The 56,423-nt window shown below is 61.6% G+C and carries 56 protein-coding genes, 1 tRNA gene and 1 pseudogene (1 of these 58 only partly in view); 27 read left to right on the top strand and 31 right to left on the bottom strand.

Annotated elements, in window-relative coordinates; all coding sequences use genetic code 11:
• Both polA and FY112_RS33455 read left to right on the top strand, forming a co-directional pair.
• A protein-coding gene (polA, locus tag FY112_RS33460; protein ID WP_151520290.1) for a DNA polymerase I crosses the window boundary here: on the top strand, positions 1–2,565 show its 3' portion. The gene continues 435 nt to the left of window position 1, outside the view; 2,565 of the gene's 3,000 nt are visible here — the last part of the coding sequence; its start codon lies off the left edge, out of view; the stop codon is at positions 2,563–2,565.
• A gap of 276 nt (positions 2,566–2,841) precedes the next feature.
• A complete protein-coding gene (locus FY112_RS33455) occupies positions 2,842–5,169 on the top strand; it encodes a DNA translocase FtsK (protein WP_151520289.1) in 2,328 nt (775 codons plus the stop codon).
• A 35-nt stretch (positions 5,170–5,204) separates the two neighbouring features.
• Here the strand turns inward: FY112_RS33455 and FY112_RS33450 are convergent, their stop codons facing one another.
• From FY112_RS33450 to phnG, 15 genes are all read right to left on the bottom strand, one after another.
• The gene (locus FY112_RS33450) at positions 5,205–5,708 is read right to left on the bottom strand and encodes a GrpB family protein (RefSeq protein WP_131621045.1); all 504 of its coding nucleotides are present in this window, start codon (positions 5,706–5,708) and stop codon (positions 5,205–5,207) included.
• A 19-nt stretch (positions 5,709–5,727) separates the two neighbouring features.
• The gene (gene phnN / locus FY112_RS33445; protein WP_017962763.1) at positions 5,728–6,324 is read right to left on the bottom strand and encodes a phosphonate metabolism protein/1,5-bisphosphokinase (PRPP-forming) PhnN; all 597 of its coding nucleotides are present in this window, start codon (positions 6,322–6,324) and stop codon (positions 5,728–5,730) included.
• A complete protein-coding gene (locus FY112_RS33440; RefSeq protein ID WP_026158954.1) occupies positions 6,321–7,460 on the bottom strand; it encodes an alpha-D-ribose 1-methylphosphonate 5-triphosphate diphosphatase in 1,140 nt (379 codons plus the stop codon). The genes phnN and FY112_RS33440 overlap by 4 nt, the downstream gene beginning before the upstream one ends.
• A gap of 13 nt (positions 7,461–7,473) precedes the next feature.
• Positions 7,474–8,169, bottom strand: a complete 696-nt coding sequence (locus FY112_RS33435; protein ID WP_131719758.1) for a DUF1045 domain-containing protein — start codon at positions 8,167–8,169, stop codon at positions 7,474–7,476.
• A gap of 119 nt (positions 8,170–8,288) precedes the next feature.
• Positions 8,289–9,641, bottom strand: a complete 1,353-nt coding sequence (gene phnE / locus FY112_RS33430) for a phosphonate ABC transporter, permease protein PhnE (protein ID WP_131719757.1) — start codon at positions 9,639–9,641, stop codon at positions 8,289–8,291.
• A complete protein-coding gene (gene phnE / locus FY112_RS33425) occupies positions 9,641–10,621 on the bottom strand; it encodes a phosphonate ABC transporter, permease protein PhnE (RefSeq protein WP_017962767.1) in 981 nt (326 codons plus the stop codon). Before phnE (FY112_RS33425) ends, phnE (FY112_RS33430) begins: the two co-directional genes overlap by 1 nt.
• 68 nt (positions 10,622–10,689) lie before the next feature.
• A complete protein-coding gene (gene phnD / locus FY112_RS33420; protein WP_131621055.1) occupies positions 10,690–11,601 on the bottom strand; it encodes a phosphonate ABC transporter substrate-binding protein in 912 nt (303 codons plus the stop codon).
• Positions 11,602–11,675: 74 nt separating this feature from the next.
• A complete protein-coding gene (gene phnC, locus FY112_RS33415) occupies positions 11,676–12,518 on the bottom strand; it encodes a phosphonate ABC transporter ATP-binding protein (protein ID WP_080635870.1) in 843 nt (280 codons plus the stop codon).
• 118 nt (positions 12,519–12,636) lie between these two features.
• Positions 12,637–13,254 (bottom strand): DapH/DapD/GlmU-related protein, encoded by a 618-nt coding sequence (locus tag FY112_RS33410; protein ID WP_131621057.1) that lies wholly within the window; start codon positions 13,252–13,254, stop codon positions 12,637–12,639.
• Positions 13,251–13,958: a phosphonate C-P lyase system protein PhnL gene (phnL, locus tag FY112_RS33405; protein WP_017962771.1), complete on the bottom strand. Its 708-nt coding sequence runs from the start codon at positions 13,956–13,958 to the stop codon at positions 13,251–13,253. Before phnL ends, FY112_RS33410 begins: the two co-directional genes overlap by 4 nt.
• Before the next feature lie 24 nt (positions 13,959–13,982).
• Positions 13,983–14,759, bottom strand: a complete 777-nt coding sequence (phnK, locus tag FY112_RS33400) for a phosphonate C-P lyase system protein PhnK (protein WP_131629991.1) — start codon at positions 14,757–14,759, stop codon at positions 13,983–13,985.
• Entirely contained in the window at positions 14,756–15,631 is an 876-nt protein-coding gene (locus FY112_RS33395; RefSeq protein ID WP_131719754.1) for an alpha-D-ribose 1-methylphosphonate 5-phosphate C-P-lyase PhnJ, read from the bottom strand. The genes phnK and FY112_RS33395 overlap by 4 nt, the downstream gene beginning before the upstream one ends.
• Positions 15,628–16,734 (bottom strand): carbon-phosphorus lyase complex subunit PhnI, encoded by a 1,107-nt coding sequence (locus FY112_RS33390; protein ID WP_017962773.1) that lies wholly within the window; start codon positions 16,732–16,734, stop codon positions 15,628–15,630. Before FY112_RS33390 ends, FY112_RS33395 begins: the two co-directional genes overlap by 4 nt.
• Before the next feature lie 4 nt (positions 16,735–16,738).
• Positions 16,739–17,347, bottom strand: coding sequence for a phosphonate C-P lyase system protein PhnH (gene phnH / locus FY112_RS33385; RefSeq protein WP_131719752.1), 609 nt, complete (start codon positions 17,345–17,347; stop codon positions 16,739–16,741).
• Entirely contained in the window at positions 17,347–17,823 is a 477-nt protein-coding gene (gene phnG / locus FY112_RS33380; protein ID WP_094086978.1) for a phosphonate C-P lyase system protein PhnG, read from the bottom strand. The genes phnH and phnG overlap by 1 nt, the downstream gene beginning before the upstream one ends.
• Before the next feature lie 119 nt (positions 17,824–17,942).
• Between phnG and phnF the strand changes: the two genes are divergently transcribed.
• Positions 17,943–18,680 (top strand): phosphonate metabolism transcriptional regulator PhnF, encoded by a 738-nt coding sequence (gene phnF / locus FY112_RS33375; protein ID WP_131719751.1) that lies wholly within the window; start codon positions 17,943–17,945, stop codon positions 18,678–18,680.
• A gap of 39 nt (positions 18,681–18,719) precedes the next feature.
• On the opposite strand, the gene FY112_RS33370 is transcribed toward phnF, so the two are convergent.
• The 6 genes from FY112_RS33370 to mepA form a co-directional block, all read right to left on the bottom strand.
• Positions 18,720–19,355: a 2,3-bisphosphoglycerate-dependent phosphoglycerate mutase gene (locus FY112_RS33370; protein ID WP_094086976.1), complete on the bottom strand. Its 636-nt coding sequence runs from the start codon at positions 19,353–19,355 to the stop codon at positions 18,720–18,722.
• A 21-nt stretch (positions 19,356–19,376) separates the two neighbouring features.
• Positions 19,377–20,201 (bottom strand): 4-hydroxy-tetrahydrodipicolinate reductase, encoded by an 825-nt coding sequence (gene dapB, locus FY112_RS33365; protein WP_094086975.1) that lies wholly within the window; start codon positions 20,199–20,201, stop codon positions 19,377–19,379.
• Positions 20,202–20,216: 15 nt separating this feature from the next.
• Positions 20,217–22,004: an ABC transporter ATP-binding protein gene (locus tag FY112_RS33360; RefSeq protein ID WP_017962779.1), complete on the bottom strand. Its 1,788-nt coding sequence runs from the start codon at positions 22,002–22,004 to the stop codon at positions 20,217–20,219.
• A gap of 147 nt (positions 22,005–22,151) precedes the next feature.
• Entirely contained in the window at positions 22,152–23,177 is a 1,026-nt protein-coding gene (locus tag FY112_RS33355; protein ID WP_151520288.1) for a glucokinase, read from the bottom strand.
• A 17-nt stretch (positions 23,178–23,194) separates the two neighbouring features.
• The gene (locus FY112_RS33350; protein WP_017962781.1) at positions 23,195–23,575 is read right to left on the bottom strand and encodes a methylglyoxal synthase; all 381 of its coding nucleotides are present in this window, start codon (positions 23,573–23,575) and stop codon (positions 23,195–23,197) included.
• An 86-nt stretch (positions 23,576–23,661) separates the two neighbouring features.
• A complete protein-coding gene (mepA, locus tag FY112_RS33345; protein WP_151520287.1) occupies positions 23,662–24,738 on the bottom strand; it encodes a penicillin-insensitive murein endopeptidase in 1,077 nt (358 codons plus the stop codon).
• 262 nt (positions 24,739–25,000) lie between these two features.
• Between mepA and FY112_RS33340 the strand changes: the two genes are divergently transcribed.
• The 7 genes from FY112_RS33340 to pncB all read left to right on the top strand — a co-directional run bounded on the left by FY112_RS33340 (position 25,001) and on the right by pncB (position 33,750).
• Positions 25,001–26,833 carry an extracellular solute-binding protein gene (locus FY112_RS33340; RefSeq protein WP_151520286.1) on the top strand — a complete coding sequence of 611 codons (1,833 nt, stop codon included), beginning with the start codon at positions 25,001–25,003 and terminating at the stop codon, positions 26,831–26,833.
• A gap of 150 nt (positions 26,834–26,983) precedes the next feature.
• Positions 26,984–28,072 (top strand): microcin C ABC transporter permease YejB, encoded by a 1,089-nt coding sequence (locus FY112_RS33335; RefSeq protein ID WP_017962784.1) that lies wholly within the window; start codon positions 26,984–26,986, stop codon positions 28,070–28,072.
• Positions 28,072–29,220: an ABC transporter permease gene (locus FY112_RS33330; RefSeq protein WP_151520285.1), complete on the top strand. Its 1,149-nt coding sequence runs from the start codon at positions 28,072–28,074 to the stop codon at positions 29,218–29,220. Before FY112_RS33335 ends, FY112_RS33330 begins: the two co-directional genes overlap by 1 nt.
• Complete coding sequence (locus tag FY112_RS33325) at positions 29,217–30,854, top strand: ABC transporter ATP-binding protein (protein ID WP_151520284.1); 1,638 nt, start codon at positions 29,217–29,219, stop codon at positions 30,852–30,854. Before FY112_RS33330 ends, FY112_RS33325 begins: the two co-directional genes overlap by 4 nt.
• 9 nt (positions 30,855–30,863) lie before the next feature.
• Positions 30,864–31,823 (top strand): glyoxylate/hydroxypyruvate reductase A, encoded by a 960-nt coding sequence (locus FY112_RS33320; RefSeq protein ID WP_151520283.1) that lies wholly within the window; start codon positions 30,864–30,866, stop codon positions 31,821–31,823.
• 88 nt (positions 31,824–31,911) lie between these two features.
• A complete protein-coding gene (locus FY112_RS33315) occupies positions 31,912–32,259 on the top strand; it encodes a hypothetical protein (protein WP_017962788.1) in 348 nt (115 codons plus the stop codon).
• Between the two features lie 186 nt (positions 32,260–32,445).
• The gene (gene pncB / locus FY112_RS33310) at positions 32,446–33,750 is read left to right on the top strand and encodes a nicotinate phosphoribosyltransferase (protein WP_003544452.1); all 1,305 of its coding nucleotides are present in this window, start codon (positions 32,446–32,448) and stop codon (positions 33,748–33,750) included.
• Here pncB and FY112_RS33305 read toward each other — a convergent pair.
• Positions 33,732–33,971, bottom strand: coding sequence for a CrpP-related protein (locus FY112_RS33305; RefSeq protein ID WP_151520282.1), 240 nt, complete (start codon positions 33,969–33,971; stop codon positions 33,732–33,734). The two genes, pncB and FY112_RS33305, sit on opposite strands and share 19 nt — an antisense overlap.
• Positions 33,972–34,403: 432 nt before the next feature.
• Positions 34,404–34,613: a KTSC domain-containing protein gene (locus tag FY112_RS33300; protein WP_041936127.1), complete on the bottom strand. Its 210-nt coding sequence runs from the start codon at positions 34,611–34,613 to the stop codon at positions 34,404–34,406.
• A 197-nt stretch (positions 34,614–34,810) separates the two neighbouring features.
• Here FY112_RS33300 and FY112_RS33295 point away from each other — a divergent pair, with 197 nt between their 5' ends.
• Positions 34,811–35,623: a hypothetical protein gene (locus FY112_RS33295; protein ID WP_246700819.1), complete on the top strand. Its 813-nt coding sequence runs from the start codon at positions 34,811–34,813 to the stop codon at positions 35,621–35,623.
• A 232-nt stretch (positions 35,624–35,855) separates the two neighbouring features.
• Here the strand turns inward: FY112_RS33295 and FY112_RS33290 are convergent.
• Positions 35,856–35,945, bottom strand: a tRNA-Ser gene (locus tag FY112_RS33290).
• A 227-nt stretch (positions 35,946–36,172) separates the two neighbouring features.
• On the opposite strand from FY112_RS33290, the gene FY112_RS33285 reads away from it, so the two are divergent.
• From FY112_RS33285 to deoA, 9 genes are all read left to right on the top strand, one after another.
• Positions 36,173–36,490: a hypothetical protein gene (locus FY112_RS33285; RefSeq protein ID WP_003544459.1), complete on the top strand. Its 318-nt coding sequence runs from the start codon at positions 36,173–36,175 to the stop codon at positions 36,488–36,490.
• Positions 36,491–36,808: 318 nt separating this feature from the next.
• Complete coding sequence (locus FY112_RS33280; protein ID WP_017962791.1) at positions 36,809–37,801, top strand: BMP family ABC transporter substrate-binding protein; 993 nt, start codon at positions 36,809–36,811, stop codon at positions 37,799–37,801.
• 88 nt (positions 37,802–37,889) lie between these two features.
• Positions 37,890–39,401, top strand: coding sequence for an ABC transporter ATP-binding protein (locus FY112_RS33275; protein ID WP_026158956.1), 1,512 nt, complete (start codon positions 37,890–37,892; stop codon positions 39,399–39,401).
• A gap of 7 nt (positions 39,402–39,408) precedes the next feature.
• Positions 39,409–40,512, top strand: a complete 1,104-nt coding sequence (locus FY112_RS33270) for an ABC transporter permease (RefSeq protein ID WP_094086966.1) — start codon at positions 39,409–39,411, stop codon at positions 40,510–40,512.
• Between the two features lie 10 nt (positions 40,513–40,522).
• Positions 40,523–41,494 carry an ABC transporter permease gene (locus tag FY112_RS33265; protein ID WP_017962794.1) on the top strand — a complete coding sequence of 324 codons (972 nt, stop codon included), beginning with the start codon at positions 40,523–40,525 and terminating at the stop codon, positions 41,492–41,494.
• A 2-nt stretch (positions 41,495–41,496) separates the two neighbouring features.
• Positions 41,497–41,886: a cytidine deaminase gene (locus FY112_RS33260; RefSeq protein WP_003544464.1), complete on the top strand. Its 390-nt coding sequence runs from the start codon at positions 41,497–41,499 to the stop codon at positions 41,884–41,886.
• Entirely contained in the window at positions 41,883–42,683 is an 801-nt protein-coding gene (locus FY112_RS33255) for a purine-nucleoside phosphorylase (protein WP_131629994.1), read from the top strand. The genes FY112_RS33260 and FY112_RS33255 overlap by 4 nt, the downstream gene beginning before the upstream one ends.
• Before the next feature lie 109 nt (positions 42,684–42,792).
• Positions 42,793–43,569 (top strand): deoxyribose-phosphate aldolase, encoded by a 777-nt coding sequence (gene deoC / locus FY112_RS33250; RefSeq protein WP_151520281.1) that lies wholly within the window; start codon positions 42,793–42,795, stop codon positions 43,567–43,569.
• Position 43,570: 1 nt separating this feature from the next.
• Entirely contained in the window at positions 43,571–44,878 is a 1,308-nt protein-coding gene (gene deoA, locus FY112_RS33245; protein ID WP_151520280.1) for a thymidine phosphorylase, read from the top strand.
• A gap of 6 nt (positions 44,879–44,884) precedes the next feature.
• Here the strand turns inward: deoA and FY112_RS33240 are convergent, their stop codons facing one another.
• From FY112_RS33240 to FY112_RS33210, 7 genes are all read right to left on the bottom strand, one after another.
• Positions 44,885–45,454, bottom strand: a complete 570-nt coding sequence (locus FY112_RS33240) for a TIGR02281 family clan AA aspartic protease (protein ID WP_017962798.1) — start codon at positions 45,452–45,454, stop codon at positions 44,885–44,887.
• A gap of 125 nt (positions 45,455–45,579) precedes the next feature.
• A complete protein-coding gene (upp, locus tag FY112_RS33235) occupies positions 45,580–46,209 on the bottom strand; it encodes a uracil phosphoribosyltransferase (protein WP_003544477.1) in 630 nt (209 codons plus the stop codon).
• A gap of 105 nt (positions 46,210–46,314) precedes the next feature.
• Entirely contained in the window at positions 46,315–47,283 is a 969-nt protein-coding gene (locus tag FY112_RS33230; RefSeq protein ID WP_151520279.1) for an adenosine deaminase, read from the bottom strand.
• On the bottom strand, positions 47,280–48,500 hold the full coding sequence (locus tag FY112_RS33225) for a phosphopentomutase (protein ID WP_151520278.1): 1,221 nt from the start codon (positions 48,498–48,500) through the stop codon (positions 47,280–47,282). The genes FY112_RS33230 and FY112_RS33225 overlap by 4 nt, the downstream gene beginning before the upstream one ends.
• 208 nt (positions 48,501–48,708) lie before the next feature.
• Positions 48,709–49,290 (bottom strand): TadE/TadG family type IV pilus assembly protein, encoded by a 582-nt coding sequence (locus tag FY112_RS33220; protein ID WP_151520307.1) that lies wholly within the window; start codon positions 49,288–49,290, stop codon positions 48,709–48,711.
• Positions 49,290–49,925 (bottom strand): TadE/TadG family type IV pilus assembly protein, encoded by a 636-nt coding sequence (locus FY112_RS33215; RefSeq protein WP_017962802.1) that lies wholly within the window; start codon positions 49,923–49,925, stop codon positions 49,290–49,292. Before FY112_RS33215 ends, FY112_RS33220 begins: the two co-directional genes overlap by 1 nt.
• Before the next feature lie 114 nt (positions 49,926–50,039).
• On the bottom strand, positions 50,040–50,441 hold the full coding sequence (locus FY112_RS33210; protein ID WP_017962803.1) for a pilus assembly protein N-terminal domain-containing protein: 402 nt from the start codon (positions 50,439–50,441) through the stop codon (positions 50,040–50,042).
• A 380-nt stretch (positions 50,442–50,821) separates the two neighbouring features.
• Between FY112_RS33210 and FY112_RS33205 the strand changes: the two genes are divergently transcribed.
• From FY112_RS33205 to FY112_RS38345, 7 genes and pseudogenes are all read left to right on the top strand, one after another.
• Positions 50,822–51,001: a Flp family type IVb pilin gene (locus FY112_RS33205; protein WP_017962804.1), complete on the top strand. Its 180-nt coding sequence runs from the start codon at positions 50,822–50,824 to the stop codon at positions 50,999–51,001.
• Positions 51,002–51,100: 99 nt separating this feature from the next.
• Positions 51,101–51,613 (top strand): prepilin peptidase, encoded by a 513-nt coding sequence (locus tag FY112_RS33200; RefSeq protein ID WP_017962805.1) that lies wholly within the window; start codon positions 51,101–51,103, stop codon positions 51,611–51,613.
• A 110-nt stretch (positions 51,614–51,723) separates the two neighbouring features.
• Entirely contained in the window at positions 51,724–52,539 is an 816-nt protein-coding gene (gene cpaB / locus FY112_RS33195) for a Flp pilus assembly protein CpaB (protein WP_017962806.1), read from the top strand.
• 11 nt (positions 52,540–52,550) lie between these two features.
• Positions 52,551–54,050: a type II and III secretion system protein family protein gene (locus FY112_RS33190; protein WP_043294629.1), complete on the top strand. Its 1,500-nt coding sequence runs from the start codon at positions 52,551–52,553 to the stop codon at positions 54,048–54,050.
• Positions 54,047–54,799, top strand: coding sequence for a CpaD family pilus assembly protein (locus tag FY112_RS33185; RefSeq protein WP_017962808.1), 753 nt, complete (start codon positions 54,047–54,049; stop codon positions 54,797–54,799). Before FY112_RS33190 ends, FY112_RS33185 begins: the two co-directional genes overlap by 4 nt.
• Before the next feature lie 14 nt (positions 54,800–54,813).
• Positions 54,814–56,091, top strand: coding sequence for a CpaE family protein (locus tag FY112_RS33180; RefSeq protein WP_017962809.1), 1,278 nt, complete (start codon positions 54,814–54,816; stop codon positions 56,089–56,091).
• 132 nt (positions 56,092–56,223) lie between these two features.
• Positions 56,224–56,423, top strand: a pseudogene (locus FY112_RS38345) (CpaF family protein); the annotation flags it as partial.

Raw genomic sequence — 56,423 nt, 5'->3', positions numbered from 1 at the left:
GATCTGATGCAGCTCGTCAGCCCCAATGTCCATATGTATGACAGCATGAAGGACAAGCAGATCGGCATTCCCGATGTCATCGAGAAATGGGGCGTGCCGCCGGAAAAGATGATCGATCTGCAGGCGATGACCGGCGATTCGGTCGACAATGTTCCCGGCATTCCCGGCATCGGCCCGAAAACCGCCGCCCAACTTCTCGAGGAATACGGCGATCTCGATACGCTGCTCGAACGCGCCACCGAGATCAAGCAGGTCAAGCGCCGTGAGACGATCCTCGCCAATATCGACATGGCCAGGCTCTCACGCGACCTCGTGCGGCTGCGCACCGATGTGCCGCTCGATCTCGATCTCGATGGGCTGGTGCTGGAACCGCAGAACGGTCCGAAGCTGATCGGCTTCCTGAAGACGATGGAATTCACCACGCTGACGCGCCGCGTCGCCGAAGCCTGCGATTGCGATGCCGGCGCCATCGAACCGGCGATCGTCCGCATCGAATGGGGTGAGACAGCCCGCGGCCCGGATCTCGATGCGGCCGAGCCCGAGCCCGTTGCCGGCGGTATCCCCGAGGTCTCGGGCGAATCCGTGCCGGTGCCGACGCGTGCAAAGGCGAAGACCGCGGTCGAAGGCGCCTTTTCGCCCGCCGATCTTGCCAAGGCGCGGGCCGAGGCCTTTGCGACGCTGCCCTTCGATCATTCGACCTATGTGACGATCCGCGATCTGCCGACGCTCGACCGCTGGATCGCCGATGCGCGTGCCACCGGCCTCGTTGCTTTCGATACCGAGACCACCTCGCTGGATGCGATGCAGGCCGAGCTTGTCGGCATTTCGCTGGCGATCGCCGACAATTCGGCCGATCCCACCGGCACGAAGATCCGTGCCGCCTATGTGCCTCTCGTCCATAAGAACGGCGTCGGCGATCTGCTCGGCGGCGGCCTTGCCGAAAACCAGATCCCGATGGGCGATGCCCTGCCACGGCTGAAGGCATTGCTGGAAGACGAATCGGTTCTCAAGGTCGCCCAGAACCTGAAATACGATTACCTGCTGATGAAGCGCTACGGCATCGAGACCAGGAGTTTCGACGACACGATGCTGATCTCCTACGTGCTCGATGCCGGCACCGGCGCGCATGGCATGGACCCGCTCTCGGAAAAATTCCTCGGCCATACCCCGATCCCCTACAAGGACGTGGCGGGCAGCGGCAAGTCGAACGTCACCTTCGATCTGGTCGATATCGACCGCGCCACCCACTATGCCGCCGAAGATGCCGAGGTGACGCTGCGCCTCTGGCTGGTGCTGAAGCCGCGGCTGGCGGCGGCGGGATTGACCAGCGTCTATGAACGGCTGGAGCGGCCGCTATTGCCGGTGCTGGCGCGCATGGAAGCGCGCGGCATCACCGTCGACCGGCAGATCCTGTCGCGGCTCTCCGGCGAGCTGGCTCAGAGTGCAGCAAGGCTGGAGGACGAGATCTACGTGCTGGCCGGCGAACGTTTCAACATCGGCTCGCCGAAGCAGCTGGGCGATATCCTGTTCGGCAAGATGGGCCTTGCCGGTGGCAACAAGACGAAGACAGGCCAATGGTCCACCTCCGCGCAGGTGCTCGAGGATCTGGCCGCCGCCGGTTTCGAATTGCCGCGCAAGATCGTCGACTGGCGCCAGGTCACCAAGCTGAAATCCACCTATACCGACGCGCTTCCGGGTTACGTTCACCCCGAGACAAAGCGGGTCCACACCTCCTACTCGCTGGCATCGACCACCACGGGGCGCCTGTCCTCGTCCGAGCCGAACCTGCAGAACATTCCGGTGCGCACCGCAGAAGGCCGCAAGATCCGCACCGCCTTCATCTCGACGCCTGGCCACAAGCTGATCTCTGCCGACTACAGCCAGATCGAACTGCGCGTACTTGCCCATGTGGCCGAGATCCCGCAACTGACCAAGGCCTTCGAAGATGGCGTCGACATCCACGCCATGACGGCGTCGGAAATGTTCGGCGTGCCGGTGGAAGGCATGCCGGGCGAGGTGCGCCGCCGCGCCAAGGCGATCAATTTCGGCATCATCTACGGCATCTCGGCCTTCGGGCTTGCCAATCAGCTTTCGATCGAGCGTTCGGAAGCCGGCGACTACATCAAGAAGTATTTCGAGCGTTTCCCCGGCATCCGCGACTATATGGAAAGCCGAAAAGCGATGGCGCGCGACAAGGGTTACGTCGAAACGATCTTCGGTCGCCGCATCAACTATCCCGAAATCCGCTCTTCCAATCCATCCGTGCGTGCCTTTAACGAGCGTGCGGCGATCAACGCGCCGATCCAGGGCTCGGCCGCCGACGTCATCCGCCGTGCAATGATCAAGATAGAGCCGGCGCTTGTTGAAGTCGGCCTTGCCGATCGCGTCCGCATGCTGCTGCAGGTGCATGACGAACTCATCTTCGAGGTCGAGGACGAGGATGTCGAAAAGGCGATGCCGGTCATCGTCTCGGTCATGGAAAACGCCACCATGCCCGCGCTGGAAATGCGTGTGCCGCTGAGGGTCGATGCCCGCGCCGCCACCAATTGGGACGAGGCGCATTAAAAGCATGTCGCGCAAAACTGTGCGGCGGTTTTGCGACAACGACATGCGTGGAAATAAAGCCTAAAGCGCCAGCAGCGAATCTGAAAGATTGCGACGCGCTTCAGAGCACCTCCCCAAAATTGGCAAAGATTTTTCTCACTGCCAGAACTCATTGAAAGTGCAGCGATTTATCCCAAGGGGTCGTATCGGAACGATACGGCAGGAAGGAACTTATTAACCTTCCTTTTCTATCCCGGTAGGGTCGTAATTTGCAAAGCATGAGTGAGTAGCGGACGCATGCGTTTTCCCAGAACCAATTTGACGGATGCCGGAGATTTTTCCAGCGAGATTGAAACGGACCTTCCAGAGGAAAGCCCAGGGGAGAAGCCGGCGGCGCCCATCTGGCAGAGCAACTTTTCCCTCGCGCCGAATGTCCGTTTCACCCGTACGCCGGAAACGCTGATCAGCAGGCGGCGCGCGCCGAATGAGCCGGTTCGAGATGATTCGCAGATTGGACAGCAGGCGATACGGATAGAGCCGGTGGCCGTCGACGTGCCGTTCGATATCTATCTGCCGGAGCCGGACGACATTTCCGCAGCACCGCACAGGATCGAACTGCAGCAGGCACCTTTGCTTGACGAGCCCGGCGCGCCCGCCTTCCGCGCCAGCGCCGAGCTTTCCTCCATTTCGGATTTCGCCTTCTGGGAAGTCATGGCCTTTGAAGAGGCCGAGCCGGTTCGCGCACCGCCGTTGATATCGTTCCCGAAGACCGAGACCTCGCCCGAATCGATCACGTCGCTGTTCCGGATCATGGAATGGCGCCCTGGCCGGCCGGCCCCCGCTCCCGTCGTCTCCCGCCCGGCCCCGCAGCCAGCCGCGGTCTCCGCGAAGGTTGCCGTGCGCCCTGCCGCCGCAATATCCCTGGAAAAGCCCAGGCGCATTCTTGTCGAGGCACCGGTCGCGCCGGCCCCCCAGGCTGCGCCGGCCCCTCACGTCGCGGCAGCCCCTTTGGTCGCGCCGGCGCCGCAGCGCACGCCGCCCGTCGCTGCGGTCCTGCCATCGCCGCGCCTGGCCGTGAGGCCCGAAAGGATCGACGCATCCGGCTACGAATTTCCGCCGCGTGCCCTTCTGCAGGAGCCTCCGGAGCGCCTCGGCGAGATCATGTCGCAGGAGACGCTGGAGCAGAATGCCGGGCTTCTGGAAAGCGTGCTGGAAGATTTCGGCATCAAGGGCGAGATCATCCATGTCCGTCCCGGCCCTGTCGTCACCCTCTATGAATTCGAGCCGGCGCCGGGTGTGAAATCCTCGCGGGTCATCGGCCTTGCCGATGATATCGCCCGCTCGATGTCGGCGCTCTCGGCCCGTGTTGCCGTGGTCCCCGGCCGCAACGTCATCGGCATCGAACTGCCGAATGTCACGCGTGAAACCGTTTACTTCCGCGAGATGATCGAGAGCCAGGATTTCGAGAAGAGCGGTTACAAGCTGGCGCTCGGCCTCGGCAAGACCATTGGCGGCGAGCCTGTCATTGCCGAGCTCGCCAAGATGCCGCATCTGCTCGTCGCCGGCACCACCGGTTCCGGCAAATCGGTCGCCATCAACACGATGATCCTGTCGCTGCTCTACCGCATGACGCCGGAACAGTGCCGCCTGATCATGGTCGACCCGAAAATGCTCGAACTGTCCGTCTATGACGGCATCCCGCATCTGCTGACGCCCGTCGTCACCGATCCGAAAAAGGCGGTCATGGCGCTGAAATGGGCCGTGCGCGAAATGGAGGAGCGCTATCGCAAGATGTCGCGCCTTGGTGTCCGCAACATCGACGGATACAACGACCGCGTCGCCCAGGCTCGCGAAAAGGGCGAAACCATCCACGTCATGGTCCAGGTCGGCTTCGACAAGGGCACCGGCACTCCGATCGAGGAAAGCCAGGCGCTGGACCTGACGCCGATGCCTTATATCGTCGTCATCGTCGACGAGATGGCCGACCTGATGATGGTCGCCGGCAAGGACATCGAAGGTGCGATCCAACGCCTCGCCCAAATGGCGCGCGCCGCCGGCATTCATCTGATCATGGCGACACAGCGTCCGTCGGTCGACGTCATCACCGGCACGATCAAGGCAAACTTCCCGACCCGCATCTCCTTCCAGGTGACCTCGAAGATCGACAGCCGCACCATTCTCGGCGAGCAGGGCGCCGAGCAGCTGCTCGGTCAGGGGGATATGCTGCATATGCAGGGCGGCGGGCGGATTTCCCGTGTCCACGGTCCCTTCGTCTCGGATGTCGAAGTGGAAAAGGTCGTTGCCCATCTGAAGACCCAGGGCCGCCCGGAATATCTCGACACCGTCACCGCCGATGAGGAGGAAGAGACGGAAGAGGAAGAAGCCGGCGCCGTCTTCGATAAGAGCGCCATGGCCTCGGAGGATGGCAACGAGCTTTACGAACAGGCGGTCAAGGTCGTCTTGCGCGACAAGAAATGCTCGACCTCCTACATCCAGCGCCGCCTCGGCATCGGCTACAACCGCGCTGCATCATTGGTGGAACGCATGGAAAAGGAAGGCCTCGTCGGTCCCGCCAACCATGTCGGCAAGCGCGAGATCGTATCGGGACGCGGCGACGGCGAGTAATCGCCGGCTGCCAGGGCGTCTGACGGATTCCTGGTTTACATCATCGAGGCAGCCAGCCGAACCGTCTCGCTGACAAACTCGGTCTTTCCGCCGGTATAAAAATCCCAATCGCCGTCTGCCTCCGCAGCCAGCCGGCGTTTCAGATCGGCATAGGCCTTGGCCCTCTCGGGGTGATCCCTGAGGTAATCCCGAAACAGAATGCGGTCCCGATGCGCGCGATTATCGGGTCCGCAAAGATAGAGCTTGAAGGCACAGGCTTGATGATCGCGGGTGAAAGCCCATCGTTGCTCTCCGGTATCGCCGTGGAAGACGAAATCGGCAGCGCGCACGATCTCGATCGCCGCTGCCAGGAAGGCGTCGGATATCATCACCGCATCGAGGTCGATCTTCGGCTTGGCCGGCAGGCCAGGCACCGACGTACTGCCGATATGATCGATGGAAAGCACGCAGTCCCCGAGTAGGATAGAGACCTCGGCGCTGATCTCGGCAAACAGCCGCGGCCAGGAAGGATCGTAGTCGACAACTTTGATGGCGCGCATGCCCTTCCTCTCGATCTGTTCAGGGCGCCTTGGTCAGCAATCCGTCGAGGATCTCGATCATCTTCTGCTCGGCCTCTTCGAGCGAGCCGCTATTGTCGAGCTCCACCACGTCGTATTCGCCGCGCACCGTCAGCGGTCCACGGGCGAGCCGCGCCATGATATCCTCATGCGTCTCGCGGCCGCGCGCCTCCAGCCGGCCGGCGAGCACTTCGGGGCGGGCGGTGACGTTGATGACCTTCAGCCGCGGAAAGGCGGCCTGGAAACGATGAAGCGCCGAGCGTGAACCGTTGGCGACGACCACATGGCCCCTTGACAGCGCCACCGAAACCTCGGCCGGAATGCCGTATTTCAGGCCATGCGCTTCCCACCAGACGGCGAAGGAGCCTGACTGCTCCATGGAGGCAAACCCTTGGAGGGAGACGGAAAGATGGTCTTCGCCGCCGGCGTCACGATGACGGGTGATGACGCGGCGGACGAAATGCACATCGTCGCGGCCCCTGAAACGCCGGGCGGCAAGATTCATCAGCGTGTCCTTGCCGGCGCCGCTCGGTCCGACGACGACGACCATGATGCCGCGCTCGGCTCCGGCTCCTGCGTGGGGTTCGTGCGACATCATGCGACACGGCGTCCCTGGCGCCAGACGGAGCGTGTCACCGGCACGCCATGCGAGCGGTGGACGCGCACGAGATCGGCGCGTAGCCCCGTCGCGATCCGGCCGCGGTCATCGAGACTGACGGTGCGGGCGGGCGTCGACGTTACCATGGCGATCGCCTTCGGCAGGCTGATGCTCTCGACTTCGTCGGCGAGGATGAACGGCGCATGCAGCAGGCTGAGCGGCACGTAGTCGGAGGAAAGCACGTCGAGCACCCCCATCTCGGCAAGGTCGCGGGCGGCGATATTGCCGGAATGGGATTTGCCGCGCACGATGTTCGGCGCCCCCATCAGCACGCTCATGCCGTGTCCGTGCGACGCCCGGGCGGCATCGAAACTGGTCGGGAATTCGGCCAGCCGCACGCCGTTGTCGATCGCCTCGTCGACATGCGAGAGCGTCGCATCATCATGGCTTGCCACGGTGATGCCGCGCTCGGCGCAGACCTTGGCGATGGCGTTGCGGTGCGGCGTCGAATTGCGCGCCGATTCTGCCTGGCGCTTGGCGACGAAACGGGCAAAAGCCTCGTCGCTCAGGCCCCGCTTCTTCTGGTAGTAGAAGATATATTGATCCATCGTCTGGAATTGCCGCTGGCCGGGCGCATGATCCATCAGCGAGACGAGCCGCACATGCCGGTCGTTTTCGAAATCGGCGAAATGTTCGAGCACATTGTCGGCCGAGACCTCGCAGCGCAAATGAAGCAGGTGCTCGGCGCGCAGTCTGCCTTCCGTCTCTGCCGACTGGATGGCATCGGCCATCTCGCGCATCTCGCCATGTTCGAAGCCGCCGTCTTCGTCCGCCCCCATGCGCAGGCAGTCGAACACCGTGGTGATGCCTGATGTGACGATCTGGGCGTCATGCGCCTGGATAGCGGCAGTCTTGTTCCAGCGAATGCCGGGACGCGGCTGATAATGGCCTTCGAGATGATCGGTATGCAGCTCGACAAGGCCTGGAATGATGTAGTCGCCTTCAAAATCTTCGCCGGCTACCGAGTTACCCTCGGAAATGTCGGCGATCTTCCCGTCGCGGATGAGGATCGAGCCCGAGAGGACGTCATCCTCAAGAACGATGCGGGCGTTGGAAAACACGGTCTCTTTGCTCATGGCGTCAGGTCTTTCAGCTTTTGGCGCCGGCAAGCGGCAGCCAGGAATGAACTTTGAACGGGGCACCGCGCGTCTCCTCGATGAAGACGGCAAGGCCGGAAATCGAAAGCGGCCGGCCGGTGAAATCGGCAAACCGCTCGGTCAGGATCGCTTTCATGACCGCGGCGCGTGTCTCGGGCACCTGGCCGCTCAGCGTCATGTGAAAGCCGAAATCCTCCATCACGTAAGGATAACCCCAGCGCTGCAGATGGGCGCGCTGGCTGTCGCTGAGCTTCTCAGGGTTGCGTCGCGCCATATCGGCCTCGGAAAGCGCTGCGCGGAACGGTTCGAACGACCTTACCACCTTCGCGGCGAAATCCTGAAGAGGTTGATGAAGAGAACCGGGAACGAGGGCAAAAAAACGGCCGAGCTGGCCGAGGACAAGCTCAGGAATCTCGAAGGCTTGCGTGCGCTGGGCAAAATCCTCGGCAACGGTCATGAGATCCCTCTCGGTGACCGAGGAGGCGAGCGAAAACGGCGCCTTGATCGTGGCGTGAAAACCGTAGCGGCGGGGGTCGGCGGTCAGCTCGAACTGTTCTGCAGCACCCAGTTGCGCATGGTCCGGTGCAGGATAGGTCTCGCCGGTGAAGGCATTGCGGCCGAGCCAGAGCGAGGCCGCGCCGGTCAGAGGATCATCCTTCGGCGGCGAGAAATAGAGAGCGTAGCGCAAGGCTTTTATCCTGGGGATCGTCCAAACGGGGAGCGCACAGTGCAGTGATTTGGCGGCGAACCGCAAGCAGGCTCCCGGCTAAAAGATTTCCGTGACAGAATGATGATGGCATCAATTCGTCAGTGGCCCTTTTTTCCCATCACGCGCGAACGCAGCGCATTCGAGAGATTGTCGAAGGCGAAGACCACGAGGAGGATCAGCAGGACCATATAGGCGACTTTGTCCCAGTCCGAATTGGTCTTCATGGATTCGAGCAGCTTAAGGCCAATGCCGCCCGCACCGACGGCGCCGATGACGGTCGCCGAGCGGGTATTCGATTCCCAGAAATAAAGCGATTGCGAGATGAACACCGGCAGGACCTGGGGGATGACGCCGTAACGTTGGACGGCCACCGGTGCCGCACCGACCGATCTCACGCCCTCACGCTGCTTGTCGTCGATGTTCTCAAGCGCTTCGGCATAGACCTTTCCGAGTGCGCCCGTATCGGTGAAGAAGATCGCCGCGATGCCTGGGAGCGGCCCTGGGCCGAACGCACGGGTGAAGAACAACGCCCAGATCAGCATGTCGATCGAGCGCAGGAAATCGAAGAGCCGCTTCGTGGCCCAGTTCGCAGCGCGGCTCCGCGTGATGTTGCGCGCGGCGATGAAGGCGAGCGGGAAAGCGACCAGCGTGCCGAACAGCGTACCGACAAAGGCCATGACCAGCGTCTGCATCAACTTCGTCAGGATGTCGCCATGCTGCCAGCTTGCGTTGTTCAGGAAGTTGTCCAATGCCAGCGAGGCATTGGACTGGTTGGGATCGAGCCGTTCGCCGGAGAACATCAGGCCGACGACCTCAGGCAGGTTCCGGCCCCAGAAGGGCGACTGCGTATCGAAGAAGAAGTTCGCCCAGCCGAGAAAGCGGCGCTGGACATAGACCTGGCTGGTACGGATTTCCGCCTGTCCCGCGAAGCCGTAATAGACGATCACCTTGTTGTCGCCCCGCTCCATCTGGGCAGGCGCATCGGCCGGCAGGGAGGCGCGATCGCGGGTGATGGTCACGGGGTAGAGCTTGCCGTCGATATAGACGTCGACGCGGCTCGGCGTCACTTCCATGCGGTTGCCGTCGCTGCCGAAGGTGACGGTGTATCGGCTGCCATCGGCATTGGGCTTCAGCCAGTTGATATCGGCGCCCTCGGGATACTGGCGGCGGCTCGTCCATTGGGGGACGACCTGATCGTTCTGGAAACGCAGGCGCGGCTGGGCGCGCCAGGAATACCAGTCCTGGACATAGACCGCCGCGCGGTCCCAGTTGCCGTTCACGAAGGTGGGAATGACGTTGAAGAAGGCGAAGCAGAAGGCAAGATAAACGAAAACCGCAGCTGAAATGAGGAGCAGACCCCAGCGTTGCATGAAGCTGCGATGGAAGACGTCCGGATAGGCGGAAAGCAGTCGTTCGCGCTCGGCGGCGTTGATGGTCGGAACCGAGGACATCAGGCTGCTCCCTGTCCGAATTCGAAGGACTGCTTGCCGATCAGCCGGCGGCGCAGCCAGGCGGAGAATTGGTCGACGCAAATGACGGTGATCAGCAGCAGGATGATGATCGCATAGGTCTTGGCAGCATGGTCGCGTCCGATCGAGAGGCTGAAGACCTCACCTATGCCGCCGCCGCCGACGGCGCCGATTATAGTCGAGGCGCGCACGTTGATCTCGGTCCGCAGCAGCGTGTAGGAGACGAAGTTCGGCAACACCTGCGGCAGGATCGCGAAGCGCACGCGCTCCAGCCAGCCGGCGCCGGCGGCGCGCAGGCCTTCATCCGGCTTCATGTCGGCATTCTCGACGACTTCGAAGAACAGCTTGCCAAGCGCGCCGACGGTATGGACCCATACCGCGATGATCGCCGAAATCGGACCGATCGACAGGATCGCGGCGAGGAGGCCGGCGACGACGATTTCTGGGAAGGCGCGCATGATTTCCATGATGCGCCGCACGACCCAGCGCGTCACGCCTGCACCGACCAGATTGGTGGAAGCGAAAAAGCAGAGCAGGAACGCGCCGCTCGCACCGAGAATGGTGGAGACGATGGCGATGTTGAGCGTGATCGCGAGCTGGTAGAAGAAATTCGGGATGTAGAAACTATCGGTGATCCAGACGCGGTCGCTTGTATAGTCGTATTTGATCGAACCGTCGGAAAAGGGCGACGGCAGATCGAACATGGCGCGGAAGATCTCCAGCGGACTGTCCGGCACGAAGCTCTTCATGAAGTCGAAGAAATAGGGAAGGCGCTCGAAGAACTTGCCCGAATTGGCGCTGTTGGCGAAGTCGAGCGAGGCGCCGAGGATGATCAGAAAGACCACGATTGAAACGACGGTATAGATCCGCCGCGTTCGAACCTGGCTCTGATAATGATCGAGGATGGTGCGGGAGCCCCCCTGCAATCCGCTCAGAGAGTCCGCGCCGGCCGAGTGCGCCATATGTGGCTTCCTTCTTGAAAAACGGCGGCATCATAACGATGCCGCCGCAAGACTGTTCAGACTGAGGATCAGCCGCCGATAACGGCCTTACGGGCGTCGATGATCGTCTGATAGAAGCTCTGGTCGACCGGCGCCCAGTCAACGTAGCCGCCGCCCGTGAACGATTCGAAGCAGCTCTTGTCTGTCTTCGGCAGTTCGGCGAAGTAGGCGGTAACCTTCTTCTGAAGGTCGGCCGGCAGCTTCTGGGAAACCATCAGCGGACCGTTCGGGATGAGCGGCGACTTCCAGACTTCGACGATATCGTCCATGTCGAGCAGGCCCTTGGTGACCATCTGGTGCAGATTGCCGGAGGAGTAGCCCTGCGCCCAGTCGCCCTGACCGGAACCGAAGGTGGTGCCGACATCGAACTTTTTGTCGAGAACGCCGAGAACGAGGTTCTCGTGGCCGCCGCCGAAGCCGGTTTCAGCGAAGTACTGCTTGACTGGTGCGCCGGTGTCCTTCGGAAGGGCAACGTTAGGAACAAGGTAGCCGGAGGTAGAGTCCGGATCGGCGAAGCCGAGCTTCTTGCCCTTGGCGTCGGCAAGCGTCTTGATGCCGGAGTCCTTGCGGGCAACCATGATCGAGTAGTAGCCGGTCGAACCGTCTGCCTGCTTGGTAGTCAGAACCGGGGTGACGGCGTTCGGATCCTTGATATAGACCGCGGCGTAAGAGGCGGCGCCCATGACGGCGAGGTCGATCGTACCGCCAAGGAGACCCTGGATGACGCCGTTGTAGTTCGGCGATGGGAAGAGCTGAACTTCAGAAACGCCGGTGGCAGCGATCAGGCCGGGCTTGACGCACTCGGTGCGGCGAACCTGGTCGGCTTCGTTTTCACCGCCATCGAGACCGATGCGGAGGACCTTGACGTCCTGGGCAGCAGCATTGCCGGCGACGGCGGCGACGGCGATGGTTGCCATCATGATCTTGCGGAATGCAGACATGGAAGTCTCCTTTTGTGACATGGTTTGTTTGTCAGTTATTTTTCCGACCGTTGTCCCCGTCGGCCGGAAACGGGTCAGTGCACGGCGGCTGCTTTGGCCACCCTGCCGGATGAGACATTCTCGGCGCGGCGCTTGGATTCGAGGCTGGTCGAGGTCAGCGTTTCGTCGATGCCGGCGCCATCCTTGTCGGTCCCGTAGATTTCCTTCACCGCTTCGGCGGTCAGCTCCGAAGGCTGGCCGTCGAAGACGACGCGGCCGCCGGCCATGCCGACGATGCGCTCACAATAGTTGCGGGCGGTATCGAGCGTATGAAGGTTGGTGATGACGGTGATGCCCTCGCGTTCGTTGATATCGCGCAGCGCATCCATGACGATCTTGGCGTTCAGCGGATCGAGCGAGGCGATCGGTTCGTCGGCAAGAACCATTTTCGGGTTCTGCATCAGCGCGCGGGCAATCGCCACGCGCTGCTGCTGGCCGCCGGAAAGCGTGCCGGCTGCCTGCAGCGCCGTCTGCTCGATGCCGAGGCGTTCGAGTGCTGCGATCGCATGCACGCGTTCCTCGCGCGTGAAGATGTTGAGCAGGCTCAGAAGCGTCGAGCGGTGGTTGAGGCGACCAAGCATGACATTTGTGAGAACGTCGAGGCGCGGCACCAGGTTGAACTGCTGGAAGATCATCGCGCAGTCGCGCTGCCAGTTGCGCAGCGCCTGACCGCGAAGCCCGGAGACCTCGACGCCAGCGAAATGAACGGAGCCGGAGCTCGGCTCCTGAAGCCGGTTGATCATGCGCAGCAGCGTCGACTTGCCGGCGCCGGAGCGGCCAATGATGCCGACCATCTGGCCCTGAGGAATGTCGAGCGTGACGGAATCGACAGCGAGCTTTTTTCCGAAACGACGTGTGACATTCTTCAGCTCGAACATCATGCTCTTCCCTTGCAATCCATGCCTTGATCAGCTTCGCATTAGTCCCGCTTGATGAACCTCGCATGTCATATTTGTGTAAGTCCTGTCACAATTCTCAGCCACTATATCGGGGGTTTTAATCGCCGTAGCGGGACAGGAAATCTTCCGCGTCAAGGTTGCGGAAATCCTCGAGCGCCTGGCGCAGCCGCTCGTGCTCCCAGTCCCACCAGGAAAGCCTGTCCATCCGTTCGCCGACTTCTGTTGGAAAGCGCTCGCGGATGAGTTTGGCCGGTACGCCGCCGACGATCGTATAGGGCGCGACGTCCTTTGATACGACGGCGCCGGCCCCGATCACCGCGCCATTGCCGACGTTGACGCCCGGCAGGATCGTCGCTCCGTGGCCGATCCAGACGTCGTTGCCGATCGTCACGCGGTTTGCGCGCCGCCAGGCGAAGAAGTCCGTCTCCATATCGCCGTCCGGCCAGTAGTCGGCGGCGCGATAGGTGAAATGATGCAGTGTCGCGCGCCAGGTCGGATGGTTGGTGGCGTTGATGCGCACGGCGGCGGCGATATTGACGAACTTGCCGATCGTCGCACACCAGACGGAGCCATCCTGCATGATGTAGGAATAGTCGCCGAACGTGGCCTCGCTGATGCGGCAGCGTTCCGAGACCTCGGTATAGCGCCCGAAGGTGGAATCGCTGACGGATGCCGTTTCATGAAAGTAAGGCTCGATACCAAGCTTGCGGCTCATGCAGCGATCTTTCTGGGTGAGAACTGCTGAACGTCGAGGATGCGGTCGGCGACGGCTTCGCGCACTTCCTCGTCGTGGAAGATGCCGAGAAGGGCCACACCCGCCTTCTTCTTTTCCGCGATCATGCCGACGACGACGGCACGGTTCCTGGCATCGAGCGAGGCTGTGGGTTCGTCGAGAAGCAGGATCGTGTGCTCGGTGATGAAGCCGCGCGCGATGTTGACGCGTTGCTGCTCACCGCCGGAGAAGGTGGCGGGCGGAAGCTGCCAGAGCGTTTCCGGCAGATTGAGCCTGGCAAGCAGGGCGCCCGCCTTTTCCCGTGCCGTGACGGCGTCCTCGCCGCGTGCCACCAGCGGTTCGGCAACCACGTCGATCGCCGCGACGCGCGGCACGGTGCGCAGGAACTGGCTGACATAACCGAGCGTATTGCGGCGGACGTTAAGAATGGTGCGCGGATCGGTGGAAGCGAGATCGATGATGCGTCCGTCGTGACGAATGAGGATCTGGCCGGTGTCGACGGCATAATTGCCGTAGATCATCTTGAGCAGCGAGCTCTTTCCGATGCCCGATGGGCCGCCGAGGACGACGCATTCGCCCGATGCGACGGAGAAGGCGACATCGGAGACGACGGGCAGCTTGATGCCGTCGCGCAGGTGCATGGTGAAGCTCTTTGAGACTTCGGAAACGACGAGGGGCGTTGCCATATTCTTCTTCCTTGGTTTCGGGCCTCAGACCTGCAGGATCGAGGAAACGAGCAGCTGCGTGTAGGGTTCGCGCGGGTCGTCGAGCACGCGGTCGGTGAGCCCGTGTTCGATGACGTAGCCGTCCTTCATCACCATCATCCGGTGCGAGAGGAGGCGGGCGACGGCGAGATCGTGGGTGACGATGATGGCCGAGAGACCGAGATCGTTGACGAGGCCGCGCACGAGGTCGAGCAGTCGCGCCTGCACCGAGACGTCGAGGCCGCCGGTCGGCTCGTCCATGAAGACGAGGCGCGGGCCGGTGACGAGGTTGCGAGCGATCTGCAATCGCTGGCGCATGCCGCCGGAAAAGGCGCGCGGCTGGTCGTCTATGCGGTCGGCGTCGATCTCGACGCGTTCGAGCCAGTCGATCGCCGAGGCACGGATCTTGCCATAGTGCCGGTCGCCGATCGCCATCAGCCGTTCGCCGACATTGGCGCCGGCAGAGACCGTCATGCGCAGGCCGTCGGCCGGGTTCTGATGCACGAAGCCCCAGTCGGTGCGCATCAGGAAGCGCCGCTCGGCCTCGTTCATGCGATAGAGGTCGCGGTAGCTGCCGTCGCGCATGTGATATTCGACGCTGCCGGTGCTCGGCAGCAGCCGAGTGGAGAGGCAGTTGAGCAGCGTCGTCTTGCCGGAGCCGGATTCACCGACGATGGCGAGCACTTCGCCGGGCCAGAGCTCGAAGGAGACGTCGCGGCAGCCGATACGGTTGCCGTAGAATTTCGAAACGTCACGGACTTTGAGAAGCGGAGTATCGCTCATTCTGCAGCCTCCCGGGCCAGCATTTCGCCGGCATATCCGTGCGCGCGGCGGTCTTCGCAATAATCGGTGTCGGAGCAGACGAACATGCGCCCACCCTTGTCGTCGAGAACCACTTCGTCGAGATAGACTTCCTCGGCGCCGCAAAGGGCGCAGGGTTTGTCGAAGCGCTGGATATCGAAAGGGTAATCCTCGAAGTCCAGGCTGACGACGTTGGTATAGGGCGGGACCGCATAAATGCGCTTCTCGCGTCCGGCGCCGAAGAGCTGCAGCGCGTCCGACATATGCATCTTCGGATTGTCGAATTTCGGCGTCGGCGACGGGTCCATGACATAGCGGCCATGGACCTTCACCGGATAGGCGTAAGTCCGCGAGATGCGGCCGTTATGGGCGATGTCCTCGTAGAGCTTCACATGCATGAGGCCGTATTCTTCGAGCGCATGCATCTTGCGGGTCTCGGTCTCGCGCGGCTCGAGGAAGCGCAGCGGCTCGGGGATCGGCACCTGGTAGACGAGCACCTGGCCCGCCTCGAGCTTTTCCTCGGGAATGCGGTGGCGCGTCTGGATGATCGTCGCATCCTTGGTATGCGTCGTCACCGCGACATTGGCGACCTTCTGGAAGAAGGCGCGGATGGAAACGGCGTTGGTCGTGTCGTCGGCACCCTGGTCGATGACCTTCAGCACGTCGTCCGGTCCGATGATCGAGGCCGTCACCTGCACGCCGCCGGTGCCCCAGCCATAGGGCATCGGCATTTCGCGCGAGGCGAAGGGCACCTGATAGCCGGGAATGGCGATTGCCTTCAGGATCGCCCGGCGGATCATCCGCTTGGTCTGTTCGTCGAGATAGGCGAAGTTGTAGCTGGCCAGATCGGTCATTCGGCGGCTTCCTTCATGTCTTCGCCACCGTTGCGGGCGGCTTCGAATTCGCGGCGCATGCGGCGGACGAGATCGAGTTCGGCCTGGAAGTCCACATAATGCGGAAGCTTCAGGTGCTCGACGAAGCCCGTCGCCTGGACGTTGTCGGAGTGCGAGATGACGAATTCCTCGTCCTGTGCCGGCGCTGTGATATCCTCGCCGAGCTCTTCGGCGCGAAGAGCCCGGTCCACCAGCGACATCGCCATCGCCTTGCGCTCACTCTGGCCAAAGACCAGGCCGTAGCCGCGGGTAAATTGCGGCGGCGCCTTGGCCGAACCCTTGAACTGGTTGACCATCTGGCATTCGGTGATCTGGATGGTGCCGAGCGAGACGGCGAAGCCGAGTTCCGGCACGTCGAATTCTACCTCGACGTCGCCGATGCGGATTTCACCGGTGAAGGGGTGGTTCCGGCCATAGCCGCGCTGAGTGGAATAACCGAGCGCCAGCAGGAAGCCCTCGTCGCCGCGGGCAAGCGCCTGCAGGCGCAAGTCGCGGGTCATCGGGAATTCCATCGGCTCGCGGGTCAGATCGCCGATCTCGTGATCTTCCGGCATGTCGCCGTCGGCCTCGATCAGGCCTTCCTCGCCGAGGATCTCGGAGACGCGCATGACGCGGCCGGTTTCGGCGGCGCGTTGAGCGGGCGTCTCGACCGCCTCGTCCGAAAGCAGGGAGGGATCGAGCAGGCGGTGGGTATAGTCGAAGGTGGGGCCGAGAAGCTGGCCGCCCGGCAGATCCTTGTAGGTCGCCGAGATGCGGCGTTCGATCGTCATATCAGCCGTGTCGAGCGGCCTGGAATAGCCGAAACGCGGCAGCGTCGTGCGGTAGGCGCGCAGCAGGAAGATCGCCTCGATCATGTCGCCCCGCGATTGGCGGATGGCAAGGGCTGCGAGCGTACGGTCGAAAAGCGAGGCCTCGGCCATGACGCGGTCGACGGCGAGCGCCAGCTGCGCCACGATCTGTTCGATGCCGATCGCCGGCAGCGAACGGTCGCCGCGGCGGCGGTCGGCGAGCAGGCGGTGGGCATTGGCGATGGCGGTCTCGCCACCCTTGACGGCGACATACATGAGCTCAGATCTCCGTTACTGTGATCTTGGTGGTGCGCGGCAGGCAGAGGAAGCGTTTACCCGCCGTCAGCACGATGTCGACGCCGCGCGGAAAGAGCGCGCGGTTCTCGGTCCAGAGCCGCAGGAAGGTCTCCGGCAGGCCGATAGGCGCGATCTCCGCCACGCTCTGGATGCCGGGACCCATCAGCGCCAGCCTGCGGCCGCCCTCGAGTTCGGCGAGTTCGACGATGAGGGTCGTCGAGCGGTCGGGATATTCCTGCGTACCTGATGCAAAGAGGCCGAAGGAGGAAGGTGCGGTGCCGGCCTCGGTGAAGGCAAAGCGCGCTTCGGCTTTTTCGGTGGTCAACGGCGCGCCGGTATGGAAGCCGAGCCACTCCGGCACGGCGGATCTCGCCAGTCCCTGGGAAAGCCAGACGGGCGTGTCGTGGTCGCAAAGCGTCAGCGCGATCGTGCCGGCGGCGATGCCGAGCGGTGCCGGCGGAGCGACATCGGGCTGAACGGTCTGGATCGTGCCGGGGCGCGCCATGCCGTCCATCAGCATCTTGAAGACGCTCTGGGCATGGAAGACCGGCTCGGCAAAGCCGCCGGTCAGAGCTTCTGTCCTCAGGCCCATCAGTTGTCTCCCCGCACCATGGTGAAGAAATCGACGCGGGTTGCCGCCGTCTCGTCCGCCTTGCGGCGTTCGGCATCGGCGATCCGCTCGGCGATCGGTAAAAGCAGGGCCTGTTCGACGAAACCCTGCGTCGCCTCCTCCTGCCAGAGCGCGTCGAAGATCGCCGCAAGCCTGGCCTTTTCACGGTCGGTGCCGAGCGCCTGCGCATGGCCGACCGAGCCGGAGTCGAGCCGGACGGTCGCTCGCGTCACGGTCACTTCCCCCAGGTTGAAGGGAGCGCCGCCGCCGCCGATGCGTCCGCGCACCATCACCAGCCCGGTTTCCGGTCCGCGCACCGGATGGGCCACAGGCTTTTCCGGCAGCGCATCGAAGACTGCCAAGAGTTCGCTGCGCTCCGCCCGCGCCAGCAGATCGGCGGCGCGTTTGCGCCCGGATGCCGTCTGTGACGCAGCGTCTGTCCTGTCCGCTGATATCATCGCCGCTTCCCTTAAAATGTCTATTGATATAGACAACCATACAAGATACACTTAGCTCTAAATCGATGTCGTGACAAGCGTGTGACATCGTCGGCGTGAAATGGCAGGGCAGGGGTGGAATGGCGGGATTGAAGCAGGTGCAAAGGCAAACCGGCGTGGCGCTCTGGCGCCAGATCGCCGATCGGATTCGCGAGGCGATCAGCAACGGAGCCTATGACGAAACGGGAATGGTGCCGCCGGAAACCATGCTGGCGCTGCAATTCGGCGTCAACCGGCATACGGTGCGCAGCGCGCTGGCGGCGCTCGCCCAGGAGGGGATCGTCCGTGCGGTACAAGGCCGCGGCACGCTGATCGAGCGCAAGGAGCGGTTGAATTTCCCGATCACCCGGCGCACGCGTTTCACCGCCGGCATCGGCGATCAGGCGCGTGAAATGCGCGGCCTTCTGCTCGATGAGGCGAAGGAGGAGGCGAGTGCCGAGATCGCCCGCTGGCTGGGCCTGAAGCAAGGAGATCAGGTGATCCGCCTGGAAACATTGCGCCAGGCAGATAAGCGGCCGGTTTCAAGGGCGACGAGCTGGTTTCCCGCCAAGCGCTTTGCCGGTATCGGTGAGGCTTACCGGACGGGGGAATCGATCACCAAGGCTTTCGCCGAACTCGGCCTGCCGGATTACGTCCGGGCGACGACCGAGGTGACGGCAGCCCATGCCAGTGCAGCCGATATGGCCGACCTCGAACTCACCCCCGGCGCGATCCTGCTGATCGCCAAGGCGATGAATACCGATCTTGAGGGTGTGCCGGTGCAATATTCGATCAGCCGCTTCGCGGCCGACCGGGTACAGTTCACCATCGAAAATTGAGCGCCTTTCCCCGCCGAAGCGGGGAAAGATCAGCTGAGATCAATGTGCGCCCGACATGTCGCCGAGCACTTCCTTGGACGCGACAGTGGAATCCGCCTTCAGCGTGTAGACCATCGGCACGCCGGTCGCGAGGTTGAGGGCAAGCACGCCTTCGCGGCTGAGCTTGTCGAGCACCATCACCAGCGAGCGCAGCGAATTGCCGTGCGCGGCAACCAGCACCTTCTCGCCCCTGAGCACGCGCGGCAAGATCTCCGTGAGGTAGTAGGGCCAGACGCGGGCGCCGGTGTCACGCAGGCTTTCACCGCCGGGAGGAGGCACGTCATAGGAACGGCGCCAGATATGCACCTGTTCCTCGCCCCATTTGGCGCGCGCATCGTCCTTGTTGAGACCGGAGAGGTCGCCGTAGTCGCGCTCGTTCAGCGCCTGGTCGCGGATCGTCAGGAGATCGGGCTGGCCGACCTTGTCGAGGATGAGCTTCAGCGTGTGCTGCGCACGCACCAGCACCGAGGTGTAGGCGACGTCGAATTTGATCCCGTAGTCCGCGAGTGCGGCACCGCCTGCATTAGCTTCCTGGATACCGAGCTCGGTCAGATCGGGATCCTTCCAGCCGGTGAAGAGATTCTTCAGGTTCCAGTCACTCTGGCCGTGGCGAACGAGGACGAGGGTACCGCTCATGAATTTGCCTCCGTAGTATCGTTATGAGGAAGAGAGCCCGAGCACGTCGAGCATGGAATAGAGACCCGGCTTCTTGTCACGCGCCCAGAGCGCCGCCTTGATGGCGCCGCGCGCAAAGATCGAGCGGTCGGCCGCACTGTGCGACAGGGTGACGATTTCACCTTCTCCGGCAAAAAGCACGGAATGTTCGCCGATGACGGAGCCGCCGCGCAGCGTCGCAAAGCCGATCGTGCCCGCCTCGCGGGCGCCCGTATGGCCGTCGCGCACCCGGACCGATTTCGAGGCAAGATCGATGCCGCGCCCTTTTGCCGCGGCCTCGCCGAGGAGAAGGGCTGTGCCTGAAGGCGCGTCCACCTTGTGCTTGTGGTGCATTTCCAGGATCTCGATATCCCAGTCGACAGGATCAAGCGCACGCGCTGCCTGCTCTGCGAGCACGCCGAGCAGATTGACCCCGAGGCTCATATTGCCTGACTTGACGACGCGCGCATGGCGGGCCGCCGCGGCGATCTTGGCATTGTCGTCGGGTAAACAGCCCGTCGTGCCGATGATATGGACGATGCGGGCCTGCGCGGCGAGGCCTGAAAATTCCACCGTTGCGGCAGGCGAGGTGAAGTCGAGCACGCCTTCGGCATCGAGAAAAGCGTTGAGCGGATCGTCGCCGATGATGACACCGGTCGGGCCGAGACCGGCGATCTCGCCGGCATCCTTACCGACGAAGGGCGAGCCGGCGCGCTCGACCGCGGCATGCAGGCTCACGCCCTCGATGGAATGGATGAGCCGGATCAGCGTCTGCCCCATGCGTCCTGCTGCGCCGACCACCACCAGTTTCATCGCAGCATCGCTCATGTCAGTCTCACCAGGTCAGTTTGAATCGGAGGCCGAAGGCCTCTGCAGGTTGTTGAGGCGAGCGTAAAGACCGTCGCTGACCTTCGCAAGCGTCTCGTGATTGCCTTCCTCGACGACGCGGCCCTGCTGCATGACGACGATCTTGTCGGCGCGCACCACGGTCGAAAGCCGATGGGCGATGACGACGACGGTGCGTCCGCTCATCGCTTCGTCGAGCGCTTTCTGCACGGCCGCCTCGGATTCGGTGTCAAGGGCCGAGGTCGCCTCGTCGAGAAGCAGGATCGGCGCATTGCGCACCAAAGCGCGCGCGATCGATAGCCGCTGGCGCTGGCCGCCCGAAAGCGTCACGCCGTTTTCGCCGACCGGTGTCTCGTAACCCTGCGGCTGTGCCGAGATGAAGTCATGCGCATAGGCAAGCCGGGCGGCCTCTTCCACCTCGGCATCGGTCGCTTCCGGCCGGCCATAGCGTATATTGTCGCGGATCGTGCCCTCGAACAGATAGGGCTGCTGCGAGACATAGGCGAGCTGCTGACGCAGCGACTTCTTGGTGATGTGGGCGATGTCCTGTCCGTCGATCAGGATTTCGCCCTCGCGCGGATCGTAGAAGCGCGGAATGAGGCTGATCACGGTGGACTTGCCGGCGCCGGAGGGACCGACCAGCGCAGTGGTCGCGCCGCCCTCGGCGGTGAAACTGACGCCGCTAAGCACGCTCTCATTGCCGTAGGCGAAGGAAACATTGCGGAATTCGATCCTTGCCTGCGTCACCGTCAGCGGCCGGGCATCCGGCAGGTCGCGCTGGCGCGGTTCCATGTCGAGCAGTTCATAGATCATCCGCGCATTCACGACGGCGCGCTCCATCTGCACCTGCAGGCGGGCAAGCCGGCGGGCCGGGTCATAGGCGAGCAGCAGCGCCGTGACGAAGGAGAAGAAGGCGCCCGGCGGCACATTGAAGTAGATCGAGCGGTAGGCGGCATAGGCAAGCACGCTGGCGACGGCAAAACCTGCGAAGCTTTCCGTCAGCGGAGAGGTGCGTTCGGAAAGCCGGGCAATCCGGTTCGCCCGGCTTTCGGCGCCCTTGATGAGCTTGTTGACCTTGCGTTCCAGTTCTTCTTCCATCGTGAAGGCTTTCACGATGGCGATGCCCTGGATCGTCTCCTGCATGGCGCCGAGAACGTGGCTGTTCAGGTGCACGGCCTCGCGGGTCGCCGAGCGCAGCCGCTTGGAAACATAGCGCAATGCATAAAGCAGCGGCGGCGCCATGATGAACACGGCAAGGCTGAGCAGCGGATCCTGGATGATCATCACGGCGAGCAGCGAAACGAAGGTGAGCAGGTCGCGCACCGTCGAGGTGATCGTCAGGTTGAGCACGTCGCGGATGCCGCTGACATTCTGGCTCACCTGCGCAGCGATATGGGCCGAGCGCGCCTCGCTGAAGAAGCCGACCGAAAGCGTCATCAGATGCGCATAGAGCCGGCGCTGGTAACGGGCGACGATATCGTTGCCGACCCTGGAAAGCGCCACCGCCTGGCCATAGCTCGCAAAACCGCGCAGCACGAAGGCGATGAAGATCGAAAGACAGATGATCCAGACGACGTCGGCGCGCCGATTGGCGAAGGCCTCGTCGATGATTGCCCGCATGATCCAGGCGGTAAACGCCGTCGAAAGCGCCACCACGATGAGGCAGGCGATCGCAAAGACATAGCCCCACAGATGGTCGCGGCCGTTTTCAGCGATGATGCGCTTCAGGATGCCGGTTACGGTATCGCTGCTGACGCTCTGCGTTCTGCTTTCCGCCGCTTCCAAATAGGGTTTCCTGTCTCGGGCTAAGCGCCCCGCGAGGGCGACACGCACTTTTGCCGGGGTCTATAAAGAGTTGGGACCGGTTTGGCTAGAGCGCCGCGCGTCCGGATGGGACGCGCCAAGAACGCTCTATTGCCTTGCATGCCGAGCTTAACGCCGCCAGCGGCGGCCTTCCGTCGAGACGCCGAAATTCGCCGGCATGCGCGCATAGGAGGAAAGCCCGGCAAGCGCCGCCAGCGGATGTGTCACCACATAGGTCGGGATGGTGCGAAGCAGCGCCGTATGCGGCGCCTTGTCCTCGAAGGCGATGCGGAATTCCTGCTTCTTCAGCGCCGGGATGATCTTCTGCGAAATCCCGCCGGAGAGATAGACGCCGCCGCGCGCCATGAACACCATCGCCATGTCGCCCGCCACGCGGCCGAGATAGGTGGCAAACAGCGAGACGGTCTCTATGGCTGCCTTGTCGCTGCCGGCAAGCGCGTGCGAGGTGATGTCGGCGGGATCCTTCATCGTCGGCTCGATGCCGTCGACCACGCAGATGGCGTGATAGAGGTTGACGAGGCCGCGCCCGCAGAGAATCTGCTCAGCCGAAACGCGGCCTTCGATCGTCTCGATATGCGGGAAGATTTGATAGTCACGCTTGCTGCGCGGCCCGAGATCGACATGGCCACCTTCGCCGGGAACCGGGATCCAGCTGTGCTGGGCATGCACGAGCCCGCCGACGCCGAGGCCGGTGCCCGGTCCGAGCACGACGCGGGAGGCGATCATGTCGCCGGTGGCGTCGCCGATGCGTTCGCGGTTTTCATCCGAAAGCGCGGCGATTGCCAGCGCCTGCGCCTCGAAATCGTTGACGACGAGCACATCCTCCATGCCGAGGCCCTCGATCATCGTCTTCGGCCGCACCACCCAGTCGCAATTGGTCAGCGGGATCTCGTCGTCGTTGATCGGGCCGGCGACGGCGAGGATCGCCGAGCGCGGCTGCACGGCGGTCTTGTCGAGCACGCCTTGCTGGATCGCTTCGTCGATCGTGGCAAAATCCGCCGTGCGCACGTTCGGAAACTGCTTCGGCTCGGCGTAGGCATCGGTCAGGATGGAGAAGCGGGCATTGGTGCCGCCGATATCGCCGATCAGGATCGGGAAAGGCAGCGGAGCGGTGCTGTTGTTCGGTTTTGGCATGGCCGGTTCCGTGCTGATCAGGCTTCGAGTGTGGGAAGAAGTTTTATAGCGGTCGCGTGGTTGAGCGCCATCGGAATATCGTAAACGATCGCCAGCCGCATCAGCGCCTTCACGTCGACATCGTGCGGCATCGGCGTCAAGGGGTCGACGAAGAAGATCAGGGCGTCGACCTCGCCGGTCGAAATCAGCGCGCCGATCTGCTGGTCGCCGCCGAGCGGTCCGCTTTTCAGCCTGACGACGTCAAGATCGGGAGCGGCGTCGAGCACCCGCCCGCCGGTCGTGCCGGTGGCGACGATCTTCCAGCGCGAGAGAAGATCCTGGTTGGCGCGGGCGAACGCCGCCATGTCGTCCTTCTTCTGGTCATGCGCGATCAGCGCAAGGCATTTGCCGCCGGCCATGAAGTGAATCTCCGCCCCAACAATTCAATCGATTTGACCGCTGTATACCAAGAATTTGCGATTTGAAAGACAGAGCATCCGCCCCTTCATTGGATCGCCGGCTTGTCGTTCGGAACTGGGCCGACATCCGGTAACGCGCCATCGGTGCCCTCAGCCGACGCGGCTGCCGGAGCGGCGGCGAGCGCGCTTGCGGCGGAGGGTCCACCATAGGTGGCGGCCTGCATCGAAGCAACGGAAGCGGCATTGAGCACGGCGGCGCAAGCGTTGGGCAGATCGGTGACCATCATCTCACGCGGCGGCTTCGGCGGCTTGGCGCCGGGCTTGGGCGGTTTCGGCGGCGCCCAAGGCGCCGGCGTGAACCAATAGGCGAGCGACTTGTCGCAGCCGTCGCCGGCGGGGACAGGAGCTTGCGGCGTGCATGCGGCAGCGCCCGAAGGGCATTTGATGCGGATGTGGAAATGCGAGTCATGGCCGTATATCGGCCGGAGCTTACCAAGGTTGGTGCGGTCGCCGGCCCAGGTGTCGCACATTTTCTTCTTGATCGCCGGATTGACGAAGATGCGCTCCACTTCGGGATAGCTCGCCGCGAGCATCAGCAGCCGCGCGTGCGATTGCGTCCACACCTTGGGGTCGACGGTCAGGAACTTGCCCTTCTGCAGCATGGTGGTGAAGGGCAGGTCCTGGCGCTCCTCGGCCGTCATGCGGCGCGCCGGCATCGGGCTAAACCAGATATCGGCATCGAGGCCAATCTGGTGCGAGGAATGGCCGTTGAGCATCGGCCCGCCGCGTGGTTGCGCGATATCGCCGACAAGGATGCCCGGCCAGCCGGCATATTTGACCGCATCCTGCGAAAACCGCTCCAAGAGCGCGATCATGGCCGGATTGCCCCAGCGACGGTTGCGCGAAAGCCGCATCGCCTGCCAGGTCGGCCCGTCGGTCGGCAGCGCCACCGCACCCGTCATGCAGCCCTTTGCGTAAAAGCCGATCGGCTGTGCCGGCCCCTGCGTCGGCAGGCCGACGGCGCCGAACTGCCCCTTGGCGCTGCCCGGGCTCGGCGTCTTCTGCTCAGCGCCGACGTCGCCAACGGCAAGGCCTGCGCCGATCGCGCCGGCCAGCGCCAGTGTGCCTAATGTCCTGAAAGCCTGGGCGAAGCCGAAAGCCATGCTGTTCCCTTAATTCGATGTCGAAGTGATCTGCACTCGAATCTATCCTGAAAAGCGATTTTGGTGAATCGATGATTTGCTGGACGGGCGCAGCAGGGGCCGGTGACGGAACGCCGCAGCGCCTCAGGCATTGACAGGAGCTGACCTTTGACGGGAGCTGGCGGCTCAAAATGTCGCGAGCCCGGCAAAAACCAGACTCTCTCCTGTTTTTCGCCCCTATTTCTCGTATTGTCGTATCCATCAATATTCAGGGGAAATGGGAATGGCGGCTTTGTGGTCGAAAATCGGTCTGTTTCTGTCGCTTGCGGGTGCTCTGGCGCCGCGGACGGCATTGGCTGAGGGCCAGCCGTTTCAGATCGGAAGCTCGGTCATCAGCGAGATGAAGTACAAGCCGGGCTTTACTCATTTCGACTATGTGAACCCTAATGCCCCGAAGGGTGGAGACCTCCGCCTCTCCGCGAGCGGGGCCTTCGACACCTTCAACCCGGTACTTGCCAAAGGCCAGGTGGGAGTAGGCCTGACGCTCGTATACGACACCTTGATGAAGGCGGCAGATGACGAGCTGCTTGTCTCCTACGGCTTGCTCGCCGAAGGGCTGTCCTTCCCCGCCGATGTCTCGAGCGCAACCTTTCGCCTGCGTAAGGAGGCAAAATGGGCAGATGGTCAGCCGGTCACGCCCGAGGATGTCATCTTCAGCCTGGATAAGACCAAGGAATTAAATCCCCTCACGGCGAACTATTACCGCCACGTGGTGAAAGCCGAAAAGACCGGCGATCGCGACGTCACCTTCACCTTCGACGAGAAGAACAACCGAGAGCTCCCGAATATTCTCGGTCAGTTGGTGGTCGTGCCGAAACATTGGTGGGAGGGGCAGGGACCAGACGGCAAGCCACGCGATATCTCAAAGACGACGCTGGAGCCCGTGATGGGTTCGGGACCTTACAAGATTGCTTCCTTCTCCCCCGGCGCGACGATCCGCTACGAATTGCGTGACGATTATTGGGGCAAGGACCTCAATGTGAATGTCGGCCAGAACAATTTCCGCAATGTCATCTACACCTATTTTGGTGATCGGGACGTCGAGTTCGAAGCCTTTCGCGCCGGTAATAGCGACTACTGGCAGGAAACCACGGCTGCCCGCTGGGCGACGGGATATGACTTTCCGGCAGTGAAGGAAGGGCGTGTCAAGAAAGAGGAGGTTACAAACCCGCTGCGCGCCACCGGCATTATGCAGGCTCTCGTACCCAACATGCGACGTGACCTCTTCAAGGACACCAGGGTCCGCGAGGCGCTGAACTATGGTCTGGATTTTGAGGAGTTGAACCGCACGGTTGCCTTCAACAGCTACAAGCGCATCGACAGCTATTTCTGGAACACCGAACTCGCCTCATCAGGCCTGCCGCAGGGCCGTGAGTTGGAAATACTGCAGAGCATGAAGGACAAGGTTCCGCCTCAGGTTTTCACGACGCCGTATACCAATCCCGTCGGCGGCGACCCTCAGAAAAGTCGCGACAATCTCCGCAAGGCGATTGCTCTTCTGAAGGAAGCGGGATGGGAGCTTAAGGGCAATCGCATGGTCAATACCAAGACCGGCCAGCCGATGAGCTTCGAGATCCTGTTGTCGAGCCCGATGCTGGAGCGCTGGGCGGTGCCTTACGCCAGCAATCTGAAGAAAATCGGCATAGATGCGCGCGTGCGGACGGTCGACGCCTCGCAAGCCGTCAATCGCGAACGCAGCTTCGATTACGACATGATCTGGAATGTCTGGGCGCAGACGATGAACCCTGGCAACGAACAGTCCGACTATTGGGGCTCCGGTTCGGTCAATCAGCAGGGGTCTCAAAATTACGCAGGCATTGCCAATCCGGCTGTCGATGAGCTCATCCGCATGATCATCTTCGCGCCGAACCGCGATGAACAGGTCGCGGCGATCAAGGCGATGGACAGGGTACTGCTTGCAAACCACTACGTCATCCCGCTGTTCTACCGCGGTACCCAGAACATCGTCTATTGGAACACGATCACCCATCCCGCCGAATTCCCGGCCTATAGCCTGGGCTTCCCCGATGCCTGGTGGTCGACCTCGGCGAAATGAGCGGGCTTGCATTGAAGGCGGCCTCGGCTCCAAATGGGGCAAGCGAATCACGACAAGCCGGTACGGCCGGCAAGGGAAGGCTGGCGGATTGAGCAGCATCGGACTGGACGGCAGGCAGACAAGAAGAAGATTTCCGGAGGCTGAAGGCTGATGGGCGCCTATGTCATTCGCCGCCTGCTTCTGATGATCCCGACCATCGTCGGCATCATGGCGATTTCCTTCATCGTCATTCAATTCGCACCGGGTGGCCCGGTCGAGCAGGTGATCGCCCAATTGACCGGCCAGGCCGATGGCGCCGATCAGCGCCTGTCCGGTGGCGGTGACCTGATGGGTGACGGAGGAGGGGACGAAGGCTCCAGATATCGCGGCGCCCAAGGGCTCGATCCTGAACTGATCGCCAAGCTCGAAAAACAGTTCGGCTTCGACAAGCCGCCGCTGACGCGTTTTGGCGAGATGATGTGGAATTACATCCGCTTCGATTTCGGCGAGAGCTTCTTCCGCAACACCTCCGTGCTCGACCTCATCAAGGAGAAGCTGCCGGTGTCGATCTCGCTCGGCATCTGGATCTTGATCTTCTCCTATGCGATCTCTATCCCGCTCGGCATTCGCAAGGCGGTCAAGGACGGATCGACCTTCGACGTCTGGACCTCGGGCGTCATCGTCGTCGGCTACGCCGTCCCGAGCTTCCTCTTTGGCATTCTGCTGATCGTGCTTTTCGCCGGCGGCTCCTTCTACGATTGGTTTCCGCTGCGGGGCCTGGTTTCCGACAATTTCGATCAGCTCGCCTGGTGGCAGAAGCCGCTCGATTATTTCTGGCACCTCACCCTGCCGCTGATCTCACTTTCGCTTGCAGCCTTCGCGACGACGACCTTGCTGACCAAGAATTCCTTCATCGAGGAAATCAAGAAGCAGTATGTCGTCACCGCCCGCGCCAAGGGTCTGAATGAGCGGCAGGTCCTTTACGGCCATATTTTCCGCAATGCCATGCTGATCATCATCGCCGGTTTCCCCGGCGCCTTCATCTCCGCCTTCTTCACCGGATCGCTGCTGATCGAAAATATCTTCTCGCTCGATGGCCTCGGCCGTCTTGGCTATCTCTCTGTGGTCAACCGGGATTATCCGATCGTCTTCGCCACACTCTACATCTTCTCGCTGCTCGGTCTGTTCGTCAGCTTGATTTCCGACCTGATCTACACCTGGATCGATCCGCGCATCGATTTCGAGCGGAGGGATGTCTGATGGACGCCGCCGCAAATCCTGTCACTGCAACCCCCGTCAAGCCGCCGCGCAAGGGGCTGTTGTCGCCGACGAACATCCGTCGCTGGAAGAATTTCCGGGCGAACGGCCGCGGCTACTGGTCGCTGTGGCTGTTCCTGCTGCTGTTCGGGCTCAGCCTGTTTGCAGAGTTCCTCGCCAACGACCGGCCGGTCATCGCCTCCTACAAGGGCGAAATCCTGTTTCCCGTGCTGATCGACTATCCCGAGGAGAAGTTCGGCGGCTTCCTGGCAGAAACCGACTACCGCTCCTCCGTCATTGCCGACGAGATCAACGCCAATGGCTGGATGATCTGGCCGCCGATCCGTTATTCCTACCGCTCGGTCAATTCGAACATTCCGCATTCGGCGCCGACCGCCCCGTTCTGGCTGATGACGAACGAGGAGCGTTGCTCCGGCTATCCGCAAGGGATGAACGATCCCGCCTGCACTCTCGGCAATCTCAACTGGCTCGGCACCGACGACCAGGCCCGAGACGTGCTCGCCCGCGTCATCTATGGTTTCCGCATATCGGTGCTCTTCGGCCTGGCGCTCACCATCTGCTCGGCGATCATCGGCGTCACGGCAGGTGCGGTGCAGGGCTATTTCGGCGGCTGGACCGACCTCCTGCTGCAGCGTCTCATCGAAATCTGGTCGTCGATGCCGGTGCTTTACATCCTGCTGATCATCGCCGCCATTCTGCCGCCAGGCTTCTTCGTGCTGCTCGGCATCATGCTGCTCTTTTCCTGGGTCGGTTTCGTCGGCATCGTGCGCGCCGAATTCCTGCGCGCCCGCAATTTCGAATATGTCCGCGCCGCCCGCGCGCTCGGCGTCAACAACCGCACCATCATGTGGCGGCACATGCTGCCGAACGCCATGGTCGCGACGCTGACCTTCCTGCCCTTCATCCTCTCCGGCTCGATCACGACGCTGACCTCGCTCGATTTCCTCGGCTTCGGCATGCCGCCGGGCTCCCCTTCGCTCGGCGAAATGATCGCCCAGGGCAAGACCAACCTGCAGGCGCCCTGGCTCGGGCTGACGGCCTTCTTCACCATGTCGATCATGCTTTCCCTGCTGATCTTCATCGGCGAAGCCGTGCGCGATGCCTTCGATCCGAGGAAGACGTTTCAATGAGTGACATGACAGAACCGTTGCTTTCCATCCGCGATCTCTCGGTTGCCTTTCATCAGGGCGGCGAAACCTCGCTTGCCGTTGATCACATTTCTTTCGATATCGCCAAGGGGGAGGTCGTTGCGCTCGTCGGCGAATCGGGCTCCGGCAAATCGGTCTCGGCCAATTCGATCCTGCGGCTTCTGCCTTACCCCTCCGCAAGCCACCCGTCCGGCGAAGTCCTGTTCAAGGGCAAGGACCTCTTGAAGGCGTCGGAGCGGGCCCTGCGGGAAGTGCGCGGCAACGACATCACCATGATCTTCCAGGAGCCGATGACCTCGCTCAATCCGCTTCATACGATCGAGAAGCAGATCGCCGAGATCCTCGCTCTGCACCAGGGCCTTACCGGCCAGCCGGCGCGTGAGCGCGTGCTGGAATTGCTGAACCAGGTCGGCATCCGCGAACCGGAAAAGCGGTTGAAGGCCTATCCGCACGAACTGTCAGGCGGGCAGCGCCAGCGCGTCATGATCGCCATGGCGCTCGCCAACCGGCCGGAGCTGCTGATCGCCGACGAGCCGACCACGGCGCTTGATGTCACCGTGCAGGCGCAGATCCTCGAATTGCTCCGGCAGTTAAAGGCCGTCCACGGCATGTCGCTGCTGTTCATCACCCATGATCTCGGCATCGTCCGAAAATTCGCCGATCGCGTCTGCGTCATGACCAAGGGCAAGATCGTCGAAACCGGATCCGTCGACGAGGTCTTCGCCAATCCGAAGCACGACTATACCCGCCACCTTCTCGCCTCCGAACCACGCGGCGAGCCGCCGCTGGCCGATCCGTCGAAACCATTGGTGATGGAAGGTTCGGATATCCGCGTCTGGTTCCCGATCAAAGCAGGGCTGATGCGCCGCGTTGTCGATCACGTAAAGGCGGTCGACGGCATCGATCTTTCGCTGCGCGCCGGCCAGACGCTCGGCGTCGTCGGCGAATCCGGTTCCGGCAAGACCACGCTCGGCCTGGCGCTCACCCGGCTGATCTCCTCGCAAGGGCGAATTGCCTTTGTCGGCAAGGATATAGCCGGCTATTCGTTCAGCGAAATGCGGCCGTTGCGCAACCAGCTGCAGGTCGTCTTCCAGGATCCCTACGGCTCGCTCAGCCCCCGCATGTCGGTCGGCGATATCGTCGCCGAAGGGCTGAAGGTGCATGAGCGATCGCTGACATCAGAAGAACGCGACCAGCGCGTCTGCTGGGCGCTGGAGGAGGTGGGGCTTGATCCCCTAACCCGCTGGCGTTACCCGCACGAATTCTCCGGCGGCCAGCGCCAGCGCATCGCCATTGCCCGGGCCATGGTGCTGAAGCCGCGCTTCGTCATGCTCGACGAGCCGACCTCCGCGCTCGACATGAGCGTGCAGGCGCAGGTGGTCGATCTCCTGCGCGATCTGCAGAAGAAGCACGATCTCGCCTATCTCTTCATCAGCCACGACCTGAAGGTGGTGAAGGCGCTCGCCAACGACGTCATCGTCATGCGTTTCGGCAAGGTGGTGGAGCAGGGACCGTCGGCGGAAATTTTCCGCGCGCCGAAGGACGATTACACAAGGGCGCTGATGGCCGCCGCTTTCAACATCGAGGCGGTGCCGACGCCCGCCGTGCAGCAATAAAAGAAGATCATGCCCACCACGCCTCCCGTTCTCGTCGATATCAAGTTCAACCCCGAAGGCGTCGCCCGCGTGCTGAAGACCGCCTTTGCCGACCGCGGCAGCATCAATCTCGCCGATCCGGCCGATCGGACACGCGATTTCCGCGACGTCGAATATGCGCTTCTCTGGAAACCGGATGCCGATCTCTTCAAACGGGCGCCGAACCTGAAAGTGATCTTCTCCGGCGGCGCCGGCGTCGACCACATCATCGGCATGGCGGGCCTGCCTGAGATCCCGATCGTCCGCTTCGTCGACCGCAGCTTGACGACGCGCATGAGCGAATGGGTGGTCATGCAATGCCTGATACATCTGCGCGGGCAATACGCCCATGACAGCCATCAGCGGCAGCGTGAGTGGGCCAAGCTGATCGCGCCGGAGGCGGCAGAAGTGACGGTCGGCGTCATGGGTCTCGGCATTCTCGGGCAAGATGCGGCCGCCAAGCTGAGAGTGATGGGTTTCAACGTCATCGGCTGGTCGCGCAGCCGTAAGCAGATCGCCGGCGCCGAAACCTTCGATGCCAGCGAGTTGGATAATTTCCTCGCAAGGACCGACATCCTCGTCGGCCTGCTGCCGCTGACGCCTGAAACATCAGGCTTTTATGACGCCGGGCTGTTTGCGAAGCTGCGCCGCAACGGCGCGCTCGGACGGCCAGTCTTCATCAATGCCGGCCGCGGCAAGAGCCAGGTCGAGGCCGATATCGTTTCCGCCATCCGTGACGGCACTCTCGGCGGAGCTTCCCTCGACGTCTTCGAGGTGGAGCCGCTCACCGCCGACCACCCGTTATGGGAATTGCGGAACGTCTTCATCACGCCGCACGACGCGGCCGTCTCCGAAGAAAACGCGCTGTTCCGTCATGTCGAGACGCAGATCGCCCGTTTCGAGCGCGGCGAGCCGCTGCAATTCGTGGTCGACCGCGCCGCCGGCTATTGAGCTTTCGGAACCTTCCAGACAGCCACCCGTTTCCTTTGCGGAAATTCTTCGCGGCCGGATCGGCCCGTCAAGACAGCGGAAGGAGACGATGATGGCCCATCAGACGGAAACACGCTGGGAAAAGTCGGACGGCAAACTTCACAAGGAAGAGCAGATCCCGCCGGTGAAGGCAAGGCAGGGACGCATGGGTTATCGCATCTTGACCGTGCTGATCGTCGCGTTGGTGCTTGCCTTCGTGGTTTGGATCCCCGTCGAAATCTGGGGTAATCGCGAGGCAGACGAAGTGGCACCGCAACAGCCGGGTCAGCAGCTCCAGTCGCAGCAGCCTGCTCCGGCTCCCGCGCCGGCGCTACAGAACGGTACTGCCGTTCCGACCGAAACGCCGAACACCACGCCGGCCGCTCCGAATGTGGCGCCTGCAACTCCGGCCCAATAATCGTGAGCAAAACCATGTTCACGTCCCGTCGCCACACCGCGGCGGGACGTTCATTGTTTTGTCTGGACTTTAGTCGCCGATTTTTCGATAAGAAGGCGCACGAGCCGGTTTTGTGCGCCGGCTGGGAACTTGGCAGTACCCGGGGATTTGGCAGCACCTGACCGGAGTGGACAGGGCGGGAGTTTGATGGCCAGGACCGACATCGCAAGACGCGTCTACAATCACGCCTGGAAACTCGATCCGATCATCCGCAGTCTGATCGATACCGACTTCTACAAGCTTTTGATGCTGCAGATGATCTGGAAGCTTTATCCGGACGTGAATGCTTCCTTCACCCTCATCAACCGCACCAAGCGGGTGCGTCTGGCCGAGGAGCTCGACGAAGGCGAGCTGCGCGAGCAGCTCGATCATGCCCGCACGCTGAGGCTTTCCAAGAAGGAAATGATCTGGCTTGCGGGTAACAGCTTCTATGGTCGCGCGCAGATCTTCGAACCGGAATTCCTTGCCTGGCTTTCCAATTTCCAGCTTCCCGAATACGAGCTGTCGAAGAAGGACGGCCAGTATGTGCTGGATTTCCACGGATCGTGGAAGGAAACCACCATGTGGGAAATCCCGGCGCTCGCCATCGTCAACGAGCTGCGCTCGCGCTCGGCGATGAAGGCGCTCGGTCCATTCACCCTCGATGTGCTCTATGCTCGCGCCAAGGCGAAGATGTGGTCGAAGGTCGAACGGCTGAAGGAATTGCCGGGCCTGCGTATCTCCGATTTCGGCACTCGCCGCCGCCACAGTTTCCTCTGGCAGCGCTGGTGCGTCGAGGCGCTGAAGGAAGGCATCGGCCCGGCCTTTGCCGGTACCAGCAACGTATTGCTGGCTATGGATTCCGATCTCGAGGCCGTCGGCACCAATGCTCACGAGCTGCCGATGGTGGCTGCCGCCCTGGCCGAAACCGACGAGCAGTTGCGCAACGCGCCTTACAAGATCCTGCGCGACTGGAACAAGCTCTATGGCGGCAACCTTCTGATCGTCCTGCCGGATGCCTTCGGCACCGCTGCTTTCCTGCGCGACGCACCGGAATGGGTCGCCGACTGGACCGGCTTCCGCCCGGACAGTGCCCCGCCGATCGAAGGCGGCGAGAAGATTATCGACTGGTGGAAGAAGATGGGCCGCGATCCGCGCCAGAAGCTGCTGATCTTCTCCGACGGTCTCGATGTCGACGCCATCATCGATACCTACCGGCATTTCGAAGGCCGCGTGCGCATGAGCTTCGGCTGGGGCACGAACCTGACGAACGATTTTTCCGGCTGCGCGCCGATCGAGATCTCCGGCCTCAACCCGATCTCCGTCGTCTGCAAGGTCAGCGACGCCAACGGCCGTCCGGCGGTGAAGCTCTCCGACAACCCGCAGAAGGCGACCGGCGACCCGGCCGAGGTCGAACGCTACCTGAAATTCTTCGGCGCCGAGGACAGGATCGATCAGACCGTTCTGGTGTAGGTCTGGGCCAATGTGCCGCCATCCCGGGGCATATTGATGTGCCCCGCCATCGCATCCTCGATCGACCAACCGAAGCGCCAGGCGTCGAACATCGAGTACCATTCCTGGAAATCGGCAATCGGTAGGATATCCGGCTTCGACATCGGATTGTCGGCCAGACTGCGGCCACGCGCACGGTCCCGTGCGCCACGCTCCTGCATCTCAAGCAGAGTCTCGAACATCGTTACCCCCCTCTTTATTCAGATTTATGCAATCATTCTAATAAAGCATTGTCGAGTCCGGATGCGACAATTCGGGTTTTTCACAGGATTAGCCCCAATTCGCTAGTTCAGGGGATGATGAGGTCGCAGCCGTTCCGGGTCATTTCATCAGACAAACAGAGCATGGCGGCGTCCGAGAGCCGCTCATGCGCTTCGCCATCACGCACAACGAGCACCGGTGACGGGGAGGCTCGGCTTCCTGGCTGGGGTCCGCCGCCGAGCCTCCTGGCTGGCCGACCTTGAACAAGCCGGCAGCGCCGACACGTTGCCGCTTTCCCGCAGGGGCGATCCAACCAAGATGATATCGAGGGCTAACAGCCGGTTAATATCCACCGGCCTTGTCCCGATCTCGCACAATCCCGCAATGCGCGCTGGCGGTATCGGCTCGGGTTTTCAGGCTGCCAATCTGCGAAACCGGGTTCTGATCCGGTCGAGATAATAATGGCCGGGAGACGGCGCCACCGTCATCGCATGGGCTTCCGAAGAGGGAACGCCTTCGAACAGACGTTCCTCGCCATTCTTGAAACAAATCCTGAGCCGCCCGTCTTCCTGGCTGAAATAGACGGTTTTGATGATCTTCGATTTGACCGAAAGTTCTTCCACCTGTTTAATCTCCGTTTTTTGGTTTGGCAGAAAGATAAACCCAAACGTGCAAAGACGCGGTGAAGCGGCATGGTAAAAAATCAGGAATCTTAGGTCGTCGGGACGTCAATCGGGTACCGTCGCCACACGGCCGAGAGGCTTCTGCAGGGTTCGGTACGGGAACTTGCTGAAAAGAAAGATCAACGTTTGACAGCACCATGTTTAATGACGATATCTTCTATCCAGAGGCGAGGGATGGCAGGGGTGCAATGTTCGGTGAAGCGATTTCTTTTGTAAGACGTAATCTGTCTTTTGTATGTGTTGTTGTTGCAGCCAATTGCGCATTGGTCGCTTTTGATGATTACAGCGGTGGAAACAAAAGTAATTCAGCGCAATTTTTCGTTTCTTTGTCTTTTGGATTCTTCATTCAGAATGCAATATTAAATGGAGACGGGAAAGTTTCAAACCTGACCAGCGGCATGCGTGGGTTTGGTGGCTACATCTGGAAGAACTTGCTTATCATCCTCGTCGTCATTGGAATCGGGATTGGTGCCCCTGTCGCATTCGGCGCCGCTTCTCTATCAAAGAACGCATTTCTACTCTTATGTCTTGCGGTAATCGCAATGATCCTTCCGCTGCTCCTTGCCCTTGTCGGAACCTGGCCTATTGCCGGAATTGCGGGCTCTAAAAGCGGGCTTTCAGCTGCCTTCAGCCGGGGGAAACGCGGTTTGGTTCCCACCTTTTTACGGCTGTTTGCCGGACTGGTTCTTCCCTTCATCGGTGCTTTGATATTGATGACGGCAGCAACATCGATGTCATACACAGCCGATAGCATCTTCTCAGACGGAAAACTGAACCTCATCGCTTTGGCAATACTGGTGATTTGCCAATGGGCGTCGACATTCGGACTGTGCTACGTTTCGATCGTCCTGGCTCGCAAACTGCTGAGTTCCGAGGCTCGGCGGCCTCCAAACGGAGGACGTCAAGGGAATGTGGTCGCAGCGACGAGCGTCTCGGAAATTTTCGAATAGGGCTACAGCGCCGCACGTCTTTTCAGACGCGCAAAGGACGCTGCACACTCTGAATCTACGCGTCGGCCCGAATCGATTCCGATTTTCGGGCCGACGCGCTAGTCGTGATCATGCCGAGCCGCCGCCGGGCATTCCAATATCTGCAAGTCCGGGAATCTCGGCAGGGGCGTTGAGGCTGCTGCCACACACAATGGATCGTCACGAAGGCTGGCACGGGGGTTTTAAAGAGAAATGGCGGACAGGGTGGGATTCGAACCCACGGTACGCTTTCACGTACACACGCGTTCCAGGCGTGCGCCTTAAACCACTCGGCCACCTGTCCATTGGGCGTTCGCGCCTAGGATAGGAGCAAATCGTCGGAACGGCGCGATATATACCGATGAATTTTCGTCGATCAACCTAAATCTAACAGTTTTTTGACTTCTTCGGATAAAACTCGCCTCGGCCACTCCATTGTGCTTCACCTCATCGATGACTATGTAATTCTCTAAGGTGGAGAATGGCGCGGCCGGCCGGAATGGTCCGGCATATCGAGCGTCGGAGGAATTGATGCGTTTCCTGTTGCGTCTGGCGAGTCTTGTCGCGCTTGCGGCGGCCGTGATTGCCGGGACCATCGATTCGATCCAATCGGTTGCGGCGTCCTCCGTGGTGATGACGCCGATCTCCGATGCCTGGCAGGATGTGAGCCCGACAACGCTGACATCGCTGCAATCCTCCCTTTCCTATTATATCCACCCGCGTTTCTACACGCTCATCTTCCAGTGGCTGATGCTCCAGCCGGCCTTTGCCGTTTTCCTGGTGATCGCGCTGCTTCTGTGGATGATCGGCTACAAGAAGCCGCCGGTGGCCGGGCGCTTCACCGCATAGCAAAGCTGGTTTTGCCGGCACGATCGGGCGAGAAATCCGGGTGGGCGTCGCCCGCTCTTATACCTTTGTATTTGTCGCCGGATTGGCTAGAAAATCCGCATTCCGATGCAAGGAATGTCCAAAAATCAGCCCTGAAGAGCTGATTTTCGGCAATCGCTGCAAATCTTTACCGCCTGAAAAATTTCTGGTGAATTTTTCCGTGAGCCATGCAAGGATGCGCGCAGCCAGGCCTCCGGGGGGAGGTCGGTGGTTCCGCAGACATGCCCGAAAAGGGCTTGCGGGAGGACCCCTAACGAATAGCAACAACAGGGCTGCACAATGAAAAAATCCCTTCTCACTCTCTTTGCCGTGGCTGCCATGTCGACGACGGCGCTTGCCGCCGATGTCAAGCCGGCGCTGGTTTACGGCACCGGCGGGAAGTTCGATAAGTCCTTCAACGAGGCGGCGTATAACGGCGCCGAGAAGTTCAAGACCGAGACCGGCATTGCCTATCGCGACTTCGAGCCGACGGGCGACACCCAAGGCGAACAGGCCATCCGCAACTTCGCAAGCCGTGGTTTCAATCCGGTGGTTGCCGTTTCCTTCGCCTGGACCTCGGCCATCGAGAAGGTTGCAGCCGAATTCCCGGACACCAAGTTCATCATCGTTGACTCCGTCGTCGACAAGCCGAACGTCCGCTCGGTTGTCTACAAGGAAGAAGAAGGTTCCTACCTCGTCGGCGTTCTCGCCGGCATGGCCTCCAAGACCGGCAAGGTCGGCTTCGTCGGCGGCATGGACATCCCGCTGATCCGCAAGTTCGAATGCGGCTACGAGCAGGGCGCACGCTCCGTCAAGGCCGATATCGAAGTGTTCCAGAACATGACCGGCACGACGGGCGCTGCCTGGAACGACCCGGTCCGCGGCGGCGAGTTGGCCAAGAACCAGATCGACCAGGGCGCTGACGTCGTTTATGCGGCAGCCGGCGCCACCGGTCTCGGCGTTCTGCAGACCGCCGCCGACAACAAGAAGCTGTCGATCGGCGTCGACTCCAACCAGAACCATCTGCATCCGGGCTCGGTCCTGACTTCGATGGTCAAGCGCGTCGATCTCGCCGTCTACAATGCCTACAACGATACCAAGAACGACAAGTTCACCGGCGGTGTCCAGGCGCTCGGCGTCAAGGAAGACGGTGTCGGCGCCGCGATCGACGACAACAACAAGTCGCTGATCACACCGGAAATGCAGGCTGCCGTCGACAAGGCCAAGGCCGATATCATCGCGGGAACCGTCAAGGTTCACGATTACACCTCGGACAACGCTTGCCCGAAGTGATCCGCGCCCGTATGTGATCGACGATTGAGATCGGGCGTATGGCGGAGGGGATTTTCGCCATACGCCCTTTTCTTATTTGGAGTCTGCAGTGACAGATAAGCCCGCTATCGAGCTTGTCGGCATCGATAAAAAATTCGGTGCCGTCCACGCCAACAAGGACATCAACCTGACCGTTGCCAAGGGAACGATCCACGGCATCATCGGCGAAAACGGTGCCGGCAAATCGACCCTGATGTCGATCATCTACGGTTTCTACCATGCCGATAGCGGCGAGATCCTGGTCAACGGCAATCCGGTCACCATCCGCGACAGCCAGGCGGCGATCGCCACCGGCATCGGCATGGTGCACCAGCATTTCATGCTGGTCGATAATTTCACGGTGCTCGAGAACATCATGCTTGGCGCCGAAGGCGGCATGCTGCTGGCCAGGGGTGTCGCATCGGCCCGTGCCGAGCTCAAGCGGCTGGAAACGGAATATGGCCTGGAGGTCGATCCCGACGCGCTGATCGAAGAGCTGCCGGTCGGCCTGCAGCAGCGTGTCGAGATTCTGAAAGCCATGTATCGCGGCGCCGAGATCCTGATCCTCGACGAGCCGACGGGCGTGCTGACGCCGGCGGAAGCCGATCATCTCTTCCGTATCCTCAAGGTGCTGCGCGATCAGGGCAAGACGATCATCCTCATCACCCACAAGCTGCGCGAGATCATGGCGATCACCGATACGGTCTCGGTCATGCGCCGCGGCGAAATGGTCGCGACCCGCAAGACGGCGGAAACGACGGTGGAGGAACTCGCCGAACTGATGGTCGGCCGCCGCGTGCTGCTGCGCGTGCAGAAAGGCGAGGCAAACCCTGGGGCCGCCGTGCTCTCCGTCCGCAACCTCACGGTCAAGGACAATCGCGGCGTCACCATGGTCGACAACGTCTCCTTCGACGTGCGCGCCGGTGAGATCGTCGGCATCGCCGGTGTCGCCGGCAATGGCCAGTCCGAACTGCTGGAGGCGATTGCCGGCATTCGCAAGCCGACCTCCGGAGAAATCCTGCTCGATGGCCAGACGATCGACAAGGCTGATCCCGCCCGCCTGCGTGATCTCGGCCTCGCGCATATTCCTGAAGATCGCCACCATATGGGCCTGGTGCTGAAATTCGAGGAATATGAAAATTCCGTGCTCGGCTATCATCGCCACCCGGCCTACAGCAAAGGCCCTCTGCTCGATCTCGAAGCGATCCGCAAGGATGCGATGGAGAAGATCGAAAAATACGACATCCGCCCGCCGAACCCGCGGCTAAAGACGGCGAATTTCTCCGGCGGCAACCAGCAGAAGATCGTCGTCGCCCGCGAGATCGAACGCGATCCGAAGATGCTGATCATCGGCCAACCGACACGTGGCGTCGATATCGGCGCCATCGAATTCATCCACCGCCGGATCATCGAAATGCGCGACGCGGGCAAGGCGATCCTGCTCGTCTCCGTCGAACTCGATGAAATCCGCTCCCTTTCAGACCGTATCCTTGTCATGTTTGCCGGCCATGTCGTCGGCGAGAAGACGCCCGATGCCGGTGAACAGACCCTCGGCCTGATGATGGCCGGCATTGCCGCATGAGGCCTTTATGAGCACTGCTTCCGTTCCGCTACCAAACTGGATCAACTACGGCCTCATCCCGATTTTGAACCTCACTGTCGCCTTCCTGATCTCCGGCTTCGTCGTCTGGCTGATCGGTGAAAGCCCGCTCGATGCGCTGTCACTGCTGATCCAGGGCGCGCTCGGCAATGGCGAAGGCATCGGCTTTACGCTCTATTACGCGACGAGCTTCATCTTCACCGGCCTTTCCGTCGCGGTGGCGATCCATGCGGGACTTTTCAACATCGGTTCCGAAGGCCAGGCCTATCTCGGCGGCCTCGGCTGCGCGCTGGTGGCGCTGGCGCTCGACCGCTACGTGCCATGGTATGTAACGATGCCGATCGCGGTGATCGGCGCCGGCCTGTTCGGCGCAGCCTGGGCCTTCATCCCGGCTTTCCTGCAGGCAAAACGCGGCAGCCATATCGTCATCACGACGATCATGTTCAATTATATCGGCGCAGCGCTGATGGTGTACCTCCTTGTGCATGTGCTGATCGTACCGGGCAAGATGGCGCCGGAAACCCGTACCTTCCTGGAAGGCGGCCAATTGCCGAAGCTCGGCTGGGTCATGCAGCTGTTCGGCGCCAAGCTGGGGGCTGCCCCGTTCAACGTCTCCTTTATTATTGCGCTCGTCGTCAGCTACCTCGTCTGGTTGCTCGTCTGGCGCACCAAGCTCGGTTTCGAGATGCGCACGCTGGGCGTCAGCCCGACGGCGGCGGCCTATGCCGGCATCCCCTATGCCCGCACTGTGATCATCGCCATGCTGCTCTCCGGCGCGCTCGCCGGCATGATGGCGCTGAATCCAGTCATGGGCTCGTCTGCCCGTCTGCAGGTGGAATTCGTCGGCGGCGCCGGCTTCGTCGGCATCGCGGTCTCGCTGATGGGCCGCAACCATCCGCTCGGCATCATCATGGCCGCGATCCTCTTCGGTATCCTCTATCAGGGCGGCGACTGGATCTCTTTCGAAATGCCGAATATCACCCGCGAGATGATCCTGGTCATCCAGGGTCTGGTGATCCTCTTTGCCGGCGCGCTGGAATACATGTTCCGGCCTGCGATAGTGCGCCTCTACCAACAGTTCAAGCGCGGTTAAGGAGCGGGCGATGGATTATTATGACATCTTCATCAACGTTCTGAGCTCGACCATCCGCCTGTCGATCCCGCTGATCTTCACCGCCCTTGCCGGTCTGTTTTCGGAACGCGCCGGCATTTTCGATATCGGCCTGGAGGGCAAGATGCTGGGCTCGGCCTTTGCCGCAGCCTGCGTCGCCTATCTCACCGATTCGGCCTGGCTCGGTCTCGGTGCCGGCATCCTCTGCTCGGTGGCGCTGAGCTTGGTGCATGGCTTTGCCTCCATCACCAATCGCGGCAACCAGATTGTGTCAGGTGTGGCGATCAACTTCTTCATCGCCGGCATCACCATCGTGCTCGGCCAGGCCTGGTTCGGCCAGGGCGGGCGCACGCCACAGCTGTCGCCGGATTCGCGCTTCGCACGGATCATCCTGCCAGGCGCCGACGCCGCCCGCGACATTCCGATCGTCGGCCCGCTTTATGCCAATGTCATATCCGGCAACAATATCCTCACCTACCTCGCCTTCCTCGCCGTGCCGTTTTCCTGGTGGGTGCTTTACCGCACACGTTTCGGCCTGCGCCTTCGCGCCGTCGGCGAGAACCCGGGCGCGGTCGATACGGCAGGTATTTCCGTTGCCTGGCTGCGCTACCGCGCCGTAATGTGTGCCGGCATTCTCTGCGGCTTTGCCGGCACCTATCTGGCCATCGCCCAGTCCGCCGCCTTCATCAAGGACATGTCGGCCGGCAAGGGCTACATCGCGCTCGCCGCTCTCGTCTTCGCCAAATGGAAGCCGGTGCCCGTCATGTTTGCCTGCCTGCTCTTCGGCTTCCTCGATGCGCTGGCAAATTTCATGCAGGGAAAGCAGGTGCCGCTGATCGGCGAAGTGCCGGTTCAGGTCTTCCAGGCGCTGCCCTATGTCCTGACCTGCGTCCTGCTTGCCGGCTTCATCGGCGTCGCGACCCCGCCGAAAGCCGGCGGCGTGCCCTATACGAAGGAACGTTGACCATGTCTCACGACCTGTTCGAAGCCGCCCGCGGCGCCATGGCTTTTGCTCATGCGCCCTATTCGAAATTCCCCGTCGGAGCGGCGATCCGCGCCGAGGACGGCAAGGTCTATACCGGCGCCAACATCGAAAACCTCTCCTTCCCGCAAGGATGGTGCGCCGAGCCGACGGCGATCGGCGCCATGATCATGGGCGGCGCAAAGAAGATCGTCGAAATGGCGGTCATTGCCGAGAAGCTGCCACTCTGCCCGCCCTGCGGCGGTTGCCGCCAGAAGATCTCCGAATTCGCCTCCAAGGAGACGAAGATCTACCTCTGCGATGAGGCGGGCGTGAAGAAGACCATGACGATGGAAGAGCTTCTTCCCTTCAGCTTCGAGACCGAACTCGGATGAAGGCGACGGTCAGCCTGCTCGCCGCATTGCTCGGCGGCATCAAGCCGCGCCACGGCATCGTCCTTGGCTCTGGTCTCGGCTCCCTCGTCGGTGAGCTCGACGGCGCCGTGCATGTTCCCTATCGCGACCTGCCGGGCTTTCCCGTCAGCGCCGTCTCCGGCCATGCAGGCGAAGTCGTTGCCGGCCGCCTCGGCGGCGTGCCTGTCATCATGCTCTCCGGCCGCGTGCATTATTACGAGAATGGCGATGCCAATGCCATGCGCCTGCCGATCGAAGTGCTGAAGGCGCTCGGCGTCGAGGCGCTGATCCTGACCAATTCGGCCGGATCTCTGCGCGACGACATGCCGCCCGGTTCAGTGATGCAGATCACCGATCACATCAATTATTCCGGCATGAACCCGCTGATCGGCGAGGAAAGCGATCACCGTTTCGTCGGCATGACCAATGCCTATGATGCGGGGCTTGCCGCGGCGATGCGAAGGGCAGCGGCAAAGCTTGAAATCGAGCTGGCGCAGGGTGTCTATATGTGGTTCTCCGGCCCAAGCTTCGAAACGCCGGCCGAAATCCGCATGGCGCGCATCCTCGGCGCCGATGCCGTCGGCATGTCGACGGTGCCCGAGGTCATCATCGCAAGAATGCTGGGCCTGAGGGTTGCAGCCGCCTCCGTTATCACCAACTATGGGGCAGGCATGACCGGCAATGAGCTCAGCCATGAAGAAACCAAGGACATGGCGCCCATCGGCGGCGCCCGTCTCGCCGCGATATTGAAAGACATGATTGCGGCTGGAACAGGATGATTTTAGGCCGGGTCGGCCTAGAATCCGAATCCTGTTCTAAATTAGATAGTGAGAACATGGTGCCGAAACCGCGCACACTTTGCGGCTTCATGCTCTAGAGGAAGCGAAGATGAATAGCCATTCCAACCGGGAGACAGCGGCTGTCGCCCTTTCTCTTCTCGATCTCACCAATTTGAGGGATGATTGCACCGAGGCGCAGATCGACGCGCTCTGCGCCCGGGCGCAGACGCCCTACGGCAACAGTGCTGCGATCTGCATCTGGCCGCGGTTCGTCGCCCAAGCCCGCACTATCCTTGGCACTGGGCACGCCGTGCGTATCGCGACCGTCGTCAACCTGCCCTCTGGTGATATGGAAGTGGCCGATGTCGCTGCCGAAGCACGCGAGGCGATTGCCGATGGCGCCGATGAGATCGATCTGGTCATCCCCTACCGCAAGCTGCTCGCCGGCAACGAGAAGGCGGTGACCGACATGGTCAAGGCCGTGCGCGCAGAATGCGCCGGCCCCGTTCTTCTGAAGGTCATCATCGAAACTGGCGAGCTGAAGGATGCGGCATTGATCCGCCATGCCTCCGAACTCGCCATCAAAGCCGGCGCCGATTTCATCAAGACCTCGACCGGCAAGGTCGCCGTCAATGCGACGCTCGAAGCCGCCGACATCATGATCCGCGCCATTCGTGAAAGTGGACGCAAGGTCGGCTTCAAGCCATCAGGCGGCATCGGCTCGGTGACCGATGCCGCACTCTATCTGAGTCTTGCCGAAACCATCATGACACCGGACTGGGCGATGCCGTCGACGTTCCGCTTCGGCGCTTCCGACCTGCTCGACGATATCCTGGCGGTTCTGAGCGGAACACAGTCGGCCCCGGCTGCGGCGTCGGGCTACTGAAATGATTCCGCAGGAAATCATCCGGCGTAAGCGCGACGGCGACGAACTCGACGCCGCCGAGATCAGCTCCTTTATCGCTGCGCTCGCTGCCGGTCAGTTGTCGGAAGGCCAGATCGGCGCATTCGCCATGGCCGTCTGGTTCAAGGGCATGTCGCGGGCCGAAACCGTGGCCTTGACGCTGGCGATGGCCGATTCCGGCGACAGGCTGCAATGGGCCGATATCGATCGCCCGATCGCCGACAAACATTCGACCGGCGGCGTCGGCGACAATGTTTCTCTGATGCTGGCGCCGATCGCCGCCGCTTGCGGCCTCGCCGTTCCGATGATCTCCGGGCGCGGCCTCGGCCACACCGGCGGTACGCTCGATAAGCTCGAATCCATTCCCGGCTATATGATCACCCCGGACGCGGACCTGTTCCACAAGGTTGTGAAGGAGGCGGGATGCGCCATCATCGGCCAGACCGGGACCTTGGCGCCCGCCGACGGCAGGCTCTATGCCGTGCGCGACGTAACCGCCACCGTCGATTCCATTCCCCTCATCACCGCGTCGATCCTCTCGAAGAAACTTGCGGCGGGGCTCGAGACGCTGGTGCTCGACGTCAAGGTCGGCAACGGCGCCTTCATGGCTGACCGCGACCAGGCGGAGATTCTTGCGCAGTCGCTGATCGAGGTGGCCAATGGCGCAGGTGTGAAGACGTCGGCCCTGATCACCGACATGAACCAGCCGCTTGCCGATAGTGCCGGCAATGCCGTCGAGATGCGCAACTGCCTGGATTTCCTGGCGGGCAGAAAGGCGGACACGCGGCTTGAGACCGTCGTTCTTGCCTTCGCCGCCGAAATGCTGGTGAAATCCGGTATCGCCGCCTCGTCTGATGAAGCCGAGGGAATGGCGCGTCGGGCGCTGTCATCGGGAAAGGCGGCCGAGGTCTTCGCGCGCATGGTGTCGATGCTCGGCGGCCCGGCCGATCTCATCGAAAACCCTGACCGACACCTGGCCAGGGCGCCGGTCGCAAAGCCTGTTCCGGCCGCCCGGTCCGGCTGGCTAGCCGCCTGCGATGCGCGCGGTATCGGCGTCAGTGTCATCGATCTTGGCGGCGGAAGACGCCACCCGGCGGATCGGATCGATCATCGCGTCGGCTTTTCCGAACTCCTGCCGCTCGGCACCCGCGTCAATGCCGGCGAACCGATCGCGCTGGTTCACGCCGCCGACGAAGCCGCGGCCGAAAGGGCAGCTGCGGCACTTGCCGCGCACTATCGCATCACCGAGGACAAGCCGGAGCTGACACCGGTGATTGCGGGCCTGATCTGACGCGGTTTACTGCTTGAGGCTGAGCGAACCGTCGGCGACGGAATAGGAGGCGAGCTTCTGCAAAAAGCTCATGCCGACCAGCGTCGTCGTCAGCGCATTGTCCTTCAGGACGAAGGCTTCGACCTCACGCACGCGGATGCCGCCGATCTCGACGCGGTCGAGCGTCACATGCGCGGCCTTCGTCTGGCCGTTCGCGGTGTTCACCCCATAGCGGAAATCGAGCTGGTTGGCGGTAAAGCCCAGCCGGCGGGCGAGCGTCTCGTTGAGCGCTACATAGGTGGCGCCGGTATCGATCAGGCCCTGCACCGGCTTGCCGTTGATCTTGAAGCTGCCGGTATAGTGGCCCTGCGCATCGGGCTGAAGGCGGACCGCATTGCTGCCGTAGACCGGCTCCGGTGCGACCGGCTGCTCGGTTTGGGTCGATACGTAATTGGCGGAAAGGGCGTCAGCGGGCTGCTGGCTGGTGCTCCCGAAGAAGGAAGGCACCTGTGTGGCGAGCACCGCGGCGATGCTGGCGAATAGGACGGTACGCACGAGCATGAAACAGAAATCCTTCCTGTATAAACCCGGCTTCATGCAGGGCCTCATGCTCCAAGCTTGCTAAACCTCAAGTGCTGATAAGATGCTAAGATCGACGCCAAAAGGCCCGGAACGAACCTCCGGGCCGTAAAGTCTTTCGATTTGGTAAAGGAAGGCTGAAATTACTTGGTGCCGTACATACGGTCGCCGGCATCGCCGAGGCCGGGCATGATGTAGCCCTTCTCGTTGAGATGACTGTCAATCGATGCGGTGAAGACGGGAACATCGGGATGCGCGGCGCGGAAGTTGCGGATGCCTTCCGGCGCGGCAAGCAGGCAGAGGAAGCGGATATTGTGGGCGCCGCGCTCCTTGAGCTTGTCGATCGCCGCGATCGAGGAATTGCCGGTAGCAAGCATCGGGTCGACGACGATGATCAGCCGCTCGGCCACGTCCTCCGGCGCCTTGAAGTAATATTCGACCGGCTGCAGCGTCTCGTGGTCGCGGTAGACGCCGATATGCGAGACGCGGGCGGACGGCACGAGATCGAGCATGCCTTCGAGCAGCCCGTTGCCAGCGCGCAGGATCGAGGCGAAGACCAGCTTCTTGCCCTCGAGGATCGGCGATTCCATCGTTTGCAGTGGCGTCTCGATCGTTTCCATCGTCAGTTCGAGATCGCGGGTCACTTCGTAGCAGAGCAGCGTCGAGATTTCGCGCAGCAAACGCCGGAAACTTCCCGTCGATGTCTCTTTGCGCCGCATGATGGTGAGCTTGTGCTGCACAAGCGGATGATCGATGACCGTGACGCCGTCCATGGGGAAGCCTTTCATTCTTTCTATCGAATGTTTCTTTCACGGAAATTGGCCCGACCGCAAGAGTGGCGGCCAATTTGCGTCGATCTTCCCCAGCCTCTGAGATCTTTAAAGCCGGGCGAGCAAGTCCTTGCGCGTCTGCTCATCGACGAAAGCCGCTTCGATCGCCGTGCGCGTCATCGCATCGATCTCGGCGTTGCTGAAGCCGAAAGCTCCGGCGGCAAGTTCATATTCCCGCTTCAGTGAAGTATAGAAGAATGGCGGATCGTCCGAACTGATCGTCACCCGCACGCCCGCTTCCTTCAGTCGCCGCAGCGGATGGGACGCGAAATCGGGAAACACCCCGAGCGCGATATTGGAGCCCGGGCAGATCTCAAGCACGGTGCCGAGGTCGGCAAGCCGCGTTACGAGATCGAGATCCTCGATAGCGCGCACACCATGGCCAATGCGCGAGGGGCGCACCGCGTCGAGCGCGTCGGCGACGCTGAAGGCGCCGCAGACCTCGCCGGCATGGATGGTGAGCCCGAGGCCGGCATCGCGGGCGATATCGAAGGCGCGGGCATAGTCGGCCACACGGCCCATGCGCTCTTCGCCGGCAAGGTTGAACCCGGTAATCAAAGGATTGCTGGCCTTTGCCGCATATTCGGCAGCACCGATCACGCTCTCCGGACCGAAATGCCGCTCGCCGGTGACGATCAGCCGAGCCTCGATGCCACTCTTTTCCTTGGCCCGCCGGATGCCTTCGCAGATACCGGATATATAGGCATCGGCGCCCAGCCCGATGCGCTTGCCGTGGTCGGGCGAAACGATGAGCTCGCTGTAGATCGTATCGATACCGGCGAGTTCGACGAGGTAGGTTTCGGTCAGAAGCGCATAATCTTCCTCGGTCTTGTAGACCTCGGAAACCTTGTCGTAACATTCGAGGAAGCTTGCGAAATCATGCCAGACATAGGCGCCGTCGCGAAGCTCAGCGCTGATGTCGACGCCATATTTCCGTGCCTGCGCCGCGGTCAGAGCTGGAGGTGCCGCACCCTCCAGATGGCAGTGCAGTTCGACCTTCTTCAAATGCGATGTCACAGAAAACTCCTTCCGTGCGGTCCGGCCGGGATGCCGAGATGCCGGGCGATGCTCTCGCCGATATCGGCATAGCTGCGGCGCACACCGATCGAACGCGATCGGATGCCGGGGCCATAGGCGATGACAGGCACGCGCTCGCGCGTGTGGTCGGTGCCGCGCCAGGTCGGATCGCAGCCGTGATCGGCAGTGAGCACGACGAGATCGCCGGGCTTCAGTTTCTTGTGAACGTCGGGCAAGCGCGCATCGAAGGCTTCGAGTGCCGCGGCATAACCCGGCACGTCGCGGCGATGGCCGTAGATCATGTCGAAATCGACGAAATTGGTGAAAACGAGATCGCCGTCCTCAGCCTCATCGATCGCCGAGAGCGACGCATCCATCAGCGCCTCGTTGCCATTCGCCTTGATTACCCTTGATATGCCCTGATGCGCGAAGATGTCGCCGATCTTTCCCACGGCATGCACCTGCCGGCCGTGCTCGATCAGCCGATCGAGCAGCGTCGGCTCCGGCGGCAGCACGGAGAAGTCGCGCCGGTTTCCGGTGCGCTGGAAAGTAGAGGCGGACTGGCCAAGAAAGGGCCGGGCGATGACGCGGCCGATATTGTAGGGATCGAGCAGCCCCCGGGCCAAACGGCAGAAGGCGAGCAGACGATCGAGGCCGAAATGTACCTCATGCGCCGCGACCTGGAAGACCGAATCCGAGGAGGTGTAGCAGATCGGCTTGCCGGTGCGGATATGTTCCTCGCCGAGCCGGGCGATGATCTCCGTTCCCGAGGCATGGCAGTTGCCGAGAATGCCGGGCACGTCAGCCTCTCTGCACAGCGCCTCGATGAATTCCTGAGGAAAGGCGTCGCCCTCCATCGGGAAATAACCCCAATCGAAACTGACAGGTGTTCCCGCGATCTCCCAATGGCCCGACGGCGTATCCTTGCCGCGAGAAATTTCGGTGGCAGCGCCATAAATGCCGTAGACCTTCTCCGGGACGGGCATGCCGGCCGGAAACCGGCCGGAGGCCGACCGCGCGATCTGCATCAGCCCGAGTTCCGACATGTTGGGCAGGGAAAGCGGCCCTTCGCGCAATCCGGCGCGGTCTGCGGCTCCGGCTGCGCAGAACTCGGCGATATGGCCAAGCGTATCGGCGCCCTCGTCGCCATAGGCCGCCGCATCCGGCGCTCCGCCGACGCCGAAGGAATCCAGAACAAAAAGAAAGGCACGCGCCATTTTACACCCGAGAGAGCCGATCGCCGGCCTCTGGAATATCGGAGGCGGCTGAGATCCAGCCATATAATGCTGCGGCCGACTTGGCAAATTACAGCGCAGCGCGTCTTTTTCAGTCGCGCAAAGGACGCTGTAACATTTTGAATTGTTGCATAACTCCTATCGATTTCGATTGAGGGGGTAATGCAGCAGAAAAGAGCGGGAAGGGCCGTCAGCAGTCGCCGCAGGGGATCGAGTCGCCTTGCCGCTGGCGGTAGAAATAACTACGGCTGATGGTGATCGTGCGCATGCCGTCTGGCATGAAGTTCGGCGCGAACAGGAACATCCTATAGGGGATGCTGACCTCGGTACGAACAAGGAAGCTGTTCGCCGTCTTCATGTCGGACGGCAGGTCGCTCACCGCGGCGTCTTTGGCATAGGGCACCGTCCCGTCTTGCGCCCAGGACCAGAGCACTTTCGCATTGGCGCCGGCGTCGATGCTAATCCCGGTGATCTTCATCGTCAGCGACGTCGTGTTGTAGGGCAGGAAGATTGCGTTTGCGACCGATGGCATTTGCGCAAGCGCACTCTTGGTGACGGATTGCTGCTGGGTGACGAGGTCGGCCACCGTTCCTGCGGCGCGTGTCACCCGCTTGCTGACACTAAGGCCGACCGTAATCTCGAAAGCGCCGATATAGAGCATGACCAGCACAGGAAAGAGGATTGCGAATTCGATCGCTCCGGCGCCCTTGCGGTCGCGGGCCAGCCGCCGCGCCGTCAGGACCAATCTGGTGAACGGGTTGCGCAACGCCATCATGGATACTGCTCGTTCTGGAAGGCCGCGGTCCCGACGATCAGATATTGGCTCGGCATCGAGCCGCCGGAGGGACGTATCGTGGTAATATAGGGCCGGACCAGATCCGTGATGATTTCCCAGCGGTAATAGGCGCGAACCATGTTGATCGTGCCGGCGCCGCCCGGCGCATATTTGAAGGCCGCCGTGTTGATGTCGGCATATTTATCGGTGGAAAGCTTGGGGATCGTCGTCGGAATGGCCGAGAAGGTGCTGAACGTCTGCACATCCAGGTAGAGCTTGCTCGGCGTGGCGACTTCGGTCGCCGAGCAGCGGATCAGGATCGAGATCTCATCGCAGAAAGCCTGGCGGAATTGCGCCTGGTTCATATCGGTCGTGCGGCCGAGATTATAGGTGATCTGCCCGGTTCGCATCCGGCGGCTGATCGTATCGACGCCGTTGGAGACGAGTTCCTCGGCGGCGAAGGCGACGAAAGTTTCGAGGATTGCGAAAATCACCAGGAAATAGGGAATGGCGAGCAGGGCGAATTCGATCGCCGCAGCACCATCACGCGAGCGGGCGAGAGCGCGAAACCGTAAGAAACGGAATGGCGCAAAGAGGCACCCCTTATCCGTCTTCTGATCAATTACCGTCATTGCCTGGACCCGAGCGACATTTTCCAGTCGTCAGACTAAGGTCCTTTCGTTGATTTTCCGTTTCAACCTGACACGATGATTTTAACGAATGGCCGAAGAACCGAGGCAAGCCGATCAAGGCGCGGTGGTCGCCTGCTGTGCATGCTGCTCGCAGTTCGGCGTGCAGGACAGCACGGAGCGCTGGGTCTGCCGGTAGACGCGCACCGTATTGCCCTCGTCGATCGACACCAGGATGCGTTCGTCGAGGATCGCGTTGCCGTCGGCATCGAGAAGCACCAGATTGGTGGTGCCGAAGCTGCGGCCTGTCAGCACGATGGTCTTGGCGTCGGCCACGGTCGCATCGGCAACTGCGGCATTGCCGACAATCACCTTGCTGACAGGGCGGTCGAGTTTCAAGACGCGCGCGTGATCCATATAGACGCGCAGCATGTCATCGTCTGCGGCCACGGAAACTCCCGAAACACCAAAAACGGCGATCATGCCGGCAAAGAAAATGGTTTTGCCGCTCGATGACATTGGGTCCTCTTTCACGATCACAGCGCAATATCCGCATAGAATGGAAAAAATTGGTGAACGAAGCCTTAAGCCTACCGCTCTGTTCCGGGATGAAGCGTAATGATCCGATTTGGTACGGCCTCAGGGTGGCGCACGCCCCAGTTGGAAACAGGATATGTGCTATTTCCGGATGAATACAGCGGTTATTCCAGGAATATCGTTAAATATTGAGCGAAGCGCGTAAGAAAATACTGACTCTACAAAGGTCTGTTGTCTCGTTCACATGTCGTTAACTCTTTTCCTTAAGCCGATGGAAACGGCCATTCGCTATGTTGCAGTCATCCGATCAACGGCAAACAGTTGGCGGACGTGCTGAACATCAACTGGAGTTAGGAGTTACCATGACCAAGCTTTTTAGCCGTTTTCTGAAGGACGAATCCGGCGCGACCGCAATCGAATACGGCCTGATCGCCGCCCTCATTTCCGTAGCGCTCGTGACTGGTGCTACCACGCTCGGTGGCAAGCTCAACAGCACGTTCACCACGCTGGGTAACAAGCTGGACGACGCTGTCACCCCCTAATTTGCCAGAGCGCAGCTCTGTCTAGAAGATCGGGCTCACGCGCGAAATGCCGTGAGCCTATCTGTATTGGGCAGATTAGAATTTGAGGCAGGTGAGAAGATGGTCGTAGCCGCAATCCTTCTGGTTTTTCCGCTCTGCCTTGCTTTTGCGGCCATATCCGATCTGTTGACGATGACGATCCCGAACAGGGTATCGTTGATTGTGGTGATTTCATTCGCCGTGTTGGCGCCATTGAGTGGAGTGGCTCTTCCAGCAATCGGAATGCATGCGCTGGGCGCCGCCATCGTGTTCGGCATTTGCTTTGCCCTGTTTGCGCTCAATGTGATGGGCGGTGGAGATGCGAAACTTTTGAGCGCGGCCGCGCTCTGGTTCGGTTGCGAGCCTGCTCTGCTGACTTTTCTGGCCTATGTCAGTGCCATCGGCGGCTTGGTCACCTTGGCGATCCTGTTGATCCGGTCACAGTCAAATACGATATTGGCCATCGGCCTTCCCATCCCCAATTCGCTGCTGCTTGCCAAGAAGGTTCCTTACGGCATCGCGATCGCGATCGGCGGCTTCATGGCCTTCCCCTCCTCGCCGCTCTTCATCGCCGCGCTGGAAAGCCTGAAATGACGGCATTTTAAATGCCCGTTAACTTAAAATGTAAGCGTTCCATTAACCATAATTATACCAATTGCTGAGCATTCTACAGGGCGAACATATCGTGCCCTGAGGAATGATCGATGAAACCGGCCCGCCTTATAATCCTAGCTGTCGCCGTGGCGGCAGCCGGCCTTGCCGGCCTCCTGGCAATGCGCATGGCGGGCAGTGGCGGTGTCGTTACCCAGGTCCAGTCGGTCATCGAGAAGGAACCCACCGTCAACATCCTCGTCTCGAGCGCCAATCTGCCGGTCGGCGCAAGGCTGGACGACAAGTTGGTGCACTGGATGGCCTGGCCGCAGGGCGGCGTCGTCCCGGGCTTCATCACCGAAGCCGATAGGCCGGATGCGATCAAGGATCTGCAGGGCGCCGTCGTGCGTCTGCCGATCTTCGAAGGCGAACCGATCCGGCCGGAAAAGGTCGCCGATTCCAGCAGCCGCATCCTTTCCTCCCTATTGCCGGCCGGCAAGCGCGCCGTCGCGACCGAAATATCGGTGGCAACCGGTGCCGGCGGCTTCATCCTGCCGAATGACCGCGTCGACGTCATTATGGTCCGCAAGGGCGCCGAGGCCGACAAGCTCATCACCGAAACCGTGCTGAGCAATGTCCGCGTCCTCGCCATCGACCAGCAGATCCAGGAAAAGGACGACGGCTCGAAATCGGTGGTCGGCACGACCGCGACGCTCGAACTCACGCCCGATCAAACGAAGGTTCTCGCGGTCGCCCAGCAGATGGCGGACCGGCTGTCGCTCGCGCTGCGCTCGGTCGCCGATGCGCAGGAGCAGGATACCAGCGCCGCCGACTATCTGCTGAGCGGCGACAACGGCAGTGCGATCATCCAGGTCATCAAATCGGGCGCTATCGTCACGGATGCCGGCGCCGCGCCGAAGGCGGAGTAAGGGACGTGCAAATGGCCAATTCAACGCGGCGCGCCGGACCTCTCCTGACAGGCTGCCTTTCGCTGGCAGTCGGCCTCTCCGGTATAGTGCCGGCCTCTTTCGCCCCACTTTTCGCAGCAGGCGAGGCGCGTGCCGATTCCGATAGCCTGGTTCGGATCTCGCAGACCGGCTCCAATGCCCATCGCCGGCTGAAGATCGGTCTCAACAAGGCCGTCGTCGTCGATCTGCCGGAGGATGCGCATGATATCCTCGTCTCCGATCCGACCATGGCCGATGCCGTGACCCGCACCTCGCGGCGCATCTACCTGTTCGGCAAGAAGGTTGGCCAGACGAATATCTTCGTCTTCGGCGCCGGCGGACAGGAGATCGTCAATCTCGACATCGAGATCGAGCGCGACGTCTCCGGCCTCGAAGTCAATCTTCGTCGCTTCATTCCCGACTCCAACATCAACGTCGAAATCGTCTCCGACAACATCGTGCTGACCGGTACGGTGCGAACGCCACAGGATGCCACGCAGGCGGCCGATCTGGCGCAGGTCTTCCTGAAGGGCGGCGAGGCGACGACCAGAACCGAAACGGCATCCGGCACCGGCGGCGACAGCTCGGTGGCGCTCTTTGCCGAAGGTCGCCAGACCTCACAGGTTGTCAACCTCCTGCAGATCGAGGGCGAGGACCAGGTCACCCTCAAGGTAACGATCGCCGAGGTACGCCGCGAGGTGCTGAAGCAGCTCGGCTTCGACAATCTGGTTTCCAATTCCTCCGGCATGACGGTTGCCCAGCTCGGCAGTCCGGGCGCCGACAGCGCGACGGCGACGGTCGGCGGCGGCCTGGCGGCGCTGTTCAAGAGCTCGATCGGCAAATACGACATTTCGACCTACCTCAACGCGCTGGAACAGGCCAAGGTCGTCAAGACGCTCGCCGAACCGACGCTGACGGCGATATCGGGTCAGGCCGCGACCTTCAATTCCGGTGGCCAGCAGCTTTATTCGACGACCGACAGCGACGGCAACGTCACCGTCGTACCGTTCAACTACGGTATCAACCTCGCCTTCAAACCGGTCGTGCTGTCATCGGGACGCATCAGCCTGCAGATCAAAACCAATGTCTCCGAACCGGTAGCCGGCAGCGGCAACGCCACCTATCAGCGCCGTTCGGCGGAGACCTCGGTGGAGCTGCCCTCGGGCGGCTCGATCGCGCTCGCCGGCCTTATCCGCGACAATGTTTCCCAGACGATGGGCGGCACGCCCGGCGTCTCGAAGATCCCGCTGCTCGGTACGCTCTTCCGCCAGAAGGGGTTCGAGCGTCAGGAAACCGAACTCGTCATCATCGCAACGCCCTATCTGGTGCGCCCGGTGGCGCGTAACCAGCTCAACCGGCCGGACGACAATTTCAGCCCTGAGAATGACGGTGCGACCTTCTTCCTCAACCGTGTCAACAAGGTCTATGGCCGCCGCGAGGCGCCCGTCGCCGATGCGCAGTTCCACGGCTCGATCGGGTTTATCTACAAATGAGCGGGGCGCGAGCGGCAGCGATGGCAGAAAACAGAGATCAGGCGATGGCCCATATGAATGCGACGACACCCCGCCTCGGAATCTCGAAGGCGCTTTTTGCCACGGTCGCCATGTCGGCGGCGATACTTTCCGGATGCGCCGGCCCGCATGACCAGCTAACGACCGGCGGCATTCCGGACGATTACCGCGCCCGCCACCCGATCATCGTCACAGAGGCGGAGCAGACGGTGGATATACCCGTCGCCTCCACCGATCGCCGCCTGACCATCGCCCAGCGCGACCTCATCCGCGGCTTTGCCGCAAACTACATCTCGCGCGCCTCGGGCCCGGTTTACGTGCTGTCGCCGCAAGGCTCGCCCAATTCGGCGGCAGCCTATCAGCTGCGCAATCAGGTCCGTGCCGAGCTGACATCGAGGGGGATTGCAAGTTCGAAAATCGTCAACACCTCCTATGCCGCGGTCGGTCCTGGCGATGCGGCGCCGATCCGGCTGAGCTTTACCGGTACCACCGCGGTCACTACGCAATGCGGTCAATGGCCGAAGGACATATCGAACGATTTGACCAACCAGAACTACTATAATTTCGGCTGCGCCTCGCAGAACAACCTTGCCGCCCAGATCGCCAATCCGGAGGATCTGGTGGCGCCCCGCGGCATGACCCCGATCGATGCACAGCGGCGCAACAATGCGATCCAGGAATACCGGACGACGACGACGACGATCGAAGATGCTGGCGACAGCGGATTCTGAGGCGGAACGGAACGATGAGCGCGATCGAATACGAAATCAGGAATCCCAGCGAGCTTCGCAATGCCGAGGAGGCGGTGCGTATGGCGGATCTGGAAAACATGCGGCCGCTGCCGCGCATCTCCGTCCATGCCTTCTGCGAGAGCGAGGCCCTGCAGCATGTCATGGAACGCTGCGCCAATGATCGGCGCGTCGCGAAAGTCAGCATGCGCATCACCAGCGGCGGCATCGCCGCTGCCGCCAATATGTTTTCCGGTGCCCCGACGCCGAACCTCATCATCCTCGAGACCAAGGCGAATGCCGCGAACTTACTCGGCGAACTCGCGCCACTCGCCGCCGTCTGCGATCCGACGACCAAGGTCGTCATTATCGGCTATTACAACGATATCGGGCTTTATCGCGAGCTCATCCGCAACGGCATTTCCGAATATATGGTCCAGCCCGTCGCCATGCCCGATATCCTTACGGCGATGGCCTCGATCTTTGTCGATCCGGACTCCGAGCCGCTCGGCCGCAGCATCGCCTTCATCGGATCGAAGGGCGGCACCGGCGCTTCGACCATCGCGCATAATTGCGCCTTCGGCATTTCCAATCTCTTCTCCACCGAGACGATCCTCGCCGATCTCGACCTGCCCTATGGCACGGCGAACATCGACTTCGACCAGGATCCCGCCCAGGGCATCGCCGAAGCGGTCTTTGCACCCGATCGTCTCGACGAGGTCTTCCTCGACCGCCTGCTGACGAAATGCTCCGAGCATCTGTCGCTGCTTGCTGCACCCTCGCTGCTCGACCGTGCCTATGATTTCGACGGCCAGGCCTTCCAGCCGGTGCTCGACGTTCTGCAGCGCAGCGCGCCCGTCACCGTGCTCGATGTTCCGCATGCATGGTCGGAATGGACGCGCTCTGTGCTGTCGAGCGTCGACGAGGTGGTCATCGCAGCGGTTCCCGATCTCGCCAATCTGCGCAACGCCAAGAACATGCTGGACGCGCTACGCAAGATGCGGCCGAACGACCGGCCGCCGCATCTCATCCTCAATCAGGTCGGCATGCCGAAACGGCCGGAGATTTCGCCGTCGGATTTTTGTGAGCCGCTGGAGATCGATCCGATCGCGATCATCCCCTTCGACATCAGTCTTTTCGGCAATGCCGCCAACAGCGGCCGGATGATTTCCGAAGTCGACCCGAAGTCGCCGACGGCGGAAACCTTTTCGCAGATATCGCACATCGTCACCGGCCGAGTCGCGATCAAGAAGGCGAAGAAAGGCGGCCTGCTGGGCCTCCTGAAGCGCAAGTAGACGATGAGCAATTCCAGCAAAAGTGTGCAGCGGTTTTGCGTCCGGAATTGCGTGAAAACAAAAAGATAGAGCATTTCCTTGACTCGGAGAGATCGGGAAATGCTCTAGAACGAGCAGATTGGATCGAGTGGCATGTTTGGAAAACGCGGAAACGAAGGTTCCGGAAAGGTGGGAGGGGCGATTGCTCCGCCGCCGCCGGTTCCGGCCGCCGCCCCTGCGGCCTCTTCCCCCTCCATTCTGGTCGAACCCCCGCGCGAGTCCGCACGCCAGCAGGTGACGCCACCGCCGATGCAGGCGCCGCAGCGCAAGCGCCCGGCCCGCACCGATGAATA

The sequence above is a fragment of the Rhizobium sp. PEPV16 genome (assembly GCF_008919455.1).
Lineage (GTDB): Bacteria > Pseudomonadota > Alphaproteobacteria > Rhizobiales > Rhizobiaceae > Rhizobium > Rhizobium leguminosarum_Q.
Note: the sequence above shows the minus strand (reverse complement) of the source record. Positions and strands in the feature narration are given on the sequence as shown.

Bases quoted from the DNA above. Each gene is read 5' to 3' on its own strand.
- upp (WP_003544477.1), bottom strand. From the start codon at position 46,209: ATGGACGGCGTCACGGTCATCGATCATCCGCTTGTGCAGCACAAGCTC.
- phnD (WP_131621055.1), bottom strand. From the start codon at position 11,601: ATGTCTGCATTCCGCAAGATCATGATGGCAACCATCGCCGTCGCCGCC.
- FY112_RS33340 (WP_151520286.1), top strand. From the start codon at position 25,001: ATGGCGGCTTTGTGGTCGAAAATCGGTCTGTTTCTGTCGCTTGCGGGT.
- FY112_RS33390 (WP_017962773.1), bottom strand. From the start codon at position 16,734: ATGTATGTCGCCGTCAAGGGTGGCGAGACCGCCATCGCCAATGCCCAC.
- FY112_RS33450 (WP_131621045.1), bottom strand. From the start codon at position 5,708: ATGCGCGCCATCAAAGTTGTCGACTACGATCCTTCCTGGCCGCGGCTG.
- FY112_RS33185 (WP_017962808.1), top strand. From the start codon at position 54,047: ATGAGCGGGGCGCGAGCGGCAGCGATGGCAGAAAACAGAGATCAGGCG.
- FY112_RS33295 (WP_246700819.1), top strand. From the start codon at position 34,811: ATGTTTAATGACGATATCTTCTATCCAGAGGCGAGGGATGGCAGGGGT.
- FY112_RS33265 (WP_017962794.1), top strand. From the start codon at position 40,523: ATGGATTATTATGACATCTTCATCAACGTTCTGAGCTCGACCATCCGC.
- deoA (WP_151520280.1), top strand. From the start codon at position 43,571: ATGATTCCGCAGGAAATCATCCGGCGTAAGCGCGACGGCGACGAACTC.
- phnH (WP_131719752.1), bottom strand. From the start codon at position 17,347: ATGGGCCTGAGGACAGAAGCTCTGACCGGCGGCTTTGCCGAGCCGGTC.
- FY112_RS33455 (WP_151520289.1), top strand. From the start codon at position 2,842: ATGCGTTTTCCCAGAACCAATTTGACGGATGCCGGAGATTTTTCCAGC.
- FY112_RS33355 (WP_151520288.1), bottom strand. From the start codon at position 23,177: ATGCCAAAACCGAACAACAGCACCGCTCCGCTGCCTTTCCCGATCCTG.
- FY112_RS33225 (WP_151520278.1), bottom strand. From the start codon at position 48,500: ATGGCGCGTGCCTTTCTTTTTGTTCTGGATTCCTTCGGCGTCGGCGGA.
- FY112_RS33315 (WP_017962788.1), top strand. From the start codon at position 31,912: ATGATGGCCCATCAGACGGAAACACGCTGGGAAAAGTCGGACGGCAAA.
- FY112_RS33260 (WP_003544464.1), top strand. From the start codon at position 41,497: ATGTCTCACGACCTGTTCGAAGCCGCCCGCGGCGCCATGGCTTTTGCT.
- FY112_RS33350 (WP_017962781.1), bottom strand. From the start codon at position 23,575: ATGGCCGGCGGCAAATGCCTTGCGCTGATCGCGCATGACCAGAAGAAG.
- FY112_RS33440 (WP_026158954.1), bottom strand. From the start codon at position 7,460: ATGAGCAAAGAGACCGTGTTTTCCAACGCCCGCATCGTTCTTGAGGAT.
- phnE (WP_131719757.1), bottom strand. From the start codon at position 9,641: ATGTCCTCGGTTCCGACCATCAACGCCGCCGAGCGCGAACGACTGCTT.
- dapB (WP_094086975.1), bottom strand. From the start codon at position 20,201: ATGAGCGATGCTGCGATGAAACTGGTGGTGGTCGGCGCAGCAGGACGC.
- FY112_RS33330 (WP_151520285.1), top strand. From the start codon at position 28,072: ATGGACGCCGCCGCAAATCCTGTCACTGCAACCCCCGTCAAGCCGCCG.
- phnN (WP_017962763.1), bottom strand. From the start codon at position 6,324: ATGATGTCGCACGAACCCCACGCAGGAGCCGGAGCCGAGCGCGGCATC.
- FY112_RS33270 (WP_094086966.1), top strand. From the start codon at position 39,409: ATGAGCACTGCTTCCGTTCCGCTACCAAACTGGATCAACTACGGCCTC.
- FY112_RS33240 (WP_017962798.1), bottom strand. From the start codon at position 45,454: ATGAAGCCGGGTTTATACAGGAAGGATTTCTGTTTCATGCTCGTGCGT.
- mepA (WP_151520287.1), bottom strand. From the start codon at position 24,738: ATGGCTTTCGGCTTCGCCCAGGCTTTCAGGACATTAGGCACACTGGCG.
- FY112_RS33335 (WP_017962784.1), top strand. From the start codon at position 26,984: ATGGGCGCCTATGTCATTCGCCGCCTGCTTCTGATGATCCCGACCATC.
- FY112_RS33410 (WP_131621057.1), bottom strand. From the start codon at position 13,254: ATGAGCCGCAAGCTTGGTATCGAGCCTTACTTTCATGAAACGGCATCC.
- FY112_RS33280 (WP_017962791.1), top strand. From the start codon at position 36,809: ATGAAAAAATCCCTTCTCACTCTCTTTGCCGTGGCTGCCATGTCGACG.
- FY112_RS33305 (WP_151520282.1), bottom strand. From the start codon at position 33,971: ATGTTCGAGACTCTGCTTGAGATGCAGGAGCGTGGCGCACGGGACCGT.
- phnK (WP_131629991.1), bottom strand. From the start codon at position 14,759: ATGAGCGATACTCCGCTTCTCAAAGTCCGTGACGTTTCGAAATTCTAC.
- FY112_RS33395 (WP_131719754.1), bottom strand. From the start codon at position 15,631: ATGACCGATCTGGCCAGCTACAACTTCGCCTATCTCGACGAACAGACC.
- FY112_RS33205 (WP_017962804.1), top strand. From the start codon at position 50,822: ATGACCAAGCTTTTTAGCCGTTTTCTGAAGGACGAATCCGGCGCGACC.
- FY112_RS33190 (WP_043294629.1), top strand. From the start codon at position 52,551: ATGGCCAATTCAACGCGGCGCGCCGGACCTCTCCTGACAGGCTGCCTT.
- FY112_RS33320 (WP_151520283.1), top strand. From the start codon at position 30,864: ATGCCCACCACGCCTCCCGTTCTCGTCGATATCAAGTTCAACCCCGAA.
- phnG (WP_094086978.1), bottom strand. From the start codon at position 17,823: ATGATATCAGCGGACAGGACAGACGCTGCGTCACAGACGGCATCCGGG.
- FY112_RS33255 (WP_131629994.1), top strand. From the start codon at position 41,883: ATGAAGGCGACGGTCAGCCTGCTCGCCGCATTGCTCGGCGGCATCAAG.
- FY112_RS33325 (WP_151520284.1), top strand. From the start codon at position 29,217: ATGAGTGACATGACAGAACCGTTGCTTTCCATCCGCGATCTCTCGGTT.
- FY112_RS33220 (WP_151520307.1), bottom strand. From the start codon at position 49,290: ATGGCGTTGCGCAACCCGTTCACCAGATTGGTCCTGACGGCGCGGCGG.
- phnE (WP_017962767.1), bottom strand. From the start codon at position 10,621: ATGGCGCACTCGGCCGGCGCGGACTCTCTGAGCGGATTGCAGGGGGGC.
- FY112_RS33180 (WP_017962809.1), top strand. From the start codon at position 54,814: ATGAGCGCGATCGAATACGAAATCAGGAATCCCAGCGAGCTTCGCAAT.
- phnC (WP_080635870.1), bottom strand. From the start codon at position 12,518: ATGTTCGAGCTGAAGAATGTCACACGTCGTTTCGGAAAAAAGCTCGCT.
- FY112_RS33370 (WP_094086976.1), bottom strand. From the start codon at position 19,355: ATGAGCGGTACCCTCGTCCTCGTTCGCCACGGCCAGAGTGACTGGAAC.
- FY112_RS33285 (WP_003544459.1), top strand. From the start codon at position 36,173: ATGCGTTTCCTGTTGCGTCTGGCGAGTCTTGTCGCGCTTGCGGCGGCC.
- cpaB (WP_017962806.1), top strand. From the start codon at position 51,724: ATGAAACCGGCCCGCCTTATAATCCTAGCTGTCGCCGTGGCGGCAGCC.
- FY112_RS33215 (WP_017962802.1), bottom strand. From the start codon at position 49,925: ATGACGGTAATTGATCAGAAGACGGATAAGGGGTGCCTCTTTGCGCCA.
- deoC (WP_151520281.1), top strand. From the start codon at position 42,793: ATGAATAGCCATTCCAACCGGGAGACAGCGGCTGTCGCCCTTTCTCTT.
- pncB (WP_003544452.1), top strand. From the start codon at position 32,446: ATGGCCAGGACCGACATCGCAAGACGCGTCTACAATCACGCCTGGAAA.
- FY112_RS33200 (WP_017962805.1), top strand. From the start codon at position 51,101: ATGGTCGTAGCCGCAATCCTTCTGGTTTTTCCGCTCTGCCTTGCTTTT.
- phnL (WP_017962771.1), bottom strand. From the start codon at position 13,958: ATGGCAACGCCCCTCGTCGTTTCCGAAGTCTCAAAGAGCTTCACCATG.
- FY112_RS33210 (WP_017962803.1), bottom strand. From the start codon at position 50,441: ATGTCATCGAGCGGCAAAACCATTTTCTTTGCCGGCATGATCGCCGTT.
- phnF (WP_131719751.1), top strand. From the start codon at position 17,943: ATGGCGGGATTGAAGCAGGTGCAAAGGCAAACCGGCGTGGCGCTCTGG.